Consider the following 57422-nt stretch of genomic DNA (forward strand, 5'->3'; position numbering starts at 1 on the left):
AGTGAACGCACCACTGGTGTACGGGTTGTGATGCCAATTGCATTGCCCGGTAGCTAAGTGCGGAAGAGATAACCGCTGAAAGCATCTAAGCGGGAAACTTGCCTCGAGATGAGTCTTCCCTGGGTACTTGATACCCCTGAAGGGCCGTTGAAGACGACGACGTAGATAGGCTGGGTGTGTAAGCGTAGCGATACGTTGAGCTAACCAGTACTAATGACCCGAGAGGCTTAACCTTACAACACCGAAGGTGTTTTGTGAGATGACTCATAGAGAACGATATTCAGCTTGTTCAGAGATTGGTTCTGGTGGTTGCGTGATGACGAGAAAGATAAAGTCACCATAGTAACGGCTGGAATGAAACAGAATTTGCCTGGCGGCGATAGCGCGGTGGTCCCACCTGACCCCATGCCGAACTCAGAAGTGAAACGCCGTAGCGCCGATGGTAGTGTGGGGCTTCCCCATGTGAGAGTAGGGAACTGCCAGGCATCAAATTATACAGGTGCGCTGATATGGCTCAGTTGGTAGAGCGCACCCTTGGTAAGGGTGAGGTCCCCAGTTCGACTCTGGGTATCAGCACCAGTTATTTGGGTTAATGTTCGGCTTAAAAAAGAATTTACCTGGCGGCGATAGCGCGGTGGTCCCACCTGACCCCATGCCGAACTCAGAAGTGAAACGCCGTAGCGCCGATGGTAGTGTGGGGCTTCCCCATGTGAGAGTAGGGAACTGCCAGGTTTTAATTAAGATAAAAGGCCATCCTTAATAGGATGGCCTTTTATTTATTTCTATTTCAGGATCGTAAACTCTTCCTTTTACCTGAATAGACCCGCTTATCTTCTTACTAACCCACCTCATAATAACGTCCTGTTTGTGCTGTTTTATTTATCCGTGTTTCAGTTAAGGGTAATAAAAGCACTATTTGCGTTGTTACATTAATAAATTATTACAATCAGGAACTTGTTGCCTCAGGGGTTAAGTGCCGCTTTACTATAGCGGGCATCGTTTTATGCCCGGAAAAACAGGAGAATAAAATAAGATGACTGATCTAACGGAAAATGCGAAAGATACGCGTCAACGTATCCGAGCTATAGTTGGCGCTTCATCGGGTAACTTGGTTGAGTGGTTTGATTTTTATGTTTATTCCTTTTGCTCAATCTATTTTGCCCATATCTTTTTCCCTTCGGGAAATACCACCACTCAATTACTACAAACCGCAGGGGTTTTTGCAGCAGGCTTTTTAATGAGACCGATAGGCGGTTGGCTTTTCGGTTACATTGCAGACAAGCATGGTCGTAAAAATTCAATGCTAATTTCAGTCTGCATGATGTGTTTTGGATCTCTGGTTATTGCATGTTTACCGGGATATGAAACCATTGGCACCTGGGCTCCCTTTTTACTGTTATTAGCCCGTTTATTTCAGGGGCTTTCTGTCGGTGGAGAATACGGCACTAGCGCAACGTATATGAGTGAAGTTGCCGTTGAGGGACGGAAGGGATTCTATGCTTCTTTCCAGTATGTCACGCTGATTGGCGGCCAACTACTGGCGCTGTTAGTCGTTGTGATATTACAACAGATACTGAGTGATGAAGATTTGCGGGCGTGGGGATGGCGTATTCCTTTCGCTCTCGGCGCTATTTTAGCGATTGTCGCGCTTTATTTACGTCGCTCTTTGAATGAAACGTCTGATAAAACGACTCGCGGACATAAAGATGCTGGCTCACTTGCGGGTTTGTGGAAACATCGCCGCGCCTTTATTACCGTACTGGGTTTTACGGCCGGTGGTTCTTTAGCTTTTTATACGTTTACCACTTACATGCAAAAGTATCTGGTGAATACAGCAGGGATGGATGCGAAAACGGCTAGCGGGTTAATGACCCTCGCACTGTTTATTTTTATGCTGCTACAGCCGTTCTTTGGTGCGCTGTCGGATAAGATCGGCCGTCGCAGCTCCATGCTCTGTTTCGGCGGGCTTGCGGCATTGCTGACGGTTCCCATTCTGACGGTACTGCAGAGTGTGACTAGCCCTGTCATTGCCTTCTCGTTGGTGATGCTTTCACTGATTATTGTCAGTTTCTACACGTCCATCAGCGGCATTTTAAAAGCAGAAATGTTCCCGCCTGAAGTCCGGGCGTTGGGCGTCGGCTTATCTTATGCGGTTGCTAATGCGCTGTTTGGTGGTTCGGCTGAGTATGTTGCACTTTCGCTTAAATCGTTTGGTATGGAAACGGCTTTCTTCTGGTATGTATCAGTGATGGGGGCGGTTGCGTTTATTGTGTCATTGACGCTGCATCGCAGAGGCAAAGGAATGAAGCTTTAGTTGCCATAACGCCTGGTCGGTAGTTGCACCGGCCAGGCTCCCAAATGACAATAAAAAACCTCGGCTTCCGAGGTTTTTTTAAAAGCAGATTACGGGTCTTAGAGAATACGACTGATGAGTCGATCGATACGGATACGGCGCAGACGTCGTATCAGTTTGCGGACTTTCACGGGATATTGCGCGATGCTCTCCAGTTCCGTATAGCTTTGTACGATGTGAGTATGCGTCCTGATCGTGTCCAGCTCGTCCAGACGTTGCTGCAATAGAACCTTCTGAGGATCGTGAATCAGGATGGCATTTTCCAGATCCAGACGCCATGCGCGTGGGTTAAGGTTATTTCCCGTCAACAGTTGCCACTTGTCATCTACCCACATGCCTTTCAGATGGAAGCTGTTATCACCATCTTTCCATAGCCGCACAACAAGCTGCTGATTCTCAATGTAGCGCTCCAGACGACTCAGGAAACGGCGTAGGTTGATCTCATAGAGATACGGTAACGCGCCGATGATTTTGAAAGGCTGATCTTCTGGAATATAGAAATCGTTAGCGGTCTTATCACCGATAATAATTTCTACTTTTTTACCGTCTCGTAATAGCCGGATGATATTTCTCACCAGCAGCGCTGGCAGGTTGAAATACGGGGTGCAGATAACCACATGCTCATCAGCGCAATACATCAGGTGATGGATGGTCTTATTCAGCGGACTTTGTTTTCCTAACCCGACTAGCGGCGTGACGGTTAATTCGTTCGCGTCCGTGCTGTGTTCTGGAGCCTGATAATTGGCAGTACGTAACGTTTGTCGGAACTGCTTGATATCATTTTTTATTTCCAGACTTTTCGGGCGATCGGTATGATCCAATCGCTGTACTGCCGGAGCCGTCAGCATGGTCTGGATATATTTCACCATCGTATCGGCCAATACCGGATTATGAATCAGCTGATAGCGGTCATAACGGTATTTCTGATGTTGGTGCAGATAAACATCATTCAGGCTGGCCCCGCTGTAGATGACCGTGTCATCGACAATGAATCCTTTCAGGTGCAGCACGCCCAATGCTTCGCGTGTGTTGACAGGAATACCATAGATAGGGAAATGCGTGTCTGGATGTTTTTTCGCCATATCGCAATACCAGTCGGCATTGGTATTTTCTGCCGCTGCGCCGATCCTGCCGCGCTGAGCACGATGCCAGTCTACCAGAATGCGGACATCCAGCTCTGGGCACTGCCGTTTGGCTTCATAAATTGCGGATAGAACTCCCATGCCGCCATCATCGCGCTCAAGATATAACGCTACGATATAGATGCGTTTTTTAGCACTCAAAATGGCGTTAATCAGCGTCGTGCGGAAAAGCTCAGGCGAATGTAACGTCTGAACATCATCTGCGTTCTGGGGAATTCTGGGCAGTTGTGCAAGGTGCTGTTGGTATTTATTGCGTTTAAAATTTGACAGCATCACAGTGCGTTTCTTCTCTCATCAGTTTATACCCACCATACGTCGAGCTGCATTAGGGTATATGACCTTCTGGTCATTATCAAAAGTTAAGGAGTAGCCGAATGGGCGATAATACCATTACTTTCCGGCTGTTGTGAGTCTGTTTTGCCATTGAATCGGTATCACAATTCCCGTTGCAAGAGCCATGTCACGTCTTGCTATCAATTCTTCAGCGGCAATTCCAGCGTCACAATTCCCTCTTCTAATTGTACGTCGATGTGAAAACCGAGCTTTTTGGACAGCTGGATCATGCCTTGATTATGCGGCATGGTGATGCCGGTCAAGCGGGAGAGACCATGCGCTTTGGCGTAATCAATCAGCTTTTCCAACAGGCGTCTGCCAAGGCCCAGCCCTTTTAGATCGGATCGCACCAGCACGGCAAATTCCGCATCCGTATTATCCGGATCCGAAATCGCACGCGTCACGCCAATAATCTCAGTCTCCTCACCGAGCTGGCGTACGGCAACGAATGCCATCTCACGATCGTAGTCAATTTGTGTCATATTGGCTAAGTCTTCGTGAGTAAATTCATTAATTTCGCTGAAATAACGGTAATACAGGTCTTCTTTCGTCACTCTTGCAATGAACGAACTGAGCAGCGGTTCATCTTCCGGCAAAATTGGCCGGAACAGACAGCTATCACCATTTTTGAGGGTAACCGTTTCTTCCAGCTCGTGTGGATAAGGGCGGATTGCCAGCCTTGACTGCGGATCGCCACTGAACGGCGTCAGATGTAGCGTGACATCCAGCAGCGTAAAGGTGTCCCCGGATGCCAGCAGAGGATGAATATCTAGCCGGGAAATTTCAGGGCAGTCGAGAATCAGGTTGGATACCTGAACCAGCAAGCGACTGAGCGCGGGAATGTCCAGCGGACGCAGCGCGCTGTATTCCCGAATCTTGCCGCCTTTCACCGCTTGCAGCACCAAATAGCGGGCCAGCGTCATATTCAGCGGAGGCAGGGCGACGGCAGCCTGTTTTTCTCGCCACTCAACGCCGCCTTCTCCTAGCATAATCAGCGGACCGAAAACGGGATCCTGCTCGACGGCAATCCTAAGTTCCTGCGCACCGGCACGATTTGCCATGCTCTGCACGAGCAGACCGTAAATGCGTGCCTGTGGGTAGGTGCGTTTCACTCGGTCAAGAATAGCATCTGCCGCCTGCTGGACTTCTCTGGCGGTTCTCAGGTACAGCATGACGCCCTGAACTTCCGATTTATGTGGAATATCGGGCGATCTCAGCTTAATCGCGACCGGGTAGCCAATTTGTTCGGCGATATGGACGGCTTCTGCGCTGTCGCCCGCGATCCAGGTGGGTAGCGTATCCAAACCGTAGGCTTGCAGGATGGGTTGAACTTCATGCGTATCAAGCTGCGTCACGCCATCTGACAGCGCCTGATGAATCAGCGCATGTGCCTGACTGGCGTTGATGCCTAAATTCAGCGGCAGCGCCGGGGTTTCCTTTAGCTGTTTCTGATTACGCCGATATTCGACGATATGCATAAATGCCGTAACCGCGCCTTCCGGCGTGCGATAGGTCGGAATGCCTGCATCGTTAAACAAGCGTCGTGCTTCCTGCGAGGAGAATTCACCACACCAGTTGGTCAGCAGCGTAATTCTTTTCCCACGCGGATGCTGTTGGAAGAGCGTAATCAATTGCGCAGCGCTATCTGTGCTGGGGGCAGCGGCACTGGGCGCGTGAATGATTAAGAGTGCATCGACTTCATCGCTGTCCAGTAATACCGAAACCGCTGCCTGATAGCGGGCTGCGGTCGCGTCATCACGCAGATCGAGCGGATTGCCGATAGTGACGGTCGGCGGCAGCGCCTCCTGTAGCGCTTGTCGGGTCGCCTCGCTGAGCTGTGCCAGCTTGCCTTGTCGGCTGAGGAGCTGATCCAGCGCCTGTGCGGCGGGCGACGCGCCATTGCTCACCAGCATCAAGCGTTCACCGCGCAGCGGCCGCAGGTGGCTTAAGGTTTCCACTGCGGAAAAAAGCTCATGCGTATCCCGTACCCGCAGTAAGCCTGCACGTTGAATTGCTGCGTCATAGGCGGCATCCAGACCGTGGCGCTGGTCATTCAACAGTTGCTGCGCCTGCTGGCTGCGTCCGCTTTTTATCACCAGTATCGGTTTATTTCGGGATGCGCTACGAGAAGCAGAAAGAAAGCGGCGCGCATCGCTGATGTGTTCCAGATGCAGCAAAATCGCACTAGTTTTGCCATCGCGTGCCAGAAAATCTAACAGGTCGTCGACATCGATATCCAGGCTGTCGCCCAGAGCGATGAAATAGGAAAAGCCAATACCGCGCTGCTGCGCCCAGTCCAATATGGTGTTGGACACAGCAGCCGACTGCGAAATGAATGCCAATTTGCCTTTCATAATCGGGACTGGGGAGAAACTGGCATTCAGGCCTTGCCAGGGCGCGAGTAGCCCGAGGCTGTTGGGGCCAAGCAGGCGCATGTGATAGCGCACGGCGCAGGCCTTTAATTCGCTGAACTGGGTCGGCGGCGCGGAGAGAATGATGACGGTTTTGCAGCCTTTCTGTCCCAGTTCTTCTAACAGCGTCAGATTACGGCTGGCGTTGGTGCAAATCACGGCAAGATCGGGCGTCATCGGCAGGCTGGCGACCGTCGGATAGGCCAGCACGCCGCAAACGGCACGATATTTCGGCGTAACAGGCAGCACGGGGCCGCTGAAATGGCCGTCCAGCAGATTTTTCATCATCAGAAAACCGGCTCGTCCCGGCTTTTCTGACGCGCCGAGAACGGCGATAGACTTAGGGCGTAACAGTGCTTCCAATCCGCGCTGGCTCATGCGTCACTCCTTTAGAACAATCCCCTTTGATACTAAACGCTTTCTGCCGCTTGTGCTGTGACGATGGGTAAATTTTCCCGCAAGCTGTGGTGTGATTTCCCTGCCAGATAGTGTCGTCGGAAACGGTCAAAATGCTGTGATAGCGCGTCGGCCGCGACGATATCCCCCGCCTGTGCGAGTAGGGCGATGGCAATCTCGGCGGTGCAGTGCTGTCCTGCGCTACTGGCTTCGCGCAGCTGATAGCGGGAAAGTGCCTCTACATTCAGCGACAGGATCGGCAGGTTGTCCAGATAAGGACTTTTGCGGAACATTTTACGCGCTTCCGGCCACGTACCATCGAGTAAGACAAATAGCGCGGGCTTTTCCGTTGCGGGAAGCTGGTGAAACACCTGACGTCCTTCTTCCGCGGCATCGGCAAGGAAAACCAGATACGGCTGAACGTCCGGGTTTTGCAGGGCAGCAAGCAACTCGGGATCGGGCTCGGTGCGTGACCAGCGAAACGCCTGTGTCTCAGGGAGAATATCGGCGATAAGACGTCCGGTATTGCTTGGCTTTAGCGGCTCGGTGTCAAACATCACCAGACAGAATCGGCTGCGGGATTGCTGTGCCTGAATGGTGTGGCACAGGCAGTTAGTTGCGGGTAATAAACACTGCTGACAGCGTACTACGCGGCAGCCACGGGCGCGGAACGGTTTGGTTGACTGCTCAAGACGTTGCTGGCGCAGACGGAGTACGGCATTGTCCATGAGGGGACGGTTGACCATTAAAGGATGGTTGAGCATGAAATAGATGACGCCATGAGATTCTGCAACGAATCGGCTTCGTTTTCATCGTTGAGAAGCTGATTCAGAAAGGCGACATTCTAATAGACAGGCGGGTTGACCAAAAGGGTAGGAGACAATAATACCTACGCTCCTACCCTAATTCTCTACAGCGATTCGTCCAGCCAGCTCTCGAACTGTGCTTTTGGCAGCGCGCCGTTGAGAATGTCGACCATCTGGCCCTGTTTAAAGATCATGAGGGTTGGAATACTGCGGATGCGGAAACGTGTACTGAGTGCGGGTTCAGCTTCGGTATTGACCTTAATAAAGCGGACTTTCCCGCTACGCTCCTGCGCGACGTTTTCAAACACCGGGGCAAAGTTGATGCAGGGACCACACCAGGGCGCCCAGAAATCGATCACGACGGGAAGATCGTCCTGTAACAGCTTATCGAGCGTCGCTTCTGTGGCATTGGTAACGTCACCGCTGAATAAGGTTTCTCCGCAACGACCACACTTTGCATGGTCATCAACACGCTCTTCTGGCAGGCGATTGGTTGTTTGGCAAGATCCACATACCGTATTCATAACAGGGCCTCAGATAAAAGGGCTAAAATAAAGATGTCGCTGATAAAATGCGCGCAATGCGGCATTGGAAAGTCAACGGCATGTTGCTTAAGCGTGAATAAATTATGGTGGGGAGACATTATGGCAACAACGTGGTTTGCCCAATAGCTACAATAGCTTCTGACTGTTAGCGCTCTTTTACCACAAGCGTGTGGCTAAGCGGGTGTACATAAGGTAATCTTCGCGCCCAGCGCGTAGGTGGAGAAAACAATGAGCGATTCATTCAATAGTAAAAGCGGCAAAGTCCGTGTGATGTACGTCCGTAGTGATGATGAGGGCGAGAAAGAGAATAAAAACAAGCGCCCAGCTGACAAAGATCGCCGTGGCGATCGGCGTGATGGCGGTGGTTCTCGCGATCAACGCGAAAAGCCGAAGCATCCGCGCGACGTTAACCCGCGCTATGCCCGGGAAAATCCGTCCCGCGACGGCGATAGCAATGCGAAATCGCCGTGGGGCAATAAAGATCGTAACGAACGTAGCGGCGATCGTCCGCGTCGTCCACGCGGTGAAGAGACGGGAGGGTATGAATCCCCGTGGAAAACCGTGTCTCGTGCGCCAAGCGACAGCGAAACGCCGGACCATGGCGGGATCACTGGCAAAAGCCATATCGATCCTGAGCAGCTGCGTCGCCAGCGTCAGGAAGAAACACGTGTCTACGGTGAAAATGCCTGCCAGGCGCTGTTTAAAAACCGCTCTGAGGTGATCGTTCGTGCCTGGTTCCTGCAAGAAGTGACGCCGCGTTTCCGCGATGCACTGCGCTGGATGGCGGCAAACCGCAAGGCTTACCACGTTGTGGAAGAGGACGAACTGATTAAGGCTTCCGGCACTGAGCACCACGGCGGTGTCTGCTTCCTGATTAAAAAGCGTCAGGGACTGGATGTGCGTGAGTACCTGAAAACGGCTGGCGAGCACGATTGTGTACTGGCGCTGGAAGATGTGGGTAACCCGCACAACCTCGGCGGCATTATGCGCAGCTGCGCGCATTTCGGCGTGAAAGGTATTCTGGTGCAGGATGCGGCGCTGCTGGAATCCGGCGCGGCCGTGCGTACGGCAGAAGGTGGTGCGGAACACGTTAAAGCGATTAACGCTGATGATTTCCTGTCCGTGCTGACAGAGTTCCGTAACGCAGGCTATACCATCGTGACCACCTCCAGCCATAAAGGCACGGCATTGTCACAAGCGACGCTTCCGGCGAAAACTGTGATCGTGCTGGGCCAGGAGGGCGATGGCCTGTCGGATAGCGCCTGGCAACAGGGTGATGTAAAAGTCTCTATCGGCGGCACCGGTAAAGTTGAAAGTCTGAATATTTCGGTCGCAACGGGCATTTTGCTGTCCGAGTGGTGGCGACAGAATCAGGCCTGATATCACGCATCGGCGCACAGGGAGAATTGGCTCCCTGAGTCGGTGTAACCACGGATGAGAGGACGATTGATGAAGCAGAAAGTTATCGCGGTATCGTTGCTGTTGGGTACATTGCTGGTAAGCGGTTGCCATTCGCTGCCACACTCGTCCGTTGCCGCTACGCCAGCCGCTGATGCGTGTCAGATTGGCGATAAGCAGGTGCAGACCACGCTTTATTTTGGTTTGAATCGTCCTGCTGGCCCGGTGATTTCAGAGGCCGAGTGGAAAGCGTTTTTGGATGGTGACGTTACGCCACGCTTTAAAGAAGGCCTGACGGTGTTTGATGCCAAAGGGCAATGGCTGGGGAACGATGGCGTGGTTGCCCGAGAGAACAGCAAGGCGCTGATGTTGATTCACGGCGCTGATAAAGAGCGTGATATTGAAGCGCTGCGTACCATCTACAAATCACGTTTCGCGCAGGAATCCGTCATGCGGATTGATGCTCCCGTCTGCGTCGCTTTCTGATTTTTTCATCAGCCCCTTTTCAGGGGCTGATTCTTTTCAATATATAACTATTACAGCACCAGTCCCGCCACTGCCGCAGACAGTAAGCTCACCAGCGTAGAACCATAAACCAGCTTCAGGCCAAAGCGCGATACCACGTTGCCCTGTGCTTCATTCAGCCCTTTGATTGCGCCCGCGATAATGCCGATTGACGCGAAGTTAGCGAAGGAAATCAGGAATACGGACAAAATGCCCAAGCCGCGTGGCGACATCTCTGCCGCGATCTTCTTCAGTTCGATCATGGCAACGAATTCATTCGCCACCAGTTTGGTCGCCATGATGCTGCCCGCGTTCAGAATATCGGAAGACGGAATGCCGATCAGCCAGGCTAACGGTGAAAAGACATAGCCCATAATCGCCTGGAAGCTAATGCCGAAGACGGTGCTGAACAGCGCATTCACGGCGGCAATCAAGGCCACGAAGCCGATCAGCATCGCCATGATAATCATCGCCACTTTAAAACCGGCAAGAATGTATTCCCCCAGCATTTCAAAGAAGCTTTGGTCTTCATGCAGTTTTTCCAGCTTCAGTTCTGGTTCGTCGTCAGGCTGATAAGGGTTGATGATCGACAGAATGATAAAGGTGCTGAACATATTCAGAATCAGCGCGGCGACGACGTATTTGGCGTCCAGCATGGTCATGTAGGCGCTGATGATCGACATGGACACGGTCGACATTGCCGTCGCGGCCATCGTGTACATCCGCCGTGGCGACATGTCAGCGATGATGCCTTTATAGACGATAAAGTTCTCCGACTGCCCGAGCATCAGCGTACTCACGGCGTTAAACGACTCCAGTTTCCCCATCCCGTTGACCTTAGACAGTAAAGTGCCGATGCCTTTGATAATCAGCGGCAAAATACGCCAGTGCTGCAAAATACCGATCAATGCGGAAATAAAGACGATAGGGCAGAGCACGTTGAGGAAGATAAAGGAAAGCCCTTGTGCGTTCATCCCACCAAACACAAAATCGGTTCCTTGATTGGCGAAAGATAATAGCTTTTCAAACAACCCGGCAAAGGAACTAATCGCGTTAAGTCCGATGCTGGAATGCAAAAGGAAATAGGCTAGCAAAATTTCAATCACCAACAGTTGCACAATAAAGCGCAGGCGGATGCGTTTTCTGTCGTGACTGACGAGTAGGGCCAGCAAAAAAATGGCTGCTGTTGCCAAAATGAAATGTAAAATCTGTGACATAAAAGAACCACGTAATCCCCGAATAAAAGAGGCGCATTGTAATCGGAATGTGAAAATATGTTTATCCCGAATCTGTAAATCCTTATTCGCTACAGCGCTATAAGAAGGGGGAGTGTATTTGAGTCATCAGGGGACGATTGGAAGGGGAAAAGAGAATTCCCCTTCGGCCCGTTGCTGGCAGAAGGGGAAAGAAAGCGTACGGCGAGTTAGTGCGCGCCACCGCCTCCACCGCCAGTGGTAAAGGGCGGTTTAGCGAACCAGACCAGCACCAGCAGAACCAAAAATACGGCTGCTGCCGCCCAGAAGATTTCGTTGGCGGAAATAATCAGCCCCTGTGCGGTAATCTGCTCTGCGATGTAGGCCGAGGCCTGCGTTTGGCTCATCCCCATCGCCTGAAGCTGCTGGTACGTTTCCTGCGCGATCGGATTATACGGCGTGATAGATTCCGTCAGGTGTGCATGATGCAGCGATTCGCGCTGTGTCCATAGTGTGGTGGTAATCGACGTCCCGATCGATCCCGCCAGCGTTCGGGTAAAGTTCGACAAACTTGATGCTGCTGCCAAACGCTCCGGCGGAAGACCTGACAGCGTGATGGTCGTCAGCGGCATGAAGAAGCAGGCGACGGCAAACCCCTGAACGAACTGCGGCCAGGCCGATGCGCCGAAATCCATGCCCGGCTCGAACGTGTACGCTCGCCAGTAGAAACAGACGGCGTACATGATAAAGCTGAACGTCACCAGTTTGCGCATATCCAGACGCGGAGCAAATCGGCCGATGATCGGCGATAGCACCACCGGCATCAGCCCAACGGGGGCGGACGCCAGCCCCGCCCAGGTGGCGGTATAGCCATACACCTCCTGCAACAGCTGCGGCAAGAGCACGATAGCTCCGAAGTAAAACATGTAGGCGAGGCTGATACACAAACAGCCAATGGTGAAGTTGCGCGATTTAAACAGCGACAAATCCACTACCGGGTGGTCGTCCGTCAGTTCCCAGACAATCAGGAACGCGATTGCAATCACCGCCACCACGGTCAGGGTGATGATTTCCGGCGAGTTAAACCAGTCCAGCTCTTTTCCGCGGTCGAGCATCATCTGGAGGCTGCCGATGCCGACAACCAGCAACGCCAGCCCGATGGTATCGATGGGCTTGATCTCGGTTTTGGTTTCTCGCCCGCGCAGCGTTTGCATGGCAATGAACACTACGGCGATGCCCAACGGAACGTTGATGAAGAATATCCAGCCCCAGTGATAGTTGTCGCTAATCCAGCCGCCCAGAATCGGGCCACAGATCGGTGCGACGACCACGGTCATGGACCACAGCGCCAAGGCGATGCTGCGTTTGGCGGGGGGATAATTGCTGAGCAACAGACTCTGTGACAGCGGGATCAGTGGCCCGGCGACAATCCCCTGCAACACGCGGGAGAAAATCAGCATTTCCAGGCTGGTGGATATTCCGCACAGCCAGGACGTCAGGGCGAAGAGCGCCGTTGACCACAGAAAGAGGCGGACTTCCCCAAACCGTTTGGCCAGCCAGCCGGTAATAGGAATAGAGATGGCGTTGGCAACGCCGAACGAGGTGATGACCCACGTTCCCTGTGAGTTGGACGCACCCAGATTACCGGCGATGGTCGGAATAGCGACGTTGGCGATGGTGGAGTCCAGCACCTGCATAAACGTTGCCAGCGACAGAGCAACGGTCATCCAGGCCAGACTCGCGCCTTTAAGCGGTTCTCTCTGCACGTTTCTCTCCTGTCCGCTTAACCGGCATTCGCCTGAATAATGGCGCTGATTTCCTGATTAACAGGCGTGAGATCCAACGTCAGCGCATCACTTTGGTAGGCTGGCGTGGTGCGTGAGGTTTCTGCTAACGCGCTGCCTTCGGTATTGGCGGTATCGACATTAACCAGCGCGGACAGACCGATACGCAACGGATGTTCGGCGACCTGCTTCGGATCGATCTCAATACGCACGGGCAGGCGCTGCACGACCTTGATCCAGTTGCCCGTCGCGTTCTGCGCAGGCAGCAGAGAGAACGCGCTACCGGTACCCATATCGAGACCGACCACTTTTCCCTGATACACGACGTCGTCACCGTAGATATCCGCGATCACGGTAGCCGGTTGGCCGATACGCATATTGGCTAACTGTGTCTCTTTGAAGTTCGCATCGACCCACAGGTGATTGGCAGGAACGACGGCCATCAGCGCTGATGTCGAAGAGATACGCGCCCCAATCTGCACGCTGCGGCGTGAGACATAGCCGTCAATCGGGCTGACGATCTTGGTACGTTGTAGCGCCAGCCAGGCATCGCGCATTTCTACGGAGGCTTGCTGTATGGCGGGTTGCTTCTCAAGCGGCGTATCCAGAATCATTGCCTGATTCGCCTGATATTGCTGTCTGGCGACTTCCAGTGCGGCTTTGGCGGTTGCGACGGCATCGCGAGCATGCTGCACTTCTTCACGCCCGATAGCATTGGCGCTGCCGAGTGCTTCCCGGCGGCTCAAGTCACTTTGTGCCTTGTTCAGCTCAGTTTGGCGCAGCTCAATATTGGCCTGATACTGCTTACTGTTGATGATCAACTGGTGCGTCTGGCGGACGCTGTTGGCCAGCCCGGTTTTCGCGCGTTCAAACGCCTGCTGGGCATCGGTCGGATCTAACTCCACCAGCACCTGTCCCTGCTTAACAAAATCGGTATTGTCGACGTTAACATGGGTGACGCTGCCGCTGACCTGCGCCATGATCTGAATCTGATTGCCTGCGACGTAGGCGTCGTCGGTGTTTTCGTGGTGTCTGAGCACCAGGAACCAGTAAACCAGCCAGGCACAGCCCAGCACGACGAAAATAAACGTCAGCAGCGATAACACGCGTTTGCGTTGCTGTTTTTTGTTTTTCTGTGGCGTCTGCGGCACCTGATTTTCCACACTTTCACTCATGCTGTTCTCTCTCTTTTTATTTTCTTTGTATCGGCTATCGCACCAGACAGAGCAGTCTGGCGATAGTCGCAATGAATTCATTTTTCTGTGCGGCCCGGTGGGCTTAAGGTCGCCCGCCCGGAGCGTGAGATTGCCGTTTTGCTAAGCCGCATGTCGCGGTTGCGGAGAGGTCATGCCTATTTTTCGCAGCAAAACGCCTCCGCCCGATACATAAGCATCGGGTCATTCCGGGTGGAAAGGTGCTGACTATTGTTTTTTGTTGTTGTTTTTTCTGTTATTCGTTGACTGACTCGTCCATCTCATCCAGCCGGACCAGCAGCTTTCTCATCAGGCTTTCGAGCTGCTTTTGCTCACCAGATTCAAGCACGGAGCAAAGCACATGGAGGCTATGGTGCTGCGGTGGAATCAGTTGACCAAGAAATGCTTTGCCTTCTTCTGTCAGATGCAGATGCAGGCAGCGTCTGTCACTACTGCTTTCACGCCGTTCAATCCAGCCTCTTTTTTCCAGATCGTCGGCAATGCGCGTCGCGTTAGTGCGTGACGATCCCAGTGCGGCACTGAGTTCAGAAGGCTGAATGCTATAAGACTCTTGAGATTCCAGCGTCAGCAATGCCATGAAGAGGGTTTCATTGATGCCCTGTTCTTTCAGAATTCGGTTTCTGTGTTCCAGGATTTTGCCCTGAACGTGCATGAATAAACGCAGCAATAGCACTTCCTGACGCGGGAAGTCGGGCTTACGCGAAGCACGCAGGTCGAGCATTTGTTCTATAGGAGTGAATGAACTGTCCATTTTTTATATAAACCTCATTAATCACGGAGTGCATAGTAACTAATGTTACTAACTGGGTAAACGGCATTAAGGTGGGAAATTGTGCTTATTTCTGTGACAGAAAGTAAGCGGAGAATCGCTTAAGATGAAGATTATTCACCGATTACTTTATTTAAATCAAAATGTTAGTTGATAATCCGCCCGACGGATTCAAAGCAGTTTAAAGGCAATGCCGTAGCAGAGCGCACCCAGTAACGTTGATAAGACGATGCTACGGGTTTTATAAAAACAGGCGGTCAGCGTAATGAATCCTACCAGCGTTGGCAGCAGCTTTTCACGATGCGCGAGAATATCCGGCACGCTGGAAACAATCAGCAGCGCACAAATGGAAGCAATGCCAATGCTATCAAGCAACATCGCTTTTTTACCGCGTTGCAGCGAACCGGAAGCGCGTGAGGCGCTCAGCCGTAGCGGCAGATAGCGGAAGAGGTAGTTCACCAGCCCGACAATCAGCCCGATAAGAATGACTTCTGTACTCATACGTTCACCTGTGGCGTGGCAGGATTCACCAGCGAAGCCAGACAGCCGCTGATAATGCCGAACAGTATTGCGGCTGGGATGGAGGAAAGCAGCAGACCAAGCAGCGCGCCGCCGAGCGCGCAGGCGACGACCAGACTCTGTTTCCGCCTGAAGGACGCGAGTAAAAAGCTCAGGAAAAGTGCGGGCAGCATGAAAGACAACGCCGCTTCAACGGCAGGGTAATCATTCAACGGGCCGTTACCGAACACGGCTCCGATCACCGTGCCGAGCACCCATGAGAGCCAGGCGAGCAGTGACACACCCATCATCCACTCTTCTGACCAGCGGCGGTTATCTTTCGCGAGTCGGGTGGCGGCTGCGGCAAAGACTTCGTCCGTCAGGCCGAACGCCCACAGCGCGGTTTTTCGGGTCGGCAGCCGCTGCGCAATACGATGCCGTAACGCGGGTCCATACAACACATGGCGCACATCCATCGCCATGACGGTCAATGCTGCCACCCAGATGGACATGCCTGCGCTGAGCAGGGCGGTGATGACGAACTGGCTGGCTCCAGCGTAAATGATGCAAGAAAGGAAAATGCCTTCCAGCGGGGTAAAACCTAGCTTGACGGCATTCATGCCAAACGCGAATGCTACGGGCATGTAGCCGATAACAATCGGCAGGCTGTCAAAGACGCCTTCGCTAAAAGACGCAGATTTTGTCGGTGCAGATGAGGTTAATGTCTTCACTAGCTTGATATGTTTTGTTCTTAAAGGAAATTAACCGATAACACTAGCAAAGCGTCACCGGAATTTCACGTTATTGCGTAACAGGCGTGATGGTTTTTGATGCAATGGTATCGGGCGTAATTTTCTCGCGAGAAACTGTCTCAAATAAGACAGTCTCACGCGAGCGTGTTGTAAATACGAAGGTCTGTGTTGCAAATATGAAGGTTTATAGTGCCGCCATCGCTTCCTGCGTTTCGTGATGATGGCTTCGCCACCACACCAGCAGATTCAACAGGCTGATGATGCCGCCCGCGGCACAGACCCCAAGCCAGCCCCACTGCTGGTAAGCCGAGGCGGAAAGGAGCGATCCCAGTGCGCCGCCGATAAAATAGCTGGTCATGTAGCCTGATGTCAGGCGATTACGCGCTTCGGGCATCATACGATAGATCACGCTCTGGTTGGTGACGTGTACGCCCTGAACCGCCAGATCCAGCACGATGATGCCAATGAGCAGTGCCGCCACGGAATGAATACCGAGCGCGATAAAGCCCCACGACAGCAAAAGCAGGATAATCCCTACGCTGGTGGTCGGCTTGGCTTTGCCCTGATCGACTAAACGTCCGGCGCGTGATGCCGCTAAGGCTCCGGCCGCACCAACCAAACCGAACAGGCCGATAACGCCTTCGGAATAACCGTATGGCGGTGAGGCTAGCAGGAAGGCCATCGACGTCCATAGAATGCTGAAGTTGGCAAAGGACAGACAGCCCAGGATGGCACGCGTGCGCAGCAGCGGGGTGGTGGAGAACAGGCGGAAGATTGAGACGAGTAACTGCGGGTAGTTCAGCGTGTTTTGCTGAGGAATTCGCGGTAATGCCCGCCACAAAATCAGTGCCATGATGACCATCAGCGTGCTGGCAACCCAGTACACGGTGCGCCAGTCACCGAGTGAAGCCAGTGCACCCGCGACGGTACGCGCCAGCAGAATCCCCAGCAGCAGGCCACTCATAATCGTGCCCACGACTTTACCGCGCGTTTCCGGCGTCGCCAGCGTGGCGGCGAGAGGCACCAAGAGCTGTGCGACAACGGAGAACAGACCAGTTAACGCTGTACCCGCAATCATTATCCAGAGCGTGGGTGCAGAGGCGGTGATCAGCATCCCGCCTGCGGCGAGTAACGTCATGCCGACAATCAGCGTCCGGCGTTCAAACATATCCCCTAGCGGCACCAAAAACAGCAAACCGACGGCATAACCCAACTGTGCGGCGGTGACAATAAACCCTGCCTGATTGACGGAAAGCGCAAAGACTCTGGCAATGGTCTCCAGCAGCGGCTGGGCATAATAGTTACTGGCGACGGCAAGACCGGTCGCGACAGACATAATCAGGGTCAAAGACAGGCTAAGCCCCGGTTGCGGCTGGGGTGATACAGATTGTTGCTGAAGAGACATAGTGTGAACGTTAATATGATGTTAAAAGCAGAGGGTATAGTATCCGGCAGAGCCTAATGAGATACCAGAATATCTTTACGCTTCTTAAGTTTGTTTTGTTTTTAATGATATTGATTTAGCTTATCGCCAGCGTCATAACATCATCGACAGGGGACATTATGCTTAAGCATTATCAGGTATTTAAGAAAAAAAGCGTTGCAGTGTTAATGGGATGTGCACTTCTGCCCGCAGCTGCACTGTGGTCGGTGGGCGCCCAGGCGGTAACGGCCGTTTACGTTTCTGCTGCCACTGACGGCGTAATTGATGCCTACACACTCAATACGCAAAGCGGTGAATTAACTGCTATTGGCAAAGCCGCTGCAGGCGCGAAAGTGATGCCGATGGCCGTTAGCCCGGATAAATCCTTCCTCTATGCTGCGACGCGCGGCATTCCTTACTCGGCGGTGAGCTATAAAATCGACCCTAAAAGCGGTGCGCTGAGCCCATTAGGCAAAGCGGAACTGCCGGACAGCATGGCCTACACCTCGACGGACCGCACGGGAAAGTGGCTGTTCAGCGCCTCATACGGCGGTAATAAAGTCGCAGTTAATGGCATTGATAAAGATGGAAAGGTGAACGCAAGTGCGGTCACGGTGGTGCCGACAGGCGAGAAGGCACACAGTATTATTGCCGATCGCAAAAATAAATTCGTTTTTGCCAGCAATCTGGGCAGCGACCAAATCGTACAGTTCCGGTTTGATACGAAAACCGGCACGCTGACGCCAAATGAACCGGCAGAAATTAAGCTGCCTAAAGGAAACGGACCGCGCCATCTGGTGTTATCGCCAGATAATAAAACGCTTTACGTGAGCAATGAACTATCCGGCAAAGTCGCGCGTCTGGCGTTGAATGAAAATACAGGGCAGCTCACGCTGTTGGATTACACGGACACCGTGCCGGCCGATGCGGGGATGCGAGCGGGAACCGTTACGCCAGATAAAAATAGCACTGACAGCCGTCCACAGATATGGAGCGCCGATTTACGTCTGACGCCAAATGGAAAATTCCTGTACGTATCGGAACGCACCAAAAGCACGATTGCGCTGCTGCGGGTAGAACCGAAAACCGGACAACTGCAATACATTACGCGCTACCCAACGGAAACGCAGCCGCGCGGTATTCAGATCGATCCAAGCGGGAAATTCCTGATCGCCAGCGGCGAAAAATCGACATCGCTGTCGGTGTATCGCATCAATCAGGATAACGGGGATTTAGTGCGAGTCGGGCAATACCCGACTGGAAAAGGCGCGAACTGGGTCGAAATCGTTAACCTGCCGTAATTGTTACCCATCAATGAAAAACGCCCCTTTCCACGAAAGGGGCATCGTAGAAAGGAAGATGCCTCTACCGGATGTATAACGCGTGCTTTTGACGTTGCTCATGGGCAGTGTAAAGGTTCATTGTTCCCGTTATCAGTCTGTTTCCTGCTTACGCGAGCGGAATGCCGCAACTTTCATCCTGTTGCCACAAAGCGCCATGCTGCACCATCTCCGACGATGTGATTTGGTGGTATCTAGAAAGAACAGAGTACAGTCGTGCGCTTCACACTGGCGAATATATTTTACCTCAGGCCCGGAAATCAGAGCAGCGAACGCCATTGCTACCGGTTCGAGTAAACTGGCACAGCTATTATCCCTCCTGCATTCCACAACGTTAAAACCAGCTTGCTGACTATTCCATTCCAGCGTTCTGACTGGCCGCCCACTATCAAGAATGTGGTTGATTTGTTCAGGGTTATATTCCTTACCCGATCGGACGGCCTCTATTGTCCGAACCATTGCCTGACGTAATGCCAGAGCTTCATTCATCAAGCCTGTCGGCACATCCGTAAAATTTTCAGGTAGTTGCTTAGCCGCTTTAAGCCATGCGATGACACTTGCGTCATCAGTCAAACAGTCGTGGTATTCGCTTCCTGTTCCAAATGCACTGTTGATGAGATCCAAAGCGAGGTTGTTCGCGAGAAAGTGAGGCTGAATTATCGGTGATGTGTGCATTGATGTAACCCTTAAAATGATATTGACAGGTTACACTAAATGTCTGTAACCTTCAAGTTGTCACTTTAAAGGTTACAAAGGAAAAAGACTGTGAATACTCATATAGCAACGACACCCGAGACCCAAGTCCACTACCGTTATGAGCAGGTGGGTAACGTAAACATTTTCTATCGTGAAGCAGGAAAACCATCATCACCCAGCATTTTGCTACTGCATGGATTCGCTGCATCCTCGTACATGTTTCGAGAACTGATTCCGGCACTTGCTGAGAATTATCACGTGATTGCTCCCGATCTGCCGTCCTTCGGTTTCACAGAATCGCCGGGAAGTGATGAGTATGACTATACGTTTGATAATCTGGCGAAGACGATCGATCGGTTCACGGAACAGTTGAAGCTCCCGCGTTATGCGATCATGGTTCATGACTATGGCGCACCGGTTGGATGGCGTCTCGCTACGGCTCATCCCGATCGCATTACGGCAATTATTTCGCAGAACGGTAATGCTTATGAAGAAGGTTTGGCGCAAGGATGGGATGCGATCAGACGATATTGGCAATCACCAACGGCAGAGAATCGTGCTGCTCTTCATGATTTTCCGACCGCCGCCTCCGTGAAATGGCAATATTTAGAAGGCGTCAGTGATACCAGCCTTGTCTCCCCTGATGGATACACCCTTGAAGGGCTGCACGTGTCTCGCCCAGGCAATGCTGATATTCAACTAGACCTGCTACTGGACTACGCCTCCAATGTTCAGCGTTATCCTGAATTCCAGGCTTACTTCCGTGAGAAGCAACCGCCGCTGCTTGCGGTCTGGGGCCGCCACGATCCTTACTTTTTGCCAGCCGGTGCGGAAGCGTGGAAGCGGGATATTCCCCATGCCGATATCCGCTTCTACGATACCGGGCATTTTGCTTTAGAAACGCATGCAAATGACATCATCCCTGTCATCCACGCATTTCTGGACGACAATATAAAATGATTTTCTGATTAGGTTTGGCGAGGCGTCAGGGTTGCGACGTGTTGTTGCGGGAACGAAGAAAACGAGCGCCCCTTTTCGCGAAAGGGGCGCTCGTCTACCGGTGATTATTTCGCGGCGTCAGCGGCGGTTTTCACCCAGCCGTCAAACAGCTGCTGGTGGGCTTTGATCCAGCCATCAACATGACGTTCGATATCTTTTTGTGAACCCTGACCTTCGTGCATACGCAGGTTCTGCGCATTTACGTCAGCAATCGGCAGCTTCATGATAGCGAACAGTTTCGCCGCAGCCGGATTTTTCTCGGCCCACGCTTTATTCGCGGCAATCTTCATCGTGTTGACAGGGAAACCATAGTCAGCTCCGTTAGGCAGTTTGGTGCTGACGTCCTTCATTTCTCCCGGTTGAGAAGAGAAAGGCACCTGCAACCAGACTACGTCACGTCCCGGCACCAGCACATCACTGACCCAGTACGGTGTCCACGTGTAGTACAGAATCGGCTTGCCTTCTTTATAACGGGTGATGGTATCGGCAATCATTGCCGCATAGTTACCCTGATTATGTTCTACCGTGTTGGTTAAGCCATAGGCAGGAAGGTGATGATTAATCGCCGCTTCACATCCCCAGCCCGGCGTACAGCCCGTCAGATCGGCTTTGCCGTCGCCGTTGGTATCGAACAGCTTGGCGATTTTCGGATCTTTTAGCTGCGCAATATTGGTAATTTTGTATTTCTCAGCCGTTTTCTTATCGATCAGATAACCTTGGGCGGCACCGGAGACATATTCACCCTGACGGTAGAATTTCGCGTCCCCGCCAGCGGCTTTGTACTGATCGGCGTGCAGCGGATCCCAGTTCACGGCGATAAATGTCGCATCGCCGGAGGCAATTGAGGTGTAGGCCACGTTGTAGTCCACTTCACGCGGAGGCTGCACGTCATAGCCCAGCTTTTCCAACGCGCGGCTGACCAGCAGCGTCTGGAACGTTTCTTCGGAGATGGTGCTTTGCACCGGAATAACGGTGATACCTTTACCAGGTTGCGCGGTGTCTGCGGCGTAAACCTGCGTACTCAACAGGGCGGTAGTCAGGGCGGTGGCCCAAAGTGTGGTGTTACGCATCATGATTCCCTCTGTTTTTATCGTGCGTTATTGCTTGATGAAAGGACGGGTCAGCAGACCAATCGGGCCGCTGGTGTACCAGCTTTTGTTGCCCTTGCTGCGGCGATCGCGTCCCAGAGACTGCGTCAGTCGGTCAAGAATAATCGCCAGAATAACGATCCCGACGCCGCCGACGGCAGCCAGACCCATATCCAGACGACCGATACCGCGCAGTACCATCTGGCCCAGACCGCCTACGGCGATCATCGAGGCGATAACCACCATCGACAGCGCCAGCATCAGCGTCTGGTTAACACCCGCCATGATGGTCGGCATAGCCAGCGGGAGCTGAACCTTAAACAGCATCTGGCGTGGACTCGCGCCGAATGACTCGGCAGCTTCGATCAAATCGGCCGGCACCTGACGAATACCCAGAATCGTTAAGCGAATAATTGGCGGCAGGGCAAAGATTATCGTCACCACGACGCCCGGCACGTTACCGATACCGAACAGCATGACGATAGGCACCAGATAGACGAACGCGGGCGTCGTCTGCATGGCATCCAATAGCGGGCGGATAAACTTCGCGGCTCGTTCGCTACGCGCCAGCCAAATCCCCATGGGGAGCCCGATGAGCACGCAGAAGAACAGCGCGGTCAGCACCAGCGCGAGCGTGATCATGGCCTGCGACCAGGCACCAATCGCACCGATGGCGATCAGAGACAGCAGGGTGGCGACACCCATGCCGAAGCTGGACATCTGCCAGGCAATCAGCGAGAACACCAGAATGGCAAGCGGCGCGGGCATACCCAACAGAAACTGCTGGAAGCCACTCAGAATAAAGTCGACTGGGACACGGACGCCCTGAAAGACCGGTCTGAAGTGCAGCACAACCCAATCGATCCCGTGGGTGACCCAACTGTCCAGTGGGATCAGCGTGTCCTTAAACGGATCGAGCAGGTTGAAATGCTCGGGTGTTGCAGGGGCGGCGTTATTCAGCCAGTCACTGCCGGATTGCGCCGCCTGATGGGCGGCATCGGCGGAACCATCGGGAGCCGGTGCGGTGCTCCAGGCATCGCTGCCGTTAGCCGGTGCATCCTGAGCAGGCGCGCCAGTGGACCAGGGATCGCCCTGCGCTGCGTGGTCAGGCGTCGTGCCATGCTGCGCGGGGGTTGAGCCATCGGCTGGTGCGCTCTGCGTGCTGGCTGCCCACGGATCGTTTTGCTGTGCGCCATTAGCCTGTTCAGGGGCTGCGTTTTGATCGGTCGGCTGATGTTGTGCCGTGGTGTTATCCCACGGATTTGATGTTGATTTACTCATTGGTCACTCCTTCCTTATCCAGTGCCTGTAGCAACATTCCTTTGGAAATGATGCCAATGTACTCATGGTTTTCGCCGACGACAGGAACGGCACAGGGGGCCTGTGCGACCTGAGAAATCAGCTCGTTGAGTGACATATCTGCGGGCACGGGAGCAGGTTCGGGCAGTAACGCATGTTCCAGCGGCTGCTGTTCTTTCAGCGCCAGCTTCAGTGAATCAATCGAGACGACGCCAATGAAGCGTTTTCCGCCTTCCAGCACGTAGCCGTAATCACGGTCTTCGTCCTGAAGGATTTTCAGCGCGGAACGTGGGCCCACGCCGGGCGTTTTACGGATTAAGGTGACCGGGCGACGGCGAGCGATATCTTTGGCGCTAAACACGTGGCTGATATCGACGCCGCGGAAAAAGGTGCGCACATAGTCATTGGCTGGGTTATTCAGGATTTCATCGGGTGTACCGACCTGAATGACTTCACCGCCGTGCATAATGGCAATGCGGTCGCCGATGCGCATCGCTTCATCCAGATCGTGCGAGATAAAGACGATAGTGCGTTTATGACGAGACTGGAGTTTGACTAACTCATCCTGCATTTCAGTACGGATCAGCGGGTCGAGTGCGGAGAACGCCTCATCCATCAGCAGGATATCGGGGTCATTCGCTAACGCACGTGCCAGACCGACACGCTGTCGCATCCCGCCGGACAGCTCATCCGGGTAAGACGCGGCGTAGGCTTCAAGACCAACCTGCTGCAAGGCATCCAGCGCTTTTTGCTCACGTTCCGCTTTCGGCACGCCAGCCAGTTCCATACCAAACGCGGTATTGTTGAGGATGTTCAGATGCGGCATCAGCGCAAAGGATTGGAACACCATGCTGATCTTCTTGCGGCGTACGTCACGCAGCGCGGTATCGGATATCCTGGAGATATCCTCACCGTCGATCAGTACCTGACCCCGAGTGGGTTCGATCAGACGATTGAGAAGGCGTACCATGGTTGATTTGCCGGAACCGGATAATCCCATGATGACAAATATCTCGCCTTCTTCAATGGCCAGACTGGCATCTTTCACGCCGACAGTAAGCCCTGTTTTTTCAAATACCTGATCTTTGCTCAGGCCTTTATCAATCAGTTTAAATGCTCTGTCAGGATGCTCGCCAAATATCTTATAAAGATTCTTTACTTCAAGTTTAATTGCCATGAAATTATTGTTTTCCTATGTCGTTTATAATTCTATAACGTAGCCCTGATAATGATTAAACATAATCTACCCTACCATACTCAGATTCTGAGACAACCCTTGATTGCCTCAGAGACGTTTCCCGGAAGGTTAATATTCGCGATAACAGTAACGCTATTATTACTGCCTTATCTTCATGATTTACGTGATCTTTATGATTTTTCATTGGAAGGGTAATTCTTTTTATAACAGTGTGTTACCTGTTGATTTTTACGCGTTGGATTCGCAGGGGATATAACCTTTTCTGATGGTGGATAAACCGCGATTTATAGTGAATTTCACTAATCGAATAATATGATAAATAAATCACATTTTTCGGGTTGTAGACACTCAAATAGACCGACGTAGGTACATTTTTTACTTATGATATCTGTCGGTATTTTATACAGTATAGCAAAGATATTGCGGGTAAAATGATTGCGTTAATTCTCACCAATAAATGAGAGTGTTCTGAATAATATATCTGTCATATTTAGGGAGTAACAACCAGCGGTAAGTGGGGATTTTGCGTGTTTTTAAAAATTGCGAAGCAAAACCAGAAAGAGAAATAAGGACATTGTCACAAGAAAGGTATTTTGGTTATCTGCTCATCTGATTTCTGCTAAGGAAAAGCTAAACGTGGTCACTTGGGAATACCATGATTTCGAAGACTATACAGGGAATGGTGAGTTGCTTATGCGTCAGTTTATCGTTGGTGGCATGGTATATGCCATTGGTTTCCAGAAACTCCAGTCAGCGGACGAATTGCTTAATAAAGGGATTGATGAGAAACATAACATACCTGGTTTTCAAATGCCCCAGTCGGGTCTTTGGACGGTGGCTTTTGATAAAGTTGAGAATCAAGAGCGTTTGGAAGCTTATCAGCATGTTGAGCTCAATTCTGGGCAAATTCTAAAGGTGATTACGTCGGTTGCCAGAGCGATTTTTGACCACTACAATGTTTCCCGATCTGGTGCTTACTATTGGTGCGCAGCTCCCGACCTTTCGGGGAAAAGGAAAATCGATCTCGCGGATTTATATGATGGTTTACTGGGGTTAGCAGGGAAAAACAGATTTAACATTCGTATCCCTGGTATGCAGTCATTTAATCGACTTGGTTCAGATAGGAGAAGCTATGTCATCCTCACACGATATTACGACGTTAAGTCTTCAGGAACAGGCATTTTTCGCCTTGGGGAAAAAGCTGCAAATGGCAGCGCGTGATGTGATAAAGCGTAAGCTGGCTTCTGGTGAATATGTGCTTATTGATGGCAAATATTATCTAGCCTCAGATGCTCCTAATTTGGCGGATAAGTAGATTAGTGGGAACTGAAACAAGCGCATAGAGATTGCGCTTGTTTTCTTTTTCATTGCTACGAACTCATCAGGCTGACGTGGGCAGCGACAACGCGCCAGCCTTCGGGCATTTTTACCCAGGTTTGCATTTGGCGACCGATCTTCGTACTGCCTGCGCGGGTAAACTCCGTGCTGGCGACGGCCATATCATGACCATAGGTGGTGATGACCGTATTACGCAGGGTTCTGTCCAGACCGGCAGAGGGGCGAGCGAGACGAAAGGCGCGGATTTCCTCGATCCCGTACAGATTTTCTCCCGCACCGTAGCGCACCGTTTTGTCATCGTGCCAGAACAGTTCATCCAGTACCGCAACGTCATTACCCGTTAAGGCTTTCTCATAGCGATAAAACGCGGCGGTCACGTCGGCCAGCACATCCGGCTGGTTAATATCTTCAGGCAACATATTTTCTTTCCTCATAAGGTATACACCCTAAATAATTCGAGTTTCAGGCAGGCGGCAAGGGAGGGAGTCCCGATGAGCTTACACTGGTAAGTGATTCGGGTGACTGAGCGCAGCCAACGCACATGCAACTTGAAGTATGACGGGTATAGGTTATGCCCTGCTGCTCAAGCGCCCACGCCGTCCGCAGACAAAGATCCTCGCGCCACGGTGCGGCAATAATCTGCACGCCTATCGGCAGGCCGCTGGCGGTTGCTACCGGCACAGTCACGACGGGCAGACCGACGAAAGAGATCGGCTGTGTCAGCATGCCCATGCTGGCGCGGACGGGTAGATCGGTATCATTAATGCGCATGGTTTCCTGCCCAATGAGCGTGGCGGAACAGGGCGTCGCCGGGGCGATCAGCAGGTCGGTGTGCTCAAACAGTGCCAGCGTCTGTTGACGGAAATAATGACGGAAGCGCTGAGCCTGCACATACCAGGCCGCGGGGATCATAGCGCCTGCCAGCAGCCGCTCACGTGACAGGGGCTCGAAGCGCTCGGGCTGCGAGCGTAAGTCTGGCAGGTACTGGTTACCCCCTTCGCTGGCCGACAGAATAAAGGCGGCGCTACGTGCCAGTGCGGCATCGGTTAGCGTCAGGCTGTCCTGTGCGCCCAGCGCCTGTGCGATCTGACGAACGGCGGCGTTGGCCTCCTCGCTGGCCCACGTGGAGAAATAGCCGTCGAGCACCGCGTAGCGTAATCCGTCACTGCCCGCTTCCAACCGTGCGGCGGTATGCTGCGTTTCCCGCTTGGCCTGAAAACGATCGTGTTCGTCGCGACCTTGTAAGGCATCGAATACTAATGCCAGATCGTCTGCGCTACGCGCCAGCGGGCCGATATGGTCGAGGCTGGCGACAAACGGGTGGCTGCCGTGACGTGATAACCGGCCAAACGTCGGCTTTAGCCCGAAAATGCCGCAGAGCGACGACGGCACGCGGATCGAGCCATTGGTGTCGCTGCCCAGCGTGAAGTTAACCAAGCCTGCTGCGACGGCAGCGGCCGATCCGCCAGACGATCCACCCGCAATGCGCTGTGTATCAAGCGGGTTACGCGTGGGGCCGTAATGGCTGTTTTCGGTGGTAAAGCCGTAGGCATAGGCATCCATATTCAACATGCCGGACAGCAGCGCGCCCTGGCTGGCAAGCTGGCGGATGGCAAAAGCATCCTGTGCAGCGGGCGGTCGCTGGCTGAAAAGCTCGGCACCCGCTAACGTGGTTTCGCCACTGACATCAAACAGGTTTTTGACGGCGTAAGGCACGCCGGCCAGCGCGGGCAAAGTTTCCCCGCGTTGACGGCTGGCGTCGATGCGTTCTGCCTCTGCCAGCATGCGTTCGCCGGTGACATGGGTGTAGGCATTAATCGTGGGGTTGGCCTGCTCAATGGTGCCCAGCGCCTGCTGTGCAAGCTCTCTGGCGGAGAACGTGCCGGTTTGCAAGCCTTGCTGAATCTGTCGGATGGATAACGATGAGGGGGCACTTCTGGCGTATGAACTCATAGCGTATAAGCTCCTAGCGTATAAACTCATAGCGTATAAACCCCAGCAATTTCCTGATGCTCATCAAGAGGAAAATCCATCAGCGGCTGCGCCATGGCGTGAATGCGGCTGAACTGCACTAACAGCTCCTGACGCCGTTCCTGACTGAGTTGCAGCGCCAGCAGCGTTTCCATGTGCTGAAGATAAGCGGCTAGCGTGTCGTTATCGATAGATGTTGCCGTCATGCAGTGTTCTCCCTGTTGAGTGATGATTAAAAACCTGCCGCGCTGCCGTTGCTGCGTGGGTCGAAGGCACCTTCCAGCATGCCGTTGGTGTGCCGTACGATGGCCCCTGCGTGGCCGACCGTTTCACTAAAGCTGCTCAAGAGTTCGACGTCGTGACCGAGCTGACGCAAGGCATCCACAGTGGCGGGTTTAAAACGATCTTCGATCTTCAGCGTATCGGAGACCTGTCCCCAGGTACGGCCCAGCAGCCAGCGTGGGGCGGTAATCGCCTGTTGCAGCGGCAGCCCTTGCTGAACGTGACGGATAAAGATGGCCGCCTGCGTCTGCGGTTGTCCGTCGCCGCCCATCGAGCCGTAGACCATCGTTCGACCATCGGACAGGCGTGCGGCGGCAGGGTTTAAGGTATGAAAAGGCTGCTTACCCGGCTCTAGCGCCAGCAGGTGTGCCGGATCGAGGCTGAAAGAGGCACCGCGGTTTTGCCAGAGCACGCCAGTTCCCGGTAAAACCACGCCGCTGCCAAACTCGTGGTAAATGCTTTGAATAAAAGAGACGCACAGGCCGCTGCTGTCGCATACCCCCATCCAGACAGTGTCGCCGGGGCCTTTGCCTTCTCCCCACGGTGCGGCTTTGCGCGTATCGACCTGCCGAGCTAGCACGCCGAGTGCATCGTTTTCCAGCAGCGCCTGAACGTCCTGTTTCATCAACTTGGGATCGGTAATGAAGCGGTCACGCAGGCCAAACGCCAGCTTGGTCGATTCGACAATGCGGTGGATCGTCTGGCTATCGCTCAGATCTTCCATGTCTAAATGATCGGTCAGGCCGAGAATCGCGAGCGACACCAGACCCTGCGTCGGCGGCGCGAGGTTATAGATGTCGCCTTTGCTGTGCTTCAGCACCAGCGGCGTTGTCCGCCTGGCGCGGTAATTTGCCAGATCGTCAGCCGTTAGCGGCATACCGAGCTGCGCCATCTGTGCCGCCAGCTGATTGGCTACGGAGCCGCGATAAAAACTGTCCAGCCCTTCAAGGCTTAGCGTCGTCAGGGTATCGGCTAAATCCGACTGCGTGAAACGGCTGCCCGCGCGCGGGATATTTCCTTGCGGCATAAACAGCTGGCTGAAGGCCGAACAATCGCCCAGCTCGTGATAGCGCTGGGTGAGTGCATCTTCCTGAGACTGCGTGACGGGAATGCCGTCAGCCGCATAGCGAATCGCGTCAGATAGCAGACGAGCCAGCGGCATCGGCGTGCTGTCTATTTTTTGTGAATTGTCCAACTCTTGTGAATAGGCCAGCGCTTCCTGCCAGCCGCCGACGGTGCCTGCGACCGTCAGCGCCGCTTTCGGGCCGCGGTGCGGAATGCGACTTTCGCCCTGATAGTACTCACGGCAGGCCAGCGACCCCGCCGCCCCGCTGGCATCGATAGCCACGGGTTCACCGTGTGGTGGCACAATTAGCCAGAAACCGTCGCCGCCGATCCCGTTCATATGCGGGTACACCACGGCAATAGTTGCCGCTGCGGCGACCATGGCTTCAATAGCGTTGCCACCTTCACGCAGAATCGCCAACGCGCTGGCACTGGCTAAATGATGAGGTGCTACCGTCATGCCCAGCGGGGCGGTGTTGCTTTGCATCATCTCAGGATTCCTTTTTAAGTTTTATGTAGGGTGATGAGTTCTATTAACCCTAGCTATAAGCAAACGGCGTTCCAGTTTTTTATTGCGGTGGAAAGTTGGTATGCGGTGCTGGAGGAGGTATCTATATCATCCTGACAATCCTGTGCTATGTTCTGCGACATGAAACAAACGTTACAGCAAGCGCAACGGGTGAGAGACGATGATGCAAATAGATGAACGATTACGGGATCGCTACAGCGAGCTTTCACCGCAGGAACAGCGTGTCGCGGATTTCATCTTCGATCACTTTGATGATCTGATTAGCTACAACAGCGCCGAGCTGGCGCGGCTGAGCGGCGTCTCCAAAGCGACAGTCAGCCGGTTGTTCAAACGGCTGGGCTACCCCAGCTACCGCGACATGCGCGATGAGCTCAGAACGCTGCGCCAGAGCGGGATGCCGCTGGCGGATAACCGGGATGCTGTGCAGGGGAATACGCTGCTGGCGCGGCATTACAAGCAGGAAATGGCGAACCTGACACAGTGGATCAACCAAATTGATCCCGTGCAGTTTGGCGCGGTAATTCAGGCGTTGATGCAGGCGCAGCGCCTGTGTTTGATTGGGCTGCGCAATAGCTATCCGGTGGCGTTGCACCTGCGCCAACAGCTGCTCCAGATTCGCCAACAGGTCACGCTGCTGACGCAACCGGGGCAGACGTTATCCGAAGAGCTGGTGGATCTCACTGCGCAGGATGTCGTGATTGTGGTGGCTTTTCGCCGCCGTCCACGCCTGATTCAGCCGTTATTGGTGCAGTTGCAAAAGCGCGGGGTGCCTGTGCTGCTGTTGTGCGAGCCACAGGTGAGTACGCTAATGTCGCTGGCAACCTGGTCGCTGTGCGTCCCGCTGGACAGCGTCTCGGCGTTTGACAGCTATTCGTCCGCCATGAGTTTAGTTAACGTGATCAGCAATGCGCTGCTGCATGAAATGCTGCGTGACGGACGCCAGCGCATCCACCAGATCGTGGATCTTTATGGTGAACTGGATGAGCTTGAGCAACGCTAATGGTGCGTTGGGATGGTGCTGTTGCACTAAAATGGTGCTAGTTAATTGGTGTTCTTATCTGTCATGTGGCTTGTTTCGGGCGTGATAAAACTGGATTATTTTTGTGACATAGCGCCACGCCCGACATAGGGCAGCTCAAACGCCGCTTGCCCTATGAACCCAGGCTTTTTTCGCGGAATTGCGCCGCTTCGCGGTACCTTCGGCGTTCATGGCCGCAACACGGACCGCCAGCGACGCGCTCCCGACGCGGCGCTGACTTTCGCGGCGTCCATGCCGCTCATCCGGCGGTCATGCTCACCTCAGCGCAATTTTTTACGCGAATAAGGCATAAAACCACAAGGTTAACTCCTGAGTATCACGCCCGAAACTGTTCACCAATATTCCATATCTACAGCTATGCCATATTTCAGCATGATTCCCTGACCTTCTACATTGTTCCTCATCGTCAAGGGTACCCGCGTAATCTGGCACACTCCTTGCTTAATATTTGCAACGATGGTTTCAATTTTTGTTTTTAAAGAATCTTTCGTTTCAATTATACTAACCGGGGGCAGAGACGATGTTGATCAATAAACTGGGCATCAAAAAAGGGTTACTGGCGGTGATGGGCGCGGCAATGTTACTGGTTCAGGCCAGTAGCGCGATGGCCGATCAGTTGCAGGATATCGAGAAGCGCGGTGTGCTGCGTGTCGCCGTCCCGCAGGATTTCCCGCCGTTTGGATCGGTAGGAACGGATCTGCAACCGCAGGGGTATGACATCGATATCGCTCGCTATCTGGCGAAAGAGATGAAACTAAAGTTGCAGCTGGTTCCTGTCACCAGCGCCAACCGCGTGCCGTATCTGCAAACCAACAAAGTTGATCTGGTGATCTCCAGTCTGGGCAAAAATGCTGAGCGTGAAAAAGTGATCGATTTCAGCCGCGCCTACGCGCCGTTTTTCCTCGGCGTATTTGGGCCGAAAGACAACACGCTGACATCATCAGAAGCGTTGGAAGGCAAAAGCATCGGCGTCACGCGCGGTGCGGTAGAAGACATGGTGCTGACGGATATCGCGCCGAAGGCCGCACAGATTAAGCGCTACGAAGACAACAACACCACGCTGTCGGCGTACCTGTCCGGGCAGGTGGAATATGTCGCCACCGGCAACCTGGTTGTGGCGGCGATCGCCGAGCAGAACCCGACGAAAGCTCCGGTGGCGAAGTTTATGCTGAAAGATTCGCCGTGCTACATCGGCCTGAAAAAGGATGAACCCGCGCTGAAAGCAAAAGTCGATGCCTTGATTGAGCAGGCTCTGAAAGATGACACGCTCAATAGCCTGTCGGAAAAATGGCTGAAAGCGCCGCTGCCGGCCAGCATCAAGGCTTAACGGGAGCACGCCATGACCTATCAGCTTAATTTTTCTGCGCTGTTTCCGTTCTGGCCTGAGCTGCTGGAGGGGTTGTGGGTCACCATTGAGCTGACGGTCATGGCAACCCTCGGCGGCATTGCTATCGGCATCTTCGGTGCGGCCTTGCGCAGCGGCAAGCCCACTCTGCTGAGTCGGCTATGGGGTGTCTACGTCGAGCTGATCCGCAATACGCCGTTTGTGGTTCAGCTGTTCTTCATCGTCTTCGGCTTGCCGAGCCTGGGCTTGAAGCTCACCGCCGGACAGGCCGCGCTGTTGGCGATGTTGATTAATCTGGGAGCGTACAGCACCGAGATTATCCGTGCGGGGATTCAGGTTACGCCGAAAGGCCAGTGGGAAGCTGCCCGCGTGCTGGGGCTGACGCGAATGCAGACCTTTTTACGTGTGATTCTGCCGCCCGCGCTCCAGCGGATTTATCCGGCGCTGGTTAGCCAATGCATCATTGTCATGCTGGGGTCGTCGGTGGTGTCGCAGGTGTCTTATGAGGAACTGACCTTTGCCGCCAACCTGATTCAGTCCCGTACGTTTTTGAGCTTTGAAGTGTATCTGGCAACCACGCTGTGTTATCTGGTGCTGTCTGTTCTGATGCGACAACTCTTACTGCTGGCAGGTCGGCGCTTTCTGGGGAATCCGTCATGATGACATTTACCGACTGGGATATTGTGCGCAACCTGCTGCTGGCGGCACGTTGGACGTTACTGCTGTCGCTGACGGCGTTTATCGGCGGTGCGATAGTGACCTTTCCGCTGATGCTGCTGCGGCTGACGAAACGCAAATGGCCGATGCGCTTTGTCCATCTGTATTCCGAGCTCTTTCAAGGAACGCCGCTGCTGATGCAGCTATTCCTCGCCTTTTTCGGGCTGGCGCTGTTCGGCATTGATGTGAGCCCGTGGACGGCGGCGGCACTGGCTCTGACGCTCTTTACCAGCGCCTTTCTGGTGGATATCTGGTGCGGCAGTGTCGAAGCGTTGCCGAAAGGGCAGTGGGAAGCGTCGCGCTGCCTCGGGCTGGATTTCGGCCAAACGCTCTATCGGGTGATTGCGCCGCAGGCGATGCGTATCGCCATCGCGCCTACCGTGGGGTTTTCCGTGCAGGTGATTAAAGGTACTGCGCTGGCGTCGATCATCGGGTTTATCGAACTGACCAAGGCGGGAACCATGTTGAATAACGTGACCTATCAGCCGTTTAAAGTGTTCGGATTGGTGGCGCTGGGCTACTTCCTGATGTGCTATCCGCTCTCTTACTACAGCCGCTATCTGGAGAAGAAATTCAATGCCGCTCATCACCATTAATCAGGTTCAAAAATATTACGGCCAGAACCATGTCCTGAAAGGCGTGGATCTGGATATTGAAATGGGTGAGGTCATTTCGATCATCGGGCGCAGCGGTTCTGGTAAGAGCACGCTATTGCGCTGCATGAACGGTCTGGAAGGCTATCAGGACGGCAGCATCAAGCTGGGCGGGATGACGGTCACCGACAGGGATTCGCAGGCGCGTGAAATCAGTCGCTCGGTCGGGATGGTGTTCCAGAACTTCAATCTGTTTCCGCACATGTCGGCGCTGGAAAACGTGATGCTGGCACCGCGCCGCGTGCTGGGTAAAAGCGCGGCGGAGTGCCGTGAGCTGGGCGAGCGGGTGTTGAAAAAGGTGGGGCTGGGTGAGCGTCTTCACTATTACCCAGCCAACCTGTCGGGCGGCCAGCAGCAGCGCGTCGCGATTGCCCGCGCGCTGGCGATGAGCCCGAAAGTCCTGCTGTGCGATGAAATTACCTCGGCGCTCGATCCTGAATTAGTCGGCGAAGTGCTGAAAGTGCTGGAACAGCTTGCTGCAGAAGGCATGACGCTGATTCTGGTCACGCATGAAATGAATTTTGCCCGTGAAGTGGGCGACCGCGTGGTGTTTATGCATCAGGGCACGGTCTGGGAGCAGGGCGACAGCAAAACGCTGTTCGCTAACCCGCAGACCCGCGAACTGAAACAGTTCATCGCCTCGGTCCGGGGACTATCGGAAGCGTAAGGCTTCCCTCTTTTGAGCTAATCACGCACGGAAACGCGCATTAAATCATTCGATTAGCAGATCGGTAACGTAAAGAATCTGGAGCACATAACCATGAACAGCGAACTGTACGCGCAAATCAATCCCCCTCATCGCCTGCTGATGGGGCCGGGGCCGATCAATGCCGATCCGCGCGTATTACGGGCAATGGCCAGTCAATTGGTGGGTCAGTATGACCCCGCGATGACGAACTACATGAATCAGGTCATGGCGCTCTATCGCCAGCTTTTCCGCACGGAAAACCGCTGGACGATGCTGGTCGATGGCACCTCGCGCGCGGGGATTGAAGCGATTCTGCTGTCGGCGATCCGCCCCGGCGATAAGGTGCTGGTGCCGGTGTTTGGTCGTTTTGGTCATCTGCTGTGTGAGATTGCCCGCCGCTGTCGTGCTGATGTTCATACCATTGAAGTACCGTGGGGCGAGGTGTTCTCGCCGGATCAAATCGAAGATGCGATCAAAACGGTACGCCCGCGTTTACTGCTGACGGTGCAGGGCGATACGTCGACCACCATGCTGCAACCGCTGGAGGAACTGGGCGAGATCTGCCGCCGTCACGGCGTACTGTTTTATACCGATGCCACTGCGTCTTTTGGCGGTAATCCGCTGGAAACGGATAAGTGGGGACTGGATGCGGTTTCCGCCGGATTGCAGAAATGTCTCGGCGGGCCATCTGGCAGTTCACCGATCACGCTCAGTTCGCAAATGGAAGCGGTGATCCGCCGTCGTAAATGTATTGAGCAGGGGATCCGAACGGACGCGCATCAGGACGGCGACGACGAGATGATCTATTCCAACTATTTCGATCTGGGCATGGTAATGGATTACTGGGGGCCGGAGCGCCTGAACCACCACACCGAGGCGACGAGCATGCTGTTCGCCGCACGCGAGTGTGCCCGAACGATCCTCGAAGAAGGGTTGGATCGCAGTATTGCCCGCCATGCGCTGCACGGCAGTGCGCTGGTGGCGGGGATTCAGGGAATGGGGCTGGATACCTTTGGTTCACTGACCCACAAAATGAATAACGTACTGGGCGTGGTGATTCCTGACGGCGTTCACGGTGAACAGGTGCGTAAGCTGCTGCTGGAAGATTTCGCCATTGAGATCGGCACGTCATTTGGCCCGCTTCAGGGCAAGATCTGGCGCATCGGGACAATGGGCTACAACGCGCGTAAAGACTGCGTGATGCAAACGCTGACAGCGCTGGAAGCGGTGTTGAATCGCCTTGGCTTCCGTACCGTGCAGGGCGAAGCCTTGCAGGCCGCCTGGAATTGCTATGCGGCGGATGAGGGTCGTGCATGAGTGAAATGTTGATGTTGCCCGCTGCTGCACAGGTCGCTGCTGAGCAGATTATGTCGCGCTGCGATGCGCTGGCGGAAATCAGCGAAACACCCGGCCAACTGACCCGTGTTTATCTGTCGCTGGAGCACCTGCGTGCCAATGCACAGGTGGGTGAATGGATGCGCGAAGCGGGCATGAACGTCTGGCAGGATAGCGTTGGCAACATTTGTGGTCGCTATGAAGGATTAACACCGGATGCGCCAGCGCTGTTGCTCGGTTCGCATCTGGATACGGTGCGCAATGCCGGACGCTATGACGGCATGCTGGGCGTATTGACCGCGATTGAAGTGGTACGTGCGTTCCATCAACAAGGGATGCGTTTACCCGTGGCGTTGGAAATCATCGGCTTCGGCGATGAAGAAGGCACGCGTTTTGGCATTACGCTGCTGGGCAGTCGGGGATTGACGGGCACCTGGCCGGAGAACTGGCTGGAGTGTCAGGATGCCGAGGGCACCAGTGTGGCGCAGGCGTTGACCATTGCGGGGCTGGATCCGCTTGAGGTGGTGCACGCAGCACGTCCGGTCAGCGATATCACCGCCTATCTGGAGTTACACATCGAGCAAGGGCCGTGTCTGGAACAGCAGGATCTGGCGCTGGGCGTGGTCACCGCGATCAATGGGGCGCGGCGGCTCAACTGCACATTCCTCGGGCTCGCGGGGCATGCGGGCACGGTGCCGATGACGCAGCGGCAGGATGCGCTGGCGGCGGCCGCCGACTGGATGGCACAGGCTGAGCGGATAACGCGGGAAAGCGATCCTCATCTGGTCGCCACGTTTGGCACATTACAGTGCTTACCGGGCGCGGCGAACGTTATTCCCGGTGAGGTGAAGATGACGCTGGATATTCGCGGGCCGGAGGATGCACCGCTGGATGCGCTGCTACAAACACTCCTGACGCTGGGGCAGACTATCGCGCACCAGCGCGGCTGCCAGTTCAGCGCCGAAGAATATTATCGCATTGCGGCAACCCGCTGCGATCCCGCCTTGCAGTCGGTATTAAATGAGGCGGTAACGCAGGTACAAGGCAAAACGCTGATGTTGCCAAGCGGCGCGGGGCACGATGCGATTGCTATTGCCGAACGCTGGCCGGTGGCGATGTTGTTTGTCCGCTGCCGCGGCGGCATCAGCCACCATCCTGACGAGTCCGTGACCACGGCAGATGTGGCGCTGGCGCTACAGGCGTTCTATCAGGCGGTGTTCTATCACGCCTCTGCACAGTAACGACAGCTACAGCGTAAAGCGATCGGCATCGCGCCAGGCAGGGAAGGATTCCCGGTAGCTTTGCAACGCTTCCAGCGACAGCTCGGCGTCCAGACGGGCAGGCTGGTTGGGAGCGGCAGATGCCAGAATGTCCCCTTGCGCATTAATAATCAGGCTATCGCCGCGGTAGCTGTGGCCGTTGCCGTCGGTGCCGACGCGGTTGCAGCCTGCCACGTAGGCCTGATTCTCAATGGCACGCGCCGCCAGAAGCGTCTGCCAGTGTGCGGCTCGTGGCGCTGGCCAGTTGGCGACATACAGCGCCAGATCGTAGTCCTGCCGGTTGCGTGACCAGACCGGGAAACGCAGGTCGTAGCAGATCATCGGACAGATACGCCAGCCGCGCCACTCAAGGGTGACCCGCTCCGTGCCTGCCTGATAGTGATGGTGTTCGTCCGCCATGCGGAACAGGTGGCGTTTATCGTAGTGATGCACCTCGCCGTGCGGATCGACCAGCAGGAACCGGTTCACCGCACCTTTTGGCGTATTTACCGCGACGCTACCGCCGATCAGCGCATTTGCCTTCTGCGCCCACTGGTGCAGCCACGCCTCTACAACCGACTGATCCAGACTGCCTTTGGCGGCTTCCATCGCAAAGCCGGTGGTGAACATCTCCGGCAGGACAATCACATCACGCCCGCTCATCTCTGCCAATAAGGTATCGAAGTGGCGCAGGTTGGCTTCGCCATCGCGCCAGACCAGCGGCTGTTGCAGCAATGAAATCTTTAAAGTCGACATAAACGCTCCGCAGCGGCATCCAACGTTGCTTCCTGTTTAGCAAAGCATAGTCGAATCAACGTATGTGGGAACGGAGCGGCGCAAAAGACGGACAGCGGAATGGCGGCAACGCCAACGTGCTCGGTCAGCCAGCGGCAGAAGCTGACATCGTCCAGATCGGAAATTGCCCGATAGTCCGCCAGCAGGAAGTAAGTGCCTTCGCAGGGCAGAATCTCGAAACGGCTGCCTGCCAGCGCCTTGATGAAGCGATCGCGACGCGCGCGGTAAAAATCGGGCAGTTCACGCCAGTGTTGCGGCTGTTCACGCAGCATATCGGCAATCGCGAACTGCGCGGGCGTATTCACGGAGAACGTCAGATACTGGTGAACTTTCCGCACTTCTGCGCTTAAGGCGGCTGGGGCGACGCAATAACCGACTTTCCAGCCGGTCATGTGGAACGTTTTGCCAAATGATGAAACGGCGATAGCGCGTTGGCGCAGCGACGGATGGGCCAGTACGCTGGCGTGTCCTTCGCTGTCAAAACAGATGTGTTCGTAGACTTCATCGCTCAGCACGAAGATGTTGCGCGCGGCAATTGCCTGCCACAGCTGCTCAAAATCTGCCTTCTGCCAGACGGTGGCGGACGGGTTGTGCGGCGTATTCAGGATGACCAAACGAGTGCGGTCGCTCAGCAGCTCAGAAAAATGCGACCAGTCCACGCGAAAGGCGGGTGGCTGCAAGGCGATGCGCTTGAGTACGCCGCCGGCCAGCGTCACGGCGGGCGCATAGCTGTCATAGCTGGGATCGAAACAAACCACTTCGTCGCCGGGGCGAACCAGCGCGGCAATGGCGGCAAACAGCGCTTCAGTCGCCCCCGCCGTAACGGTCACTTCGCTATCGGCATCCGGTCGCCAGCCGTACAGTTCTTCCGTTTTTTCAGCAATCGCCTGACGCAGCGGCGCGACGCCAGTCATTGGCGCATATTGGTTGGCGCCCTGACTGACGTGATACGCCAGCCGCTGTTGTAAATAGTCCGGGCCGTCAAAATCAGGGAAACCTTGTGATAGATTGATGGCCTGATGCTGTTGGGCCAGCGCACTCATCTGGGTAAAAATGGTGGTGCCCAGCGAAGGCAGTTTACTGTCGGGGATCAGAGCGGCGCTCATAGCGGGGTGGAACTCCTGCAAGCCTGTATTGCTTGGTAATATAACATGCTGTTAGTATTTGGCAATCAAGACGCTTGGACGTTTAAACGGCTAAATGCCTTTGCGTGCTAAGACATAATGAAAAGATCTAAACCTGCAACTGCATGCTTTGAAACAGAAAGACCAAAACGGGAAGCCTCATGACTGAAAATCAACAATTGACGGCGCTGCTTGCGGCCTGCCACTGGATCGGCGAGAAAGGCTGGTGTCCGGCGACGGGCGGCAATATGTCCGTACGCCTTGATGACGCGCAGTGCCTGATTACTGAATCGGGTAAAGACAAAGGCAGCCTTCAGGCAGAGGATTTCCTGCTGGTGGAGATTGCCACTAATCATGTGCCGAGTGGTCGCACGCCGTCGGCGGAAACGGGGCTGCATACGCTATTATATCGCCGCGAGCCGACTATTGGTGCGGTGCTGCATACGCACTCGGTGAACGCGACGGTGCTGTCCCGGGTAGAGAAGGGCGCTGAACTGGTGTTGCACGGCTACGAAATGCAAAAGTCGCTGGCGGGGCAAACCACCCATTTGGATCGCGTGGCGATCCCGATTTTCGATAACGATCAGGATATTCCGGCGCTGGCGCAGCGGGTAACCGAGTACGCTAGGCACACGCCGCTACGCTACGGTTTTCTGGTGCGCGGTCACGGTCTTTACTGCTGGGGCGCGACGGTGAAAGAAGCGCGTCGTCATCTGGAAGGGCTGGAGTTCCTGTTCCAGTGCGAATTGCAACGTCGACTGCTGGAGGCGAAAGCATGATTAAGGCCATTTTGACGGATATTGAAGGTACCACCAGCGATATCCGTTTTGTTCACAGCGTGCTGTTCCCTTATGCCCGCGAACGTCTGGCCGACACCGTTCGCCAGCACGGTAGCGATCCTGAGATCGCGCAGGCGCTGGATGCGTTGCGTCAGGAGCTAGGTCAGCCGGATGCGGATAGCGAGACGCTGATTACCGCGCTGAACCAGTTTATGGATGAAGATCGTAAATCCACCGCGTTGAAGCAACTGCAAGGCATTATCTGGCGTGCGGGCTACCGTAACGGCGATTTTCAGGGGCATCTATACCCTGAAGTGGCAGCACAGCTAGCCGCATGGCAGCAGCAGGGCCTGCGCCTGTATGTGTATTCATCAGGTTCGGTAGAAGCGCAGCAGCTGCTGTTCGGCTATAGCAACGCGGGCGATCTGCGCCCGCTGTTCAGCGACTATTTTGATACCCGCGTCGGTGCGAAGCGGGAGACCGGCTCTTATCGCACGATTGCACAAGCCATTGGGCTGCCTGCTGAGCAACTGTTGTTCCTGTCGGACATTCGTCAGGAGCTGGATGCCGCGCAGGAAGCCGGTTGGCACACCTGTCAGCTTATTCGCGATGATGCGGATAACGTAAGCCGTCACCGTCAGGTGGCACGTTTTGACCAGATCGACTTACCGGAGTACGCCCAATGAGTGGATTAACCATTTTTAGCGACAGCGATGCCAGCCAGCCGATTTGGCAAAGTCAGGATGCCGAGGCGATTCAGAAACAGCTGAACGACATCGGCGTACGTTTTGAACGCTGGGAAGCCAGTCAGAAGCTGAGCGATGCACCGTCATCTGAGGAAGTGCTGGCCGCTTATCAGCATGAAATCGACAAGCTGGTGGCAGAAAAAGGCTATCAGAGCTGGGATGTCATCAGCATGCGTTCCGATAATCCGCAGCGCGCGGAGCTACGCACCAAGTTTTTATCCGAGCATGTGCATCACGAAGACGAAGTGCGTTTTTTCGTCGAAGGTGCGGGGCTGTTCTGTCTGCACCTTAACGGCAAGATTTACCAGATCCTGTGTGAGAAGAACGATCTGCTATCCGTACCCGCGGGCACCGCGCACTGGTTTGATATGGGACCGGAACCGCACTTCACCGCCATCCGCCTGTTCGATAACCCGGAAGGCTGGATCGCGCATTTTACCGGCGATAAGATTGCGGATGTGTATCCGAAGCTGGAGCGGTAGCGCGTAGGGGGCTATGCCCTTATCCCATGAATAAAAATGGTTTATCAATAGGTTGAGAACAGGGTGAATGCCCTGTTCTCATATAATGATGAGTCTTTTTTGATTCGCTATCTAATTTATTCAAAATGATATTATTTTAATATTAATCAATGTGCTTGCTTGGTTTTAGGCCTTTTTTTGCGCTATTAGCACTATGAACATCTTGTTATCCTTTACGCGTATTTTCTTAAAAGGAATAGCGTCAAGGATGCCACATGGAACGTTTTCACCACTCTTCATACCGTTTCAACCTCGCGACCTTCTTGTTTCCCACGACGTGAACATACCAAATCGCTGCTCAATTTAAATGCTCTGCGCTTTTCACCTGCGTGGCGTTTTTACTCATGTGGCGTTTAGCCAGGATGGCGCATGCGGTCGCCGTGGCAGCAGTAAAAACATAAAAATAAGGAGAAAGCCGATGGCAAACAGTACAGGATTACAGTTCACCGTAAAGGTCGGTGCCCTGGAAGCAGGCACTTTCGCGGTGGTGGATTTCAGGCTGGATGAAGGGCTGAACCGGCCTTTCAGCCTGTCGCTGAGTCTGGCGAGCGCGTTGCCGGATGTGGATTTCGGCGCGGTGCTGGACCAGCCGTGCGAGCTGATGATTTGGTATGAAGGCGAACTGAAACGTCGGGTCAGCGGGATTATCAGCGGCTTTACGCAGGGTGACACCGGTTTTCGGCGCACGCGCTATCAGATAGAAGTCCGTCCGGCCCTGTGGCGACTGGGATTACGCACCAACGCCCGCATCTTTCAGGCGCAGAAGCCGGAGGCGATTATCGGGGCGCTGCTGGAAGAAGCCGGTATCACCGACTACGCCTTTGCGCTGCGTAACGAGCATGCGGTGCGAGAATACTGCGTGCAGTATCGGGAAAGCGATTTAGCCTTTATCACCCGGCTGGCTGCCGAGGAGGGCCTGTATTTCTTCCACGAATACGAAGAGGGTAAACACCGGGTGGTGTTTGCTGACGATGCGGGCGCACTGACCAAAGGCCCCGAGCTGTTCTTCAATCTGGCGACGCAGGGGCTGAGTGAGGGCGAATATGTCCGGCGCTTCCACTACGCGGAGCGAGTGAGTACGGCTGAAGTCGAGCTGAAAGACTACAGCTTCAAGACACCGGCTTACGGGCTGTCGCACAAGAAAATGAGCGGCGAGCTAGAGCACCAGCGCGAAAGCTATCAGCATTACGACTACCCGGGGCGCTATAAGCAAGACCCGAGCGGCAAGGCGTTCAGCGGCTACCGACTGGATGCGCTGCGCTCAGGGGCGGTGACGAGCGAAGGGGAATCCAACTGCGCGGGGCTGATGCCGGGTAGCACCTTCACGCTGACGGAGCACCCGAATGCGACGCTGAATGCGGTCTGGCAGACGGTGAGCGTGACGCACGTCGGGCAACAGCCGCAGGCGCTGGAAGAGGAAAGCGGCGGCGAACCGACCACCATGAGCAACAGTTTTGCGGTAGTGAAAGGCACGACGACGTGGCGTGCTGCCATGCCCTACAAACCGATGGTGGACGGCCCGCAAATCGCCACCGTCGTCGGCCCAACGGGGGAAGAAATCTACTGCGACCAGTATGGTCGGGTAAAACTGCAATTCCCGTGGGATCGCTACGGTGCCAGTAACGACCAGAGTTCCTGCTGGGTGCGGGTCAGCCAGGGCTGGGCGGGTGGCCAGTACGGTATGATTGCCATCCCGCGTATCGGCCATGAAGTGATCGTCAGCTTCCTTGAAGGCGACCCGGACCAGCCGATTGTCACCGGGCGTACTTTCCACGCCACCAATCCATCTCCCTATCCGCTGCCTGCTAATAAGACACGAACCGTACTGCGCACGAAGACGCATCAGGGAGAAGGGTTTAATGAACTGCGCTTCGAGGATCAGGCCGGTCAGGAGGAGATTTATCTTCACGGGCAGAAAGATCTCAAGGCGCTCGTTGAGAATGACGTGGTCTGGCACATCAAACATGATGCCCACACGGAGATTGATAATGAGCGAGTCACCCGCGTTAAAGCCAACGATCACCTGACGGTTGAGAACGAGAAACGTGACCACGTGAAAGGCGCTCTCTCGCTGACCGTTGATGCGTCGATGCATCAGAAACTGGGGCAGGCTTTGCTGGTCGAGGCGGGTGAGGAAGTGCATGTAAAAGCGGGGGCTAAGGTGGTTCTTGAAGCGGGCGCGGAGCTGACGCTGAAAGTCGGAGGAAGCTTCGTGAAGATCGATCCCAGCGGCGTGACGCTAGTCGGCCCCGGCATCAAGATGAATTCAGGGGGCAGCCCGGGTTGTGGCTCTGGTTGGGCAGGCCAACTGCCCTCATTACCGGGAGCGGTTGAGGTGATGGCGCCGCCCCCATTGCCCAAAATACCGCCTCTTGAAAAACCGGTCTGTATTCCCTGTCTGCTGCGTGCCATGGCGCAGGGCGATGCGTTAATACAGGGAGAATAAGATGCTACCTGAAACTATCTGGCACCGGGGTGCCTGTATCGCTCTGCTGGAAGGGGCGAATCTCACCGCTGAACAGCGCGAACGGTTGAGTAAAAATCCGTTTTTACCGCTCTATTTTCATGATGACTTGTTTGAACTGATCAATCTGGGTCCCTGGCTTTGGCATTGTCCACCAGAGGATGAAAGATTACTGGCGACGCTTGTTCAGCAGGGGCACGTGGTTGGCCTGTTGGAGAGCGACCAATCCCTTAGCGCTTTGCAAAAGCAACTGGCTTTGGGGGTGAGGGTGATTGAACCCGCAGGGCAATTTAGCCAACTGCTGCGGTTCTACACGCCGTACGCGTTGCCTCTGCTTGTTGAACAACACGACGCCCCGTGGCTCGGTGGGCTGTTTGGCGGGATCGATCGCTGGTGGTTACGAGAATGCGACGGCAGTTGGCGCGAACTGAGTCTATCGATTCCTCCCACTGAACCTGTTCTGGTGAGATTGACGCCTGAGTTATATCAAGCGTTGCAAGGTTCGCCTGACGAGCATCGCCTGCTCGCTCTGTGGCAAGAGGGGGATAGCATCAGACATTTCCCGCCCTGCGAAAGAATGAGCATGGTCCGCAAGGCGCTGAGAAAAGCGGAGCAGGCCGGAGCGGTAGATGGCCAACGTCGGTTATGGGCATTCGCCTATCTGGAAGGTGGGCGTCAGGCGTTGGAAGAACAAAAGGGACGAACATGAGCGTGGCAAGCGGTTTGACAAGAGTCATCTCGGGGCTGATCACAGCGATATGGCAGATACTGCCGCGCTGGGGGCGGTGGACGGCAAGCATCCTGCTGGCGCTTTGGCTGGGCTGGACGTTTCTGATTCAGGAACGGCATGGCGGAGCGTCAATCGTTGTCCATTCGGTGATCGACCGCCCCATTAGCTATGTGTACGTTAACGGCAATATGGGTAGCAATACCTTTGCGTTTGATGGATTTCATGCCGGGGGAGGGGGAAGTGCAGGCCCCTATCGGATAGAGGGTGACATAGTCAAAATAGATTGGCTATTGAGTGCCACTCTAAAACAACAAGAAGAGCAGGGACTCCAGCCTGAGAAACATACCATCACTCTACCAATGCCGAAACGTGAGAAGGGACAGAATAGCTTTTGTGTGCTGATGCTACCTGATAACAAACCGATGATCAGGTGGGCTGAAAGCTGTGTCGTTGAAATGGATAGCATCGTCGATACCTATAGAACAAGGAGATAAGTAAAGTGGATTGGGATGATCTTGAATGTCGCGTTGCGCGTGAGGAAAGCTGTCATCAGGCAGGCACGATAGCGACTCAGCGTGTGGCAAAGGAATTGAATCAGCAAGAACAAAAGGGACGAACATGAGCGTGGCAAGCGGTTTAACAAGAGTGATCTCGGGGCTGATCACGGCGATATGGCAGATCTTGCCGCGCTGGGGGCGGTGGACGGCAAGCATTCTGCTGGTGCTTTGGCTGGGCTGGACGTTTCTGATTCAGGAACGGCATGGCGGAGCGTCAATCGTTGTCCATTCGGTGATCGATCGCCCCATTAGCTATGTATACGTCAATGGCAATATGGGGGGGAATACCGACGCATTTGATGGGCTTAATACCAGCGGTGGCACAGCAGGCCCTTATCGAATAAATAGTGACACCATTAAGATCAAATGGGAACTTGCGATGACTCGCAAACAGTATGATGAGCTTGGATATCGTCCAGAGATCCATACTGTAGTCTTACCAATGCCTAAACGTGAGAAAGGCCAGAATGATTTTTGTGTACTGTTCTTACCAGATAACAAGCTGATGGTTCGTTGGGTAAGCAGTTGCTATCTTGATATGGATGATGTAATTGCACCTTATCGCACAAGGAGAGGACGATGATCGACAGGGACGATCTGGAGTGTCGGATTGCTCGTGAGGAAAGCCGTCATCAGGCAGGTATAGGTACTTGTTCATTGGCTTTACAGATCGGCTTTTTCTTTGATGGCCTGAAGCGCAATATCAATGTGGATGAAGAAAGCCAGCGTCTGACCAATGTTGGTCGCTTATTTCGTGCCCATCCTGAAATAATTTTGGCTGAACTCACCTCTTCATATTCATATGCCAAAGTTTATATTCCTGGTTTAGCTACCCCCCTTGACGATACGCCATCCGAAAGGCTGGACAGTATTATGGACGCCAGACAGAAAGCGCTGCCTGAGGACTATGCCGATGCACTGGTTGAACAGGGCAAAGAAACGGCGGTCGATACTGTCAAGGGTGTTTTCAAAGGGGACTGGAGTCAGGTGCTCTCCAATAAGCTGGATGACCTACGGACCATGAAGAGCGGCCTCGATGCCGTAGCGTCCACTGCCAAAAAGGCGGTGACCCGCGCGCTGCTCGAAGCCGCCGAACCGATTCGGGATAACCCGATAGTAGCCGAGTTGCTCATGACCGGTGTTGATGCGCGGGTAGATTTGGCTAAAAATAAGTTCAAAAAAAATCTGGCAGATATCAAAAAAGCGAATCAACTGCCCATCAAACTGATCCAGATTTCGGTGTTCGGTGCCGATCTGGGGGCGGCGCTAGCCCGGCGATTTATCGATGAATTACTGGAAACACTCTGTACCAAAGTGGGAAGCGAATACCGCTACGGAGATAGCAAGGTTGAGGTCATCTTTGCTGGCCTGTTCGACTGCACACGCCGCAGCTCGCTGGACATGGGGGATACCGTGGCAACTGTCTCTGACGGGGCGGGTCTCGTTGCCCGGCACCCTGTTGTTGGTATGATCACTACGGCTTTTGGCGCGAAAGTGATTGCGTTTGATAAACCCCTCCACCCCGCAGTCAAAAGCGCCTTACACCTGATAGCGGCCCATGAACGACGAGAATACCGTCCTCTGTTGCCTTTGGGGCCGCTCCGGTCCGGCTGGCGTGAGGTGCTATGCCCCGGCATCAGTGAAGACGTGACGGGAGGACTGTTACCCAACGAACAGCGCCCCAGTGCCGAGCTGTGCCGGGTGCCGTTGCGACAAATGCTTGAAACCGCGCGTAGGGCGCAGGTGCCTTTTCCCAATTTTCGCACTCTTGATGCTAAAAACCCACGAGTAGCCCAGTATTTCGTCATGCAGGATAGTCGGCAGGGCTACTCCGCGAAGGCATACAGCGAGTTCTACAGCAAATGGGTGGGGAAAACGGCCCCGACCCCAGAGGTGTTCGAACTGCATATGATCCACTACTGCGTCTGGCTGGGGGAAAAATTGCATGACTACAAGATACTCCTCCGAAACGTGAGTGGAAGTGAACGGGATAAACTCAACGCGCAGTGGGGCTGGCTGAAGCAGGTTGAGTATGATGCGGATAATGTGCGGAGAAGCAGGGGGCTGCGTCGGCAGATGTATCACGGCGCAGCGTTAGTCAAGTTTTTCGATGAAGCCAAACGGGTGCCTCGTGAGGCGGATATCTTCTTCAATTATTTTATGCACGACTTTGCATCAGAGGAACTCCGGTTCGCTACGCTGGACGATCAGGCGAATACGATGTTGAGGAACAATAATTTCTTCGTCCCACGTGGAATAGAGGTATTGGCTGCCGATGACGAGGCCGCTGCATGATGGTCGCAGCAAGTCTGACTATTCAGTTAAAAGAACTAATCAACTAAAAGGACTAAAAAATGGGTAACGCCGTTAAAGTAGGCGATAGCGACACGGGGCACGGTAGTCATCCGCCGACGCCCGTCGCGGTGGGTTCATCAACGGTTAAGGTTGACGGCCTGCCGTTGGCCCGACAAGGCGATCCTTTGGTTCCCCATGGTCATGCGCGGAGTATTAGCAGCGGTTCATCCAGCGTACTCGTTGAGGGTAAACCTGCGGCGCGCACGGGTGATGCAGTGAGCTGTGGTGGCGTGGTGATGGGCGGGGGAACGGTCACTATTGGGTGATGGCTTCGCCGCGTCCGTGCGGCGTATCCTGAATTTCCTGGAAATATTTGTTTATCGTCACTTCAACGCTGTCTGAAAGATCCCTTCTTTTACGTCCTGTGGGGTGACCACGCCGGTGTCGAGTACCCAGCCGCTGATTAATGCTGCGGGGGTGACGTCAAACGCCGGGTTGTAGACTGCCGCGTTCTGCGGTGCCCACTGGCAGTGGCCGAAGCTGCCGGAAACGCCGGTGACTTCGGTGGCAGCGCGCTGCTCGATAGGAATCGCTCGACCGTCCGGGCACGCGGGATCGTGCGTGGTGTGCGGTGCCGCGACGTAAAACGGAATCTGATGATAGTGCGCCAGCACCGCGAGGCTGTAAGTGCCGATCTTATTAGCGACGTCGCCGTTGGCGGCGATGCGGTCTGCGCCGACCCAAATCGCATCGACCTGACCCTGCGCCATCAGACTGGCGGCCATCGAATCACAGATTAGCTGATAAGGAATACCTAGCTCACCCAGTTCCCAGGCCGTGAGGCGTCCGCCCTGCAAGAGTGGGCGCGTTTCATCGACCCACACCTGAGTGACCTTTCCCTGCTGATGTGCGCGCAGCAGCACGCCGATGGCGGTGCCGATGCCTGCCGTTGCCAGCCCGCCGGTGTTGCAGTGGGTCAGCAAGCGGCTGTTTTGCTTAACCAGCGCTGCGCCGTGATCGGCAATGCGTTCACACAGGGCGCGATCTTCTTCTACCAACCGCAGGGCTTCTTGTACCAGCGCATCGACAAACTGCGGCTGTGCCAGCGCCAGCTTCATGCGATCCAGATTGTTCATCAGGTTCACGGCGGTAGGGCGCGATGCCCGCAGCGTCTCCAGCGCCTGCGCCAGTTCGGCCTGCGATAATCCTTTCTCGGCCAGCAACGCGAGTAGCAGGCTGGCGGACAGGCCAATCAGCGGTGCACCGCGTACGCGTAGCGTCTGGATATGCTCAACCAGTGACGCGACATCTGGACACGGGCTCCAGCGTTTTTCTTGCGGTAGCGCCTGCTGGTCGAGGATCCACAGTTGGTTATCAACGATTTTCAGGCTGGTTGTGTTAAGTGTCTGCATAGGTCGTTAAATCCATGTTGCATCGATATTCTTATTCTGCCAAGATGCCCGATAGATGTATAGACGTCCGAACGTTTTTATGTCCGTATCTTGAATTTAAGCATAGCGAGGAGTTGGAATGTCACTTTACCGCACTTTTACGGCGGATGACGCTGTTGAATATGCCCGCCAGTACGGCGGTGTCAGTCAGCCGCAAACGCTGGTAGCCGCAGAAGAGATCGGCGATGGCAATCTGAATCTGGTGTTTAAAATTAAAGATGAAGCGGGCGTTAGTCGGGTCATTGTCAAACAGGCGCTGCCTTATGTGCGCTGCGTCGGGGAATCCTGGCCGCTGACGCTTGATCGTGCCCGCATTGAAGCCGAAACGTTGCTGACGCACGCGCGGTTTTGTCCACAGCATACCGTGACCGTACTACACCACGATCCCGAACTGGCGGTGATGGTGCAAGAAGATCTCTCCGATCATCGTATCTGGCGCAGCGAGTTGGTTAAGGGCGCGGATTATCCTCAGGCGGCGGCACAGCTGGGAGAATATCTGGCGCAGACGTTATTCCATACCTCTGATTTTCATCAGCATCCACATGAGAAGAAAGCGGCGGTAAGCCAGTTCACTAACCCCGAACTGTGTCAGATTACCGAAGATCTTTTCTTTACCGACCCTTATATCGATCATGAAAGAAACCAGTTTGATGCCGCGCTGACGCCGGATGTGCTGGCATTGCGTGACGATCGGGTGCTGAAGCTGGCGGTTGCCGGGCTGAAGCATGGCTTCCTGAGCAAAGCCGAGGCGCTGCTGCACGGTGACATCCACAGTGGGTCGATCTTTGTCGCAGAAGGGCGCTTAAAAGCGATTGATGCTGAATTCGGTTTTTACGGGCCGATTGGCTTTGATGTCGGCACGGCAATTGGCAATCTGCTGCTGAATTATTGTGGCCTGCCGGGGCTGTTGGCTCCGCGCGAGGCGGCGGCTGGGCGCGAACGACGTCTGGAAGATATTCGTACGCTGTGGCAGACCTTTTCCGCCCGTTTTCTGGCATTGAGCGAAAGTGAAAGCCACGATCCGGCACTGGCGGAATCGGGCTATGTCGCGCTGTTTTTACAGCAGGTGTGGCGGGATGCCGTTGGCTACTGCGGCACTGAACTGATTCGCCGCACGATTGGGCTGGCGCACGTTGCCGATCTGGATAGTATTCAGGAGGCGGAAGCACGTTTAGCGTGTCAGCGTCATGCTATTTCGCTGGGTAGAACGCTGGTGCTGGCAGCTCCGCATATTGCAGATGTGGATGCGCTGCTGGCACGTGTACGGCAGAGCGGTGCCTAGTCGTCGTTAGCCACGCTATTTTATAACCGCTCCCGTCATCGAATCTGATGGGAGCGGCAAACCGATTATTTCTTCCCTTTATTCATCATCGCCTTCAAATCCGCGAAAGGATTATGGGTGGCAACCCCGACATCCTTCTGCGCATCTTCACCCGCGACGACCGTCGAACCGTACATATCCGCATCGGTATATTTTGAATGCTCATTGTCGTGGCAGTAGAGGCACAGCATTTCCCAGTTACTGCCGTCTTCCGGGTTATTGCTGTGATCGTGATCGATGTGGTGAACGGTTAATTCACGCAGGTTGGAATAGACGAATTCGCGTGAACAACGACCACATACCCACGGGAAAAGTTTGAGTGCTTTTTCGCGGTAGCCGCTTTCAAGTCTGGCGTAGTTCTTGGGGATGTAAGCCATGTGTCGGGTTTCATTCAGAAGGAAAGATGATGTGGATTTTACAACTGATGAGTATCTAAAAGAAAGAACAGGCCACCATATTGGCGGCCTGATTCTGTTTATGCTGCTTCGGTTTTTCTTTCCGGTTGCGTTACGGGCGCGGGCTTGTTGGCGGCCAGTGCGTCGAACGCAAAGTCATCCACGTTGATTGAACGTAAGCGGCTGGCTTCGGCTTTGGTCAGAATATCCGCTTCTTCTGCGGTAATCTGGCCTTCCACCAGCGCCTGCTCTGCCAACTGATCCAATCGCATGAACGGCAGCGGTTTGTCGCTGGCCTTCGACAGGCGTTGGTAAATCGGCTCGGCAGCCATGATATCCAGCAGTGCTTCTTCCAGCAGCCCGATAGGGTTGTGTTCGCTGGCAACCAGATATTGACCGCGTCCCAGACGGCTGCGCGTTTCTGACGGTGTTTGCAGAATCTTCGCGACCTCATGGTCGAGGCGGTCAGACGGTGCCGGGCAGCGCAGACCCAGCGGGAAGATGATGAACGTCAGCAGCCCTGCGACGGCACGATTCGGGAAGTTACGCAGCAGATCGTCCAGCGCCTGCTCGGCCTGATGCAGACTGTCCTGCACGCCCCAGTGCACCAGCGGTAAATCCGCTTTCTGACGCCCTTCGTCCTCATAGCGTTTCAGCGTCGCGGAAGCCAGATAGAGCTGGCTGAGAACATCCCCCAGACGTGCCGAGATACGCTCACGACGTTTCAGGCTGCCGCCCAATACCGCCATCGACACATCCGCCAGCAGGGCCAGGTTTGCGCTGAGTCGGTTGAGCTGCTGATAGTAGCGACGTGTTTTGTCGTTCACTGGTGCGCTACTCAGGCGGCCGTTGGTCAACCCAAGCCAGAAGCTGCGTACTTTGTTGCTGCCGACGTGGCCGATGTGACCCACCAGCGAACGGTCAAAGCGTGATACGTCGTTTTCCTGCGCGGCTGCCATCTCTTCCAGTACATAAGGGTGGCAGCGGATGGCACCTTGCCCGAAGATGATCATACTGCGCGTCAGAATATTCGCCCCTTCCACGGTAATCGCAATCGGTGCGCCCTGATAGCTGCGCGCCAGGAAGTTGGACGGGCCAAGACAGATGCCTTTACCGCCGGCGATATCCATCGCATCCATCACGCTGCGCTGACCACGGTGGGTACAGTGATATTTGACGATAGCGGAGAGCACAGCCGGTTTTTCGCCCTGCATGATGCCGCTGGTAATCAGCGTTGCGGCGGCGTCCATCACGTAAGCGTTACCCGCGATGCGTGCCAGCGGCTCTTCGATACCTTCCATCTTACCTATGGAGATTTTGAACTGGCGGCGAATGTGCGCGTAAGCACCGATGCCGAGGGCAATCGATTTCAGCCCACCGGTAGAGTTGGACGGTAGCGTAATACCGCGTCCGACCGACAGACACTCCATCAGCATACGCCAGCCCTGACCCGCCATCTTCGCGCCGCCGATGATGTAATCCAGCGGAACAAAAATGTTCTCACCTTGCGTCGGGCCATTCTGGAACGGCACGTTCAGTGGGAAATGGCGGCGGCCGATTTTAACGCCGTCGGTGTCCGTCGGAATCAACGCACAGGTAATACCTACGTCGTCTTGATCGCCTAACAGATGATCGGGATCGTACAGCTTAAAGGCCAGCCCCAGCACGGTGGCGACGGGGGCGAGAGTGATATAGCGTTTATTCCAGGTCAGGCGCATGCCCACGACCTGTTCACCGCGCCAGTTGCCGTAGCAGACAATGCCGGTATCGGGAATCGAGCCTGCATCCGAACCCGCTTCCGGGCTGGTCAGCGCAAAGCAGGGAACTTCCTGACCACGTGCCAGACGTGGCAAGTAGTGATCTTTTTGCGCTTCTGTCCCGTAATGTTGCAGCAGTTCGCCGGGGCCGAGTGAGTTAGGTACGCCGACGGTGATCGCCACAATGCTGGAAACACCCGCCAGTTTTTGCAGTACCTGCGCCTGTGCATAGGCCGAGAATTCCAGCCCGCCGTACTGCTTCTTGATGATCATGGCGAAGAAGCGGTGCTCTTTTAAGTATTCCCACAGTTCTAGCGGGATATCGGCGCGTTCGTGGGTGATTTCAAAGTCGTTTGCCATTCGGCAGGCTTCAGCAACCGGCCCGTCGATAAACGCCTGCTCTTCGGCGGTCAGCTGTGGACGCGGATAGTTATGCAGCTTTTTCCAATCCGGCGCGCCGCGAAACAGATCGCCTTCCCACCAGGTTGTCCCGGCATCAATCGCTTCTTTTTCCGTGTTCGACATCGGCGGCATGACCTTCTGGAACATGCGCAGCGCGGAAGCGGAAACCAGCTTTTGGCGCAGAGCCGGAACCGTAATCGGAATCAGCAGAATCACGAGCGGAATCATCAGCCAGACGGGCCACAGCAACATAGCGGACATGGCTGCGAAGTAGGCCAGCAGGATGGCGCTGCCGAGCAGCAGACTGAGCCGATGGTAAAACATCGCTCCTATAATAATCAGTAGGAGGAGGATACTGACAGCAACCATAACGTGTCTCCAGCATTGTGATCGAATGGAGGGTTTTCACCTTTCCACCAGGCGTTACGTGGCAGTGGAAAGCGAGAACCGTTTTTATCAGTGAAATAAGGCGTAATAGGTCAATGTCATAAGAGGTCTGACCTGTTGCTTATATTCGTTGTAGTTTATCTGATTATTTTTATCAATTCGTTTACATCATAATTACAACTCACTTCACAAACCGAGCGGCAGTCGTGTGTTTTCTGACGGGCATCAGCGATCCTCTCAATCCCGTGATTACGCGCTTCTCGCTGTTGGTACGATCCGCTACACTGCTGGACAATAGAGAATAGAATGTTGTCACCAGACAAAATGAGAGGATTCCATGTATCAGGATTTAATCCGTAGTGAACTGAAAGAAGCGGCAGAAACACTGAATAATTTCTTGAGTGATGATGCGAACATTCAGTCGATTCAAAATGCTGCGGTACTGCTGGCTAACGCGTTTAAAGCGGGCGGTAAAGTGATCTCCTGCGGTAACGGTGGTTCACACTGTGATGCCATGCACTTTGCCGAAGAGCTGACGGGGCGCTATCGCGAGAATCGTCCGGGTTATCCGGCCATTGCGATTTCCGATCCGAGCCACCTGTCCTGCGTCAGCAACGATTTTGGCTATGATTTTGTCTTCTCGCGCTATGTCGAATCGCTGGGACGTGAAGGCGATGTGCTGCTGGGTATTTCCACTTCGGGCAACTCCGGCAACATTATTAAAGCCATTGCCGCAGCAAAAGCGAAGGGCATGAAGGTCATTACGCTGACCGGGAAAGACGGCGGTAAAATGGCGGGTTCAGCCGACGTGGAAATTCGTGTTCCGCACTTTGGCTATGCCGACCGTATTCAGGAAATCCATATCAAAGCGATTCACATCCTGATTCAACTGATTGAAAAAGAGATGGCGGATCAGTAAGCCACGTTAATACGCTCTAAAAGGGCAAGAAGGGAAGGGTAGAAAGTCAGATGTGTGAACTGCTGGGGATGAGCGCGAATGTACCGACGGATATCTGCTTTAGCTTTACCGGGCTGATACAGCGCGGTGGGAAAACCGGACCGCATCGGGATGGCTGGGGAATTACCTTTTATGAAGGGAACGGCTGTCGTACGTTCAAAGATCCGCTGCCAAGCTATAATTCGCCGATTGCTCGGCTGGTGCAGGATTACCCTATCAAATCATGTGCGGTGGTTTCACACATCCGGCAGGCCAATCGCGGCGCGGTGTCGCTGGAAAATACCCATCCCTTTACGCGCGAGCTGTGGGGGCGGAATTGGACGTTCGCCCACAACGGGCAACTGAAAGGCTACCACACCCTGAAAACGGGCATGTTTCGCCCTGTTGGCCAGACGGACAGCGAATTTGCTTTCTGCTGGCTGCTGTCCCAACTGGCTGAACGCTACCCGCGTACGCCGGGCAACTGGCCAGCGGTATTCCGCTATATCGCCAAACAGGCGGATGTCTTGCGGGAGAAAGGCGTGTTTAACATGCTGCTGTCGGACGGGCGCTTTGTGATGGGGTACTGCTCAACCAAACTCTACTGGATCACTCGTCGCGCGCCGTTTGGTAAAGCGACGCTGTTGGATCAGGATGTGGAGATTGATTTTCAGCAGCAGACGACACCCAATGATGTCGTCACCGTGCTGGCGACGCAGCCGCTAACGGGCAACGAAACCTGGCATCAGATTATGCCAGGTGAATTCGTTCTATTTTGTTTCGGCGAGCGCATACTTTAAGGTCGGCTGGCTGGTCATCAACGGTGGGTTAACGACGTATTGTCCGTTAAACACCGTGACGGCCGGTGGCTGATTATGCTGATTAAAATAGGCATACCCCGGCTGAAGCTGCTTCCAGAAGCTGGCGTAGGTGGAATTTCGGTGGCGCTGCATGTTCTGTTCCGTCATACGGAACGGGTAGATGGCGATATCAATCTTCGCCTGCCCGTTGCGCAACGCAGCTTCGGCATAGCGATAAATCTCATCCATGTAGGTGTTGGTCATGGCATAGCAGCCGACCGACACACACTCACCGTGGATCATCAAATAGCGACCAGAATATCCCTGTGATTTATCATAATCGTTGGGGAAGCCGATATTGATCGCGCGGTAATATTGGCTGTCTGGCTTGAGCTGGCGCAGATCGACCTGATAGAAACCTTCCGGGCTTTTTAAATCGCCTTCAACGCGTTTTGGTCCTAATCCGCCTGAATATTTACAGATGGGGTATTGTTCCAATAAACGGTATTCGTTACCGACTTTCGCATAAAGTTCGAATATTCGCTCTTCTTTAAAGATCTGAATATAGATCGGAGAGCCTAATAATTGCTGTTTTAATTCTTTTGCTATCGGCGCTAGCGGTGGTGCGGTCTCGCTGGCGGCGCTGGTAACAACACTGGCTTCGCTGGTAATAACAAGAGAAGGCAAAAAAAACAACATCGCAAACGACAGCGCGATTTTTTGCATTATGATTCCTGATAATAAAATTGCCTGCTACACGCGGCATCCGCGCCGCGCTACTGGTGTTTTAGCGAAAGCGTGGGGACAGCCGTTATCGGTATATATTCCGTCGGCGAATAGGTCACGACGAAAACGAAATCACATTATCATTGGTTTCATATTAATCAAGCGTTGAAAAGCGCTAAAAAATAACATTTACAAAAAACGACCCGAAAGGATGCGGGCCGTCCAATTTGAGGTCGTTAATTGCGGGGAAAGCGTATCAGGCGCGAGTGGCTTCTATCATCATAATGTCGGTGACAAAGGAACCATCTGTCTGTACGTCAAAATGCTGTACCACTTCGTCCGGCAGCGTTTTTTGCAGTTCACGAATCGCGACCGCGAAATGTTCTGGCGTGCGCATACGGGCGATCCAACTGCTGAACTCCAGCGTCAGCTTATCGCTGGTGACGTTACGCACGATAAACCCTGCGTCGGTAAAGAAGCTCAGCCATTCGCCCGGCGCGTAATTGCGCACGTGTGAGGTATCGCGCAGCTTTTCTACCGTCTGCAAATAGCTGTCCAGCAGCGGATGACCGGGCGAAACGACATCCATCATGATCACGCGCCCACCCGGTTTCAGGACGCGCCGCATTTCACGTAACGCCTGTCCGACATCATGCCAGTGATGCGCAGAATAACGGCTGATGATGATATCTGCGCTGCTATCCTCGAACGGCAAAGACTCGGCGACACCTTGCTGAACGCGGATGTTATTCAGCCCTTTCTGCGCCGCAGCCTGACTCACCACGTCCAGCATTTGGGAAGACAAATCGTAGGCGACAACCTCCGCGACAGCCTGTGCGGCAACGAAGCTGGCATGTCCGGCACCGCAACCGGCGTCGATCACGCGCGCCTGCGGGAAAGGCGCTAATAAAGCGGCCAGTTGGGTTAAATCTTTGCCCTGCGCATGCACTGCGCTGGTCAGGTAGTTCTGCGCCTGTGAGCCGAACTGATGTTCGACGCGATGATTATGGTTCTGTTTTTCTTCCATCATTGCTCTCGCTTTATTTATCTGAACTGTTTTCGTTTCATCATGGATTAAACGGCGGCGCGCCAGCCACTAAAGAAGACGTCGGTCTGAGAACACTATAGTGAGGAGAAAATACGGGTACAATATGAGCATTTATACGGGTATAAAATACTCCCTGTTTGATTAACCTGTTTTTCATTAATGCCGCCGCCATCGCAAGCCACCTATACGAGCGGGATGAAAAGGACACCTGATTATGTCTGCACATTCGTTTATACCTGCCAATTCGCTGAGTGGCCCAAAAGCGCTGGGGGCTTTCTTACGGGTGCTGCGTGAGCGGACTACGCCGGAAATGGTCGGCCTGCCAGCCTCTGGGCGGCGGCGCACCAGCGGATTACGTCGCGAAGAGCTGGCGCAAATCGCCCGCATCAGCACCACCTGGTATACCTGGCTTGAACAAGGGCGTGATGTGTCCGCTTCGGCATCGGCGCTACTCCGCGTGTCGCAGGCGTTAAAACTGGAACCCGCAGAGCATGATTATCTTTTTAGCCTTGCTGGCGTGAAAGATCCTCAGAAGCAGAATAGGGCAACGCCGCCGGATGCGCAGATTGCCGCCAGCCTGCATCACATTACTTGTCCTGCGTATCTTCTGGATGGCAGTTGGAATATGCTGGCGTGGAATGCGCCGTCGGCACAGCTGTTTGCCGGATGGCTGGGGAACGATCCCGAGCCTAACCTGCTGCGTTTCATGTTTCTGAATCCGCTGGCTCGATCGCTGGTGGTTAATTGGCCGGAACGCGCGAAGCGGGTGGTGGCGGAGTTCCGCGCGGAATCAAGCCATTACGCGCCGACTGACGCCGTTCGGCAAATCGTGATGTCGCTGTGTGAAGAAAGCCGTGAATTCAATCTCTGGTGGTCACAGCAGGCGGTAACCGCCCGTGAAGGCGGCGAGCGACGTTTCCACCATCCTTCGCTTGGCGATATTGCCTATCATCAACAGACTTTCCACCCTGCCATGCAGAGCGAATTTAAGCTGGTTATGCTGATCGCCCAGTAAACGCGGCAGGCATCGCGCAGCTTGTCTATACTGACTTTGATCTGTATATTCATACAGTATTGTCAGAGGGCCAGTATGCGCAAAATCATTCATGTTGATATGGACTGCTTCTACGCAGCAATTGAGATGCGTGATAACCCGCGCCTGCGCGATATTCCTCTGGCGATTGGTGGAAGCGCCGATCGCCGTGGCGTCATCAGCACAGCTAACTACCCTGCCCGACGCTACGGTGTCCGCAGTGCGATGGCGACGGCAACCGCCTTGCGTCTCTGTCCACACCTCACGTTGTTGCCTGGGCGCATGGACGTGTATAAGTCCACCTCGCGCCAAATTCGCGAGATCTTCGCTCGCTACACGTCGCTGATCGAACCGCTTTCTCTGGATGAAGCCTATCTGGATGTCACCGATAGCCCGCACTGCAACGGTTCGGCGACGCGCATCGCCGAAGAAATCCGTCGAACCATCGCGGATGAACTGAATCTGACCGCCTCGGCGGGGATTGCGCCGATCAAGTTTCTGGCGAAGATCGCCTCTGAGTTAAATAAGCCGAATGGGCAATATGTAATTACACCGGAGCAGGTGGATGATTTCCTGTTGGCGCTACCGCTGGAGAAGATCCCCGGCGTGGGGAAAGTGACGGCGAAACGGCTGGAAGAACGTGGCCTGCATACCTGCGCGGATGTTCGGGGGTATGCGCTGGCGGATCTGCTGAAAGAATTCGGCAAGTTTGGCCGCGTGCTGTGGGAACGGTGTCAGGGGATTGATGAGCGACGGATTTCACCCGATCGGCTGAGGAAATCGGTTGGCGTG

General features: G+C 54.3%; 53 protein-coding genes, 1 tRNA gene and 3 rRNA genes (1 of these 57 running past the window's edge). 31 read left to right on the forward strand and 26 right to left on the reverse strand.

Annotated elements, in window-relative coordinates:
* From Q3A88_RS15460 to Q3A88_RS15480, 5 genes are all read left to right on the forward strand, one after another.
* A 23S ribosomal RNA gene (locus Q3A88_RS15460) occupies positions 1-235 on the forward strand; the annotation flags it as partial.
* Between the two features lie 134 nt (positions 236-369).
* Positions 370-485 (forward strand): 5S ribosomal RNA (gene rrf / locus Q3A88_RS15465).
* An 18-nt stretch (positions 486-503) separates the two neighbouring features.
* A tRNA-Thr gene (locus tag Q3A88_RS15470) sits at positions 504-579 on the forward strand.
* 37 nt (positions 580-616) lie between these two features.
* Positions 617-732: ribosomal RNA gene (rrf, locus tag Q3A88_RS15475) — 5S ribosomal RNA — on the forward strand.
* Between the two features lie 301 nt (positions 733-1033).
* On the forward strand, positions 1034-2314 hold the full coding sequence (locus tag Q3A88_RS15480) for an MFS transporter (RefSeq protein WP_014916449.1): 1281 nt from the start codon (positions 1034-1036) through the stop codon (positions 2312-2314).
* Positions 2315-2412: 98 nt separating this feature from the next.
* On the opposite strand, the gene pssA is transcribed toward Q3A88_RS15480, so the two are convergent.
* The 4 genes from pssA to trxC form a co-directional block, all read right to left on the reverse strand.
* Positions 2413-3768 carry a CDP-diacylglycerol--serine O-phosphatidyltransferase gene (gene pssA / locus Q3A88_RS15485; RefSeq protein ID WP_110164107.1) on the reverse strand — a complete coding sequence of 452 codons (1356 nt, stop codon included), beginning with the start codon at positions 3766-3768 and terminating at the stop codon, positions 2413-2415.
* Positions 3769-3968: 200 nt separating this feature from the next.
* A complete protein-coding gene (locus Q3A88_RS15490; protein ID WP_014916447.1) occupies positions 3969-6617 on the reverse strand; it encodes a bifunctional acetate--CoA ligase family protein/GNAT family N-acetyltransferase in 2649 nt (882 codons plus the stop codon).
* Between the two features lie 32 nt (positions 6618-6649).
* The gene (locus Q3A88_RS15495) at positions 6650-7363 is read right to left on the reverse strand and encodes a tRNA-uridine aminocarboxypropyltransferase (protein ID WP_014916446.1); all 714 of its coding nucleotides are present in this window, start codon (positions 7361-7363) and stop codon (positions 6650-6652) included.
* A 182-nt stretch (positions 7364-7545) separates the two neighbouring features.
* Positions 7546-7965, reverse strand: a complete 420-nt coding sequence (gene trxC, locus Q3A88_RS15500) for a thioredoxin TrxC (protein WP_014916445.1) — start codon at positions 7963-7965, stop codon at positions 7546-7548.
* Positions 7966-8214: 249 nt separating this feature from the next.
* Here trxC and Q3A88_RS15505 point away from each other — a divergent pair, with 249 nt between their 5' ends.
* Both Q3A88_RS15505 and Q3A88_RS15510 read left to right on the forward strand, forming a co-directional pair.
* A complete protein-coding gene (locus tag Q3A88_RS15505) occupies positions 8215-9366 on the forward strand; it encodes a tRNA/rRNA methyltransferase (RefSeq protein WP_110164106.1) in 1152 nt (383 codons plus the stop codon).
* 69 nt (positions 9367-9435) lie between these two features.
* Positions 9436-9870 carry a DUF3574 domain-containing protein gene (locus Q3A88_RS15510; RefSeq protein WP_110164105.1) on the forward strand — a complete coding sequence of 145 codons (435 nt, stop codon included), beginning with the start codon at positions 9436-9438 and terminating at the stop codon, positions 9868-9870.
* 50 nt (positions 9871-9920) lie between these two features.
* Here Q3A88_RS15510 and Q3A88_RS15515 read toward each other — a convergent pair whose 3' ends face one another.
* The 7 genes from Q3A88_RS15515 to Q3A88_RS15545 form a co-directional block, all read right to left on the reverse strand.
* Positions 9921-11105 carry a NupC/NupG family nucleoside CNT transporter gene (locus tag Q3A88_RS15515; protein ID WP_317178228.1) on the reverse strand — a complete coding sequence of 395 codons (1185 nt, stop codon included), beginning with the start codon at positions 11103-11105 and terminating at the stop codon, positions 9921-9923.
* Between the two features lie 206 nt (positions 11106-11311).
* Positions 11312-12847, reverse strand: coding sequence for a multidrug efflux MFS transporter permease subunit EmrB (gene emrB, locus Q3A88_RS15520; RefSeq protein WP_317178229.1), 1536 nt, complete (start codon positions 12845-12847; stop codon positions 11312-11314).
* A 17-nt stretch (positions 12848-12864) separates the two neighbouring features.
* Positions 12865-14040 (reverse strand): multidrug efflux MFS transporter periplasmic adaptor subunit EmrA, encoded by a 1176-nt coding sequence (gene emrA, locus Q3A88_RS15525; RefSeq protein ID WP_039288556.1) that lies wholly within the window; start codon positions 14038-14040, stop codon positions 12865-12867.
* 274 nt (positions 14041-14314) lie between these two features.
* Positions 14315-14830, reverse strand: coding sequence for a transcriptional repressor MprA (gene mprA, locus Q3A88_RS15530; protein WP_014916439.1), 516 nt, complete (start codon positions 14828-14830; stop codon positions 14315-14317).
* Between the two features lie 189 nt (positions 14831-15019).
* The gene (gene ygaH, locus Q3A88_RS15535) at positions 15020-15349 is read right to left on the reverse strand and encodes an L-valine transporter subunit YgaH (protein WP_317178230.1); all 330 of its coding nucleotides are present in this window, start codon (positions 15347-15349) and stop codon (positions 15020-15022) included.
* Positions 15346-16077 (reverse strand): AzlC family ABC transporter permease, encoded by a 732-nt coding sequence (locus Q3A88_RS15540; protein WP_317178231.1) that lies wholly within the window; start codon positions 16075-16077, stop codon positions 15346-15348. Before Q3A88_RS15540 ends, ygaH begins: the two co-directional genes overlap by 4 nt.
* Positions 16078-16282: 205 nt before the next feature.
* Positions 16283-17503 (reverse strand): MFS transporter, encoded by a 1221-nt coding sequence (locus Q3A88_RS15545; RefSeq protein WP_039318166.1) that lies wholly within the window; start codon positions 17501-17503, stop codon positions 16283-16285.
* A gap of 158 nt (positions 17504-17661) precedes the next feature.
* On the opposite strand from Q3A88_RS15545, the gene Q3A88_RS15550 reads away from it, so the two are divergent.
* Positions 17662-18822: a lactonase family protein gene (locus Q3A88_RS15550; RefSeq protein ID WP_317178232.1), complete on the forward strand. Its 1161-nt coding sequence runs from the start codon at positions 17662-17664 to the stop codon at positions 18820-18822.
* Between the two features lie 132 nt (positions 18823-18954).
* On the opposite strand, the gene Q3A88_RS15555 is transcribed toward Q3A88_RS15550, so the two are convergent.
* On the reverse strand, positions 18955-19536 hold the full coding sequence (locus tag Q3A88_RS15555; protein WP_110164101.1) for a CGNR zinc finger domain-containing protein: 582 nt from the start codon (positions 19534-19536) through the stop codon (positions 18955-18957).
* 90 nt (positions 19537-19626) lie between these two features.
* Here Q3A88_RS15555 and Q3A88_RS15560 point away from each other — a divergent pair, with 90 nt between their 5' ends.
* Positions 19627-20517, forward strand: coding sequence for an alpha/beta fold hydrolase (locus tag Q3A88_RS15560; protein WP_110164100.1), 891 nt, complete (start codon positions 19627-19629; stop codon positions 20515-20517).
* Between the two features lie 104 nt (positions 20518-20621).
* Here the strand turns inward: Q3A88_RS15560 and proX are convergent, their stop codons facing one another.
* Genes proX through proV form a run of 3 tightly spaced genes read right to left on the reverse strand, consistent with a single transcriptional unit; the run spans position 20622 to position 24120 of the window.
* The gene (proX, locus tag Q3A88_RS15565) at positions 20622-21626 is read right to left on the reverse strand and encodes a glycine betaine/L-proline ABC transporter substrate-binding protein ProX (protein ID WP_205543799.1); all 1005 of its coding nucleotides are present in this window, start codon (positions 21624-21626) and stop codon (positions 20622-20624) included.
* Between the two features lie 27 nt (positions 21627-21653).
* Positions 21654-22925: a glycine betaine/L-proline ABC transporter permease ProW gene (proW, locus tag Q3A88_RS15570; RefSeq protein WP_233991235.1), complete on the reverse strand. Its 1272-nt coding sequence runs from the start codon at positions 22923-22925 to the stop codon at positions 21654-21656.
* Positions 22918-24120: a glycine betaine/L-proline ABC transporter ATP-binding protein ProV gene (gene proV, locus Q3A88_RS15575; RefSeq protein ID WP_317178233.1), complete on the reverse strand. Its 1203-nt coding sequence runs from the start codon at positions 24118-24120 to the stop codon at positions 22918-22920. Before proV ends, proW begins: the two co-directional genes overlap by 8 nt.
* 657 nt (positions 24121-24777) lie before the next feature.
* On the opposite strand from proV, the gene Q3A88_RS15580 reads away from it, so the two are divergent.
* Entirely contained in the window at positions 24778-25362 is a 585-nt protein-coding gene (locus Q3A88_RS15580) for a hypothetical protein (RefSeq protein ID WP_039277072.1), read from the forward strand.
* A gap of 149 nt (positions 25363-25511) precedes the next feature.
* On the opposite strand, the gene hpxZ is transcribed toward Q3A88_RS15580, so the two are convergent.
* From hpxZ to Q3A88_RS15600, 4 genes are read right to left on the reverse strand one after another with little or no spacing between them, the layout of a single operon-like run.
* On the reverse strand, positions 25512-25898 hold the full coding sequence (hpxZ, locus tag Q3A88_RS15585) for an oxalurate catabolism protein HpxZ (protein WP_193399152.1): 387 nt from the start codon (positions 25896-25898) through the stop codon (positions 25512-25514).
* Between the two features lie 43 nt (positions 25899-25941).
* Positions 25942-27432 carry an AtzE family amidohydrolase gene (locus tag Q3A88_RS15590; RefSeq protein ID WP_233991233.1) on the reverse strand — a complete coding sequence of 497 codons (1491 nt, stop codon included), beginning with the start codon at positions 27430-27432 and terminating at the stop codon, positions 25942-25944.
* 26 nt (positions 27433-27458) lie between these two features.
* Positions 27459-27656, reverse strand: a complete 198-nt coding sequence (gene hpxX, locus Q3A88_RS15595; protein WP_039288532.1) for an oxalurate catabolism protein HpxX — start codon at positions 27654-27656, stop codon at positions 27459-27461.
* 26 nt (positions 27657-27682) lie between these two features.
* Positions 27683-29287: a gamma-glutamyltransferase family protein gene (locus tag Q3A88_RS15600; RefSeq protein ID WP_317178234.1), complete on the reverse strand. Its 1605-nt coding sequence runs from the start codon at positions 29285-29287 to the stop codon at positions 27683-27685.
* 199 nt (positions 29288-29486) lie between these two features.
* Here Q3A88_RS15600 and Q3A88_RS15605 point away from each other — a divergent pair, with 199 nt between their 5' ends.
* The 7 genes from Q3A88_RS15605 (at position 29487) to hpxK (ending at position 36344) form a co-directional block, all read left to right on the forward strand.
* Positions 29487-30326 carry a MurR/RpiR family transcriptional regulator gene (locus Q3A88_RS15605; protein ID WP_010282627.1) on the forward strand — a complete coding sequence of 280 codons (840 nt, stop codon included), beginning with the start codon at positions 29487-29489 and terminating at the stop codon, positions 30324-30326.
* Between the two features lie 580 nt (positions 30327-30906).
* Positions 30907-31692, forward strand: a complete 786-nt coding sequence (locus Q3A88_RS15610; RefSeq protein ID WP_317178262.1) for a transporter substrate-binding domain-containing protein — start codon at positions 30907-30909, stop codon at positions 31690-31692.
* A gap of 12 nt (positions 31693-31704) precedes the next feature.
* Positions 31705-32370: an amino acid ABC transporter permease gene (locus Q3A88_RS15615; RefSeq protein ID WP_010282622.1), complete on the forward strand. Its 666-nt coding sequence runs from the start codon at positions 31705-31707 to the stop codon at positions 32368-32370.
* Complete coding sequence (locus Q3A88_RS15620) at positions 32370-33023, forward strand: amino acid ABC transporter permease (RefSeq protein WP_233991238.1); 654 nt, start codon at positions 32370-32372, stop codon at positions 33021-33023. Before Q3A88_RS15615 ends, Q3A88_RS15620 begins: the two co-directional genes overlap by 1 nt.
* Positions 33004-33747 carry an amino acid ABC transporter ATP-binding protein gene (locus Q3A88_RS15625; RefSeq protein WP_317178235.1) on the forward strand — a complete coding sequence of 248 codons (744 nt, stop codon included), beginning with the start codon at positions 33004-33006 and terminating at the stop codon, positions 33745-33747. Before Q3A88_RS15620 ends, Q3A88_RS15625 begins: the two co-directional genes overlap by 20 nt.
* Before the next feature lie 93 nt (positions 33748-33840).
* Positions 33841-35085: a pyridoxal-phosphate-dependent aminotransferase family protein gene (locus Q3A88_RS15630; RefSeq protein WP_233991230.1), complete on the forward strand. Its 1245-nt coding sequence runs from the start codon at positions 33841-33843 to the stop codon at positions 35083-35085.
* Positions 35082-36344: an allantoate amidohydrolase gene (gene hpxK, locus Q3A88_RS15635; protein ID WP_317178236.1), complete on the forward strand. Its 1263-nt coding sequence runs from the start codon at positions 35082-35084 to the stop codon at positions 36342-36344. Before Q3A88_RS15630 ends, hpxK begins: the two co-directional genes overlap by 4 nt.
* A gap of 6 nt (positions 36345-36350) precedes the next feature.
* On the opposite strand, the gene Q3A88_RS15640 is transcribed toward hpxK, so the two are convergent.
* Entirely contained in the window at positions 36351-37118 is a 768-nt protein-coding gene (locus Q3A88_RS15640) for an amidohydrolase (RefSeq protein WP_317178237.1), read from the reverse strand.
* On the reverse strand, positions 37106-38263 hold the full coding sequence (locus tag Q3A88_RS15645; protein WP_317178238.1) for a pyridoxal phosphate-dependent aminotransferase: 1158 nt from the start codon (positions 38261-38263) through the stop codon (positions 37106-37108). Before Q3A88_RS15645 ends, Q3A88_RS15640 begins: the two co-directional genes overlap by 13 nt.
* Positions 38264-38442: 179 nt before the next feature.
* Between Q3A88_RS15645 and Q3A88_RS15650 the strand changes: the two genes are divergently transcribed.
* From Q3A88_RS15650 to Q3A88_RS15690, 9 genes are all read left to right on the forward strand, one after another.
* Positions 38443-39060, forward strand: a complete 618-nt coding sequence (locus tag Q3A88_RS15650; protein ID WP_317178239.1) for a methylthioribulose 1-phosphate dehydratase — start codon at positions 38443-38445, stop codon at positions 39058-39060.
* On the forward strand, positions 39057-39746 hold the full coding sequence (gene mtnC / locus Q3A88_RS15655) for an acireductone synthase (protein WP_317178240.1): 690 nt from the start codon (positions 39057-39059) through the stop codon (positions 39744-39746). Before Q3A88_RS15650 ends, mtnC begins: the two co-directional genes overlap by 4 nt.
* The gene (locus tag Q3A88_RS15660; RefSeq protein ID WP_014916418.1) at positions 39743-40288 is read left to right on the forward strand and encodes a 1,2-dihydroxy-3-keto-5-methylthiopentene dioxygenase; all 546 of its coding nucleotides are present in this window, start codon (positions 39743-39745) and stop codon (positions 40286-40288) included. Before mtnC ends, Q3A88_RS15660 begins: the two co-directional genes overlap by 4 nt.
* Before the next feature lie 457 nt (positions 40289-40745).
* Complete coding sequence (gene tssI, locus Q3A88_RS15665) at positions 40746-42773, forward strand: type VI secretion system tip protein TssI/VgrG (protein WP_317178241.1); 2028 nt, start codon at positions 40746-40748, stop codon at positions 42771-42773.
* 1 nt (position 42774) lies between these two features.
* Positions 42775-43500 (forward strand): DUF4123 domain-containing protein, encoded by a 726-nt coding sequence (locus tag Q3A88_RS15670; protein ID WP_317178242.1) that lies wholly within the window; start codon positions 42775-42777, stop codon positions 43498-43500.
* On the forward strand, positions 43497-44015 hold the full coding sequence (locus Q3A88_RS15675; RefSeq protein ID WP_110164088.1) for a hypothetical protein: 519 nt from the start codon (positions 43497-43499) through the stop codon (positions 44013-44015). Before Q3A88_RS15670 ends, Q3A88_RS15675 begins: the two co-directional genes overlap by 4 nt.
* A gap of 124 nt (positions 44016-44139) precedes the next feature.
* Positions 44140-44661 carry a hypothetical protein gene (locus Q3A88_RS15680; RefSeq protein WP_317178243.1) on the forward strand — a complete coding sequence of 174 codons (522 nt, stop codon included), beginning with the start codon at positions 44140-44142 and terminating at the stop codon, positions 44659-44661.
* Positions 44658-46373 carry a DUF2235 domain-containing protein gene (locus tag Q3A88_RS15685; RefSeq protein ID WP_110164086.1) on the forward strand — a complete coding sequence of 572 codons (1716 nt, stop codon included), beginning with the start codon at positions 44658-44660 and terminating at the stop codon, positions 46371-46373. Before Q3A88_RS15680 ends, Q3A88_RS15685 begins: the two co-directional genes overlap by 4 nt.
* A 59-nt stretch (positions 46374-46432) precedes the next feature.
* Positions 46433-46699, forward strand: a complete 267-nt coding sequence (locus tag Q3A88_RS15690) for a type VI secretion system PAAR protein (RefSeq protein ID WP_110164085.1) — start codon at positions 46433-46435, stop codon at positions 46697-46699.
* A gap of 57 nt (positions 46700-46756) precedes the next feature.
* Here the strand turns inward: Q3A88_RS15690 and mtnA are convergent, their stop codons facing one another.
* Positions 46757-47785, reverse strand: coding sequence for an S-methyl-5-thioribose-1-phosphate isomerase (gene mtnA, locus Q3A88_RS15695; protein ID WP_110164084.1), 1029 nt, complete (start codon positions 47783-47785; stop codon positions 46757-46759).
* A 118-nt stretch (positions 47786-47903) separates the two neighbouring features.
* On the opposite strand from mtnA, the gene mtnK reads away from it, so the two are divergent.
* Positions 47904-49106 carry an S-methyl-5-thioribose kinase gene (mtnK, locus tag Q3A88_RS15700; protein WP_110164083.1) on the forward strand — a complete coding sequence of 401 codons (1203 nt, stop codon included), beginning with the start codon at positions 47904-47906 and terminating at the stop codon, positions 49104-49106.
* Between the two features lie 65 nt (positions 49107-49171).
* On the opposite strand, the gene yajD is transcribed toward mtnK, so the two are convergent.
* A complete protein-coding gene (gene yajD / locus Q3A88_RS15705) occupies positions 49172-49522 on the reverse strand; it encodes an HNH nuclease YajD (protein ID WP_039277633.1) in 351 nt (116 codons plus the stop codon).
* A 98-nt stretch (positions 49523-49620) separates the two neighbouring features.
* Positions 49621-52068 carry an acyl-CoA dehydrogenase FadE gene (gene fadE, locus Q3A88_RS15710; protein ID WP_110164082.1) on the reverse strand — a complete coding sequence of 816 codons (2448 nt, stop codon included), beginning with the start codon at positions 52066-52068 and terminating at the stop codon, positions 49621-49623.
* Between the two features lie 355 nt (positions 52069-52423).
* Here fadE and lpcA point away from each other — a divergent pair, with 355 nt between their 5' ends.
* Positions 52424-53005, forward strand: coding sequence for a D-sedoheptulose 7-phosphate isomerase (lpcA, locus tag Q3A88_RS15715; RefSeq protein WP_005975726.1), 582 nt, complete (start codon positions 52424-52426; stop codon positions 53003-53005).
* Positions 53006-53055: 50 nt separating this feature from the next.
* Positions 53056-53823, forward strand: a complete 768-nt coding sequence (locus Q3A88_RS15720; RefSeq protein ID WP_205592515.1) for a class II glutamine amidotransferase — start codon at positions 53056-53058, stop codon at positions 53821-53823.
* Here the strand turns inward: Q3A88_RS15720 and dpaA are convergent.
* Entirely contained in the window at positions 53794-54549 is a 756-nt protein-coding gene (gene dpaA, locus Q3A88_RS15725) for a peptidoglycan meso-diaminopimelic acid protein amidase (RefSeq protein WP_233991269.1), read from the reverse strand. The two genes, Q3A88_RS15720 and dpaA, sit on opposite strands and share 30 nt — an antisense overlap.
* Positions 54550-54805: 256 nt before the next feature.
* Positions 54806-55642 carry a class I SAM-dependent methyltransferase gene (locus tag Q3A88_RS15730; RefSeq protein WP_317178263.1) on the reverse strand — a complete coding sequence of 279 codons (837 nt, stop codon included), beginning with the start codon at positions 55640-55642 and terminating at the stop codon, positions 54806-54808.
* Positions 55643-55811: 169 nt separating this feature from the next.
* On the opposite strand from Q3A88_RS15730, the gene Q3A88_RS15735 reads away from it, so the two are divergent.
* Together Q3A88_RS15735 and dinB are read left to right on the forward strand one after the other, a co-directional pair.
* Positions 55812-56612 carry a helix-turn-helix transcriptional regulator gene (locus Q3A88_RS15735; RefSeq protein ID WP_317178244.1) on the forward strand — a complete coding sequence of 267 codons (801 nt, stop codon included), beginning with the start codon at positions 55812-55814 and terminating at the stop codon, positions 56610-56612.
* Positions 56613-56687: 75 nt separating this feature from the next.
* Positions 56688-57422, forward strand: partial view of a DNA polymerase IV gene (dinB, locus tag Q3A88_RS15740; protein WP_317178245.1) — the 5' portion only. 324 nt of this gene lie beyond the right edge of the window; only the first 735 of its 1059 coding nucleotides appear in the window; its start codon is at positions 56688-56690; the stop codon falls past the right edge of the window.

This window comes from Pectobacterium sp. HCp5_1 (assembly GCF_032905925.1).
GTDB lineage: Bacteria > Pseudomonadota > Gammaproteobacteria > Enterobacterales > Enterobacteriaceae > Pectobacterium > Pectobacterium brasiliense_A.

Coding starts and splice junctions, on each gene's coding strand:
- Q3A88_RS15480 (WP_014916449.1), top strand. CDS start 1,034: ATGACTGATCTAACGGAAAATGCGAAAGATACGCGTCAACGTATCCGA.
- pssA (WP_110164107.1), bottom strand. CDS start 3,768: ATGCTGTCAAATTTTAAACGCAATAAATACCAACAGCACCTTGCACAA.
- Q3A88_RS15490 (WP_014916447.1), bottom strand. CDS start 6,617: ATGAGCCAGCGCGGATTGGAAGCACTGTTACGCCCTAAGTCTATCGCC.
- Q3A88_RS15495 (WP_014916446.1), bottom strand. CDS start 7,363: ATGGACAATGCCGTACTCCGTCTGCGCCAGCAACGTCTTGAGCAGTCA.
- trxC (WP_014916445.1), bottom strand. CDS start 7,965: ATGAATACGGTATGTGGATCTTGCCAAACAACCAATCGCCTGCCAGAA.
- Q3A88_RS15505 (WP_110164106.1), top strand. CDS start 8,215: ATGAGCGATTCATTCAATAGTAAAAGCGGCAAAGTCCGTGTGATGTAC.
- Q3A88_RS15510 (WP_110164105.1), top strand. CDS start 9,436: ATGAAGCAGAAAGTTATCGCGGTATCGTTGCTGTTGGGTACATTGCTG.
- Q3A88_RS15515 (WP_317178228.1), bottom strand. CDS start 11,105: ATGTCACAGATTTTACATTTCATTTTGGCAACAGCAGCCATTTTTTTG.
- emrA (WP_039288556.1), bottom strand. CDS start 14,040: ATGAGTGAAAGTGTGGAAAATCAGGTGCCGCAGACGCCACAGAAAAAC.
- mprA (WP_014916439.1), bottom strand. CDS start 14,830: ATGGACAGTTCATTCACTCCTATAGAACAAATGCTCGACCTGCGTGCT.
- ygaH (WP_317178230.1), bottom strand. CDS start 15,349: ATGAGTACAGAAGTCATTCTTATCGGGCTGATTGTCGGGCTGGTGAAC.
- Q3A88_RS15545 (WP_039318166.1), bottom strand. CDS start 17,503: ATGTCTCTTCAGCAACAATCTGTATCACCCCAGCCGCAACCGGGGCTT.
- Q3A88_RS15550 (WP_317178232.1), top strand. CDS start 17,662: ATGCTTAAGCATTATCAGGTATTTAAGAAAAAAAGCGTTGCAGTGTTA.
- Q3A88_RS15555 (WP_110164101.1), bottom strand. CDS start 19,536: ATGCACACATCACCGATAATTCAGCCTCACTTTCTCGCGAACAACCTC.
- proX (WP_205543799.1), bottom strand. CDS start 21,626: ATGCGTAACACCACACTTTGGGCCACCGCCCTGACTACCGCCCTGTTG.
- proW (WP_233991235.1), bottom strand. CDS start 22,925: ATGAGTAAATCAACATCAAATCCGTGGGATAACACCACGGCACAACAT.
- proV (WP_317178233.1), bottom strand. CDS start 24,120: ATGGCAATTAAACTTGAAGTAAAGAATCTTTATAAGATATTTGGCGAG.
- hpxZ (WP_193399152.1), bottom strand. CDS start 25,898: ATGTTGCCTGAAGATATTAACCAGCCGGATGTGCTGGCCGACGTGACC.
- Q3A88_RS15590 (WP_233991233.1), bottom strand. CDS start 27,432: ATGAGTTCATACGCCAGAAGTGCCCCCTCATCGTTATCCATCCGACAG.
- hpxX (WP_039288532.1), bottom strand. CDS start 27,656: ATGACGGCAACATCTATCGATAACGACACGCTAGCCGCTTATCTTCAG.
- Q3A88_RS15600 (WP_317178234.1), bottom strand. CDS start 29,287: ATGATGCAAAGCAACACCGCCCCGCTGGGCATGACGGTAGCACCTCAT.
- Q3A88_RS15605 (WP_010282627.1), top strand. CDS start 29,487: ATGATGCAAATAGATGAACGATTACGGGATCGCTACAGCGAGCTTTCA.
- Q3A88_RS15615 (WP_010282622.1), top strand. CDS start 31,705: ATGACCTATCAGCTTAATTTTTCTGCGCTGTTTCCGTTCTGGCCTGAG.
- Q3A88_RS15620 (WP_233991238.1), top strand. CDS start 32,370: ATGACATTTACCGACTGGGATATTGTGCGCAACCTGCTGCTGGCGGCA.
- Q3A88_RS15625 (WP_317178235.1), top strand. CDS start 33,004: ATGCCGCTCATCACCATTAATCAGGTTCAAAAATATTACGGCCAGAAC.
- Q3A88_RS15630 (WP_233991230.1), top strand. CDS start 33,841: ATGAACAGCGAACTGTACGCGCAAATCAATCCCCCTCATCGCCTGCTG.
- hpxK (WP_317178236.1), top strand. CDS start 35,082: ATGAGTGAAATGTTGATGTTGCCCGCTGCTGCACAGGTCGCTGCTGAG.
- Q3A88_RS15640 (WP_317178237.1), bottom strand. CDS start 37,118: ATGTCGACTTTAAAGATTTCATTGCTGCAACAGCCGCTGGTCTGGCGC.
- Q3A88_RS15645 (WP_317178238.1), bottom strand. CDS start 38,263: ATGAGCGCCGCTCTGATCCCCGACAGTAAACTGCCTTCGCTGGGCACC.
- Q3A88_RS15650 (WP_317178239.1), top strand. CDS start 38,443: ATGACTGAAAATCAACAATTGACGGCGCTGCTTGCGGCCTGCCACTGG.
- mtnC (WP_317178240.1), top strand. CDS start 39,057: ATGATTAAGGCCATTTTGACGGATATTGAAGGTACCACCAGCGATATC.
- Q3A88_RS15660 (WP_014916418.1), top strand. CDS start 39,743: ATGAGTGGATTAACCATTTTTAGCGACAGCGATGCCAGCCAGCCGATT.
- tssI (WP_317178241.1), top strand. CDS start 40,746: ATGGCAAACAGTACAGGATTACAGTTCACCGTAAAGGTCGGTGCCCTG.
- Q3A88_RS15670 (WP_317178242.1), top strand. CDS start 42,775: ATGCTACCTGAAACTATCTGGCACCGGGGTGCCTGTATCGCTCTGCTG.
- Q3A88_RS15675 (WP_110164088.1), top strand. CDS start 43,497: ATGAGCGTGGCAAGCGGTTTGACAAGAGTCATCTCGGGGCTGATCACA.
- Q3A88_RS15680 (WP_317178243.1), top strand. CDS start 44,140: ATGAGCGTGGCAAGCGGTTTAACAAGAGTGATCTCGGGGCTGATCACG.
- Q3A88_RS15685 (WP_110164086.1), top strand. CDS start 44,658: ATGATCGACAGGGACGATCTGGAGTGTCGGATTGCTCGTGAGGAAAGC.
- Q3A88_RS15690 (WP_110164085.1), top strand. CDS start 46,433: ATGGGTAACGCCGTTAAAGTAGGCGATAGCGACACGGGGCACGGTAGT.
- mtnA (WP_110164084.1), bottom strand. CDS start 47,785: ATGCAGACACTTAACACAACCAGCCTGAAAATCGTTGATAACCAACTG.
- mtnK (WP_110164083.1), top strand. CDS start 47,904: ATGTCACTTTACCGCACTTTTACGGCGGATGACGCTGTTGAATATGCC.
- yajD (WP_039277633.1), bottom strand. CDS start 49,522: ATGGCTTACATCCCCAAGAACTACGCCAGACTTGAAAGCGGCTACCGC.
- fadE (WP_110164082.1), bottom strand. CDS start 52,068: ATGGTTGCTGTCAGTATCCTCCTCCTACTGATTATTATAGGAGCGATG.
- lpcA (WP_005975726.1), top strand. CDS start 52,424: ATGTATCAGGATTTAATCCGTAGTGAACTGAAAGAAGCGGCAGAAACA.
- Q3A88_RS15720 (WP_205592515.1), top strand. CDS start 53,056: ATGTGTGAACTGCTGGGGATGAGCGCGAATGTACCGACGGATATCTGC.
- dpaA (WP_233991269.1), bottom strand. CDS start 54,549: ATGCAAAAAATCGCGCTGTCGTTTGCGATGTTGTTTTTTTTGCCTTCT.
- Q3A88_RS15735 (WP_317178244.1), top strand. CDS start 55,812: ATGTCTGCACATTCGTTTATACCTGCCAATTCGCTGAGTGGCCCAAAA.